We start from the raw sequence: 54,223 nt of genomic DNA on the forward strand, positions 1-54,223 counted from the left end.
AAGTAAGGGAGCGCTGAGATATGGCACAGGCACCACAGCGCATTAAGCGGCGCGAGCGCAAGAACATCACTTCGGGCGTCGCCCATGTGAATGCGAGCTTCAACAACACGATGATCACGATCACCGATGCCCAGGGCAACGCGATCAGCTGGTCTTCGGCCGGCATGATGGGCTTCAAGGGCTCGCGCAAGTCGACTCCGTATGCGGCGCAGGTCGCAGCGGAAGACGCGGGCAAGAAGGCCGCCGAGCACGGCGTCCGCACCCTCGAGGTCGAAGTCAAGGGTCCGGGTTCGGGCCGCGAGAGCGCACTTCGCGCCCTCCAGGCGGTCGGCTTCCAGATCACGTCGATCCGCGACGTGACTCCGATCCCGCACAATGGCGTCCGCCCTTCCAAGCGTCGCCGCGTCTGATTTGCCATTCTGTCCGGCTACCGGACCCGGGTGCGGGTTCGGGGCCGGACAGCGATTTACTGGCGAGGCAAGCACCAGCCCCGCCCAAATACGAGGAAGCCCATGTCGGTGAACCCTAAGAACTGGCAGGAACTCAAGAAGCCCAACGGCCTCGACAAGAAGCCCAGTGGCGATCCCAAGCGCAAGTCGACCTTCGTCGCCGAGCCGCTCGAGCGTGGCTTCGGCCTGACGCTCGGCAACGCGCTGCGCCGCGTTCTGCTGTCGTCGCTCCAGGGCGCCGCAGTCACGTCGATCAAGATCGAGAACGTCCTGCACGAATTCTCGAGCCTTGCCGGCGTGCGCGAAGACGTGACGGACATCGTCCTCAACGTGAAGCAGATCGCGATCCGCATGCAGGGCGAAGGCCCCAAGCGGCTCCAGCTTTCGGCAACCGGCCCGGCTGAAGTCAAGGCCGGCGACATCGCCGTCTCGGGCGACATCGAAGTGATGAACCCCGAGCTGGTGATCTGCCATCTCGACGACGGCGCGACGCTCAACATGGAGCTGACCGCGGACACCGGTAAGGGCTATGTCCCGGCCGCGTCCAACCGTCCGGCGGATGCGCCGATCGGCCTGATCCCGGTCGATGCTTTGTACAGCCCGGTCCGCCAGGTTTCGTACAAGGTGGAAAACACCCGCGTCGGCCAGGAGCTCGATTACGACAAGCTCACGCTGACCGTCGAGACCGACGGCACGATCACCCCGGAAGACGGCCTAGCTTACGCGGCGCGCATCCTCCAGGACCAGCTCGCGCTGTTCGTCCACTTCGACGATTCGGCAGTTACCCGCTCGGCTCCGATCGGCATGGCGGCTCCGGCTGCAGGCACCGAGGCCGCGGGCGGCGCTGGCGACACGGCGCAGATCAACCGTTACCTTCTCAAGAAGGTCGACGAGCTGGAATTGTCGGTGCGTTCGGCAAACTGCCTGAAGAACGACAACATCATCTATATCGGTGACTTGGTCCAGAAGACCGAAGCCGAGATGCTGCGCACCCCGAACTTCGGCCGCAAGTCGCTCAACGAGATCAAGGAAGTGCTTTCGAGCATGGGCCTGCGCCTCGGGATGGAAATCCCGGGCTGGCCGCCCGAGAACATCGAAGAGATGGCGAAGAAGCTCGAGCAGGAGATTATGGGCTGAGCTGCACAGGATTAGCGACGCTAATCCTGAGACAGCGACAGCCCGGCCGGCGGGGCAACGCCCCGACCGACGACGGACCCCGGCTTTTGCCGGGGTGCGGCGGGGACCGGTAGAAGAACGAGGAAGGGCCGTCCCGGGAGGGGCGGCCTTTTTTGGGTTAGGCTAAGGAAAGTCATGACCGTTCTTGGGCCGTTAGTCGAAGGTCGGCTTCGCGTTTGGGCAGCGTCGGGAGCGGACACTGGCGAAGTCCACCCCGCAACAAAATGGACAATTTTGTTGCATGAAATCGTTTAGATTCAGTACTTTAATTTAATGAGCGCCGTCTCAGCTACGCAACTCTTGGTCGGCTTGCCTCGGAATCAGAAAACGTTGGTTATTCTAATACGATGCGGAGGAGCATGTGGCCTATCCAGCTGATTACGCTAATCGGTAGGCAATAAGCGATGAACGTCAGCAACACTGCGAATCGCGAACGCCAAGGATTGCGGAAAGGGCTAACAGCAAAGCGCACATGGGATCGGGAAAAACGACGCCACGATCCCTCCATCTTCTTCAGTGGTGCTAGAAGACGCTGTTCGGATATCAACCACTGATAGAGCACGAGCATACCAATTACGGTGAATACCGGCAGCGCGTAGGGATAGCCCGCGAGGAAATCCGCTACCGGCCCGGCCCAGATCGACGCTTCCCCTTCCTTGGGATGGTTGGCGATGGCGTTGGTAGCGAGGATAGATGACATACCGACGGCCACCACCGATCCGGCCATTGCCGCCTTTAGACCGAGGTCCCAACTGTGCCGGTCGAGCATGATCCGCACCGATTCGCGGAACGCCTTGAAATCGTAGCGGTGAAAGTCAGAAACCTTCACAAATTGGTTAAGTTTGCCGCGCTTGCGCACCAGCCCGGCCAGCACCGATTGAAAACTCTCGGCATAGGCTATGATACCCAAGGCGTTGCGAAGACGCTCGCGCTGACCGCGGCGTACGAGCTCCTCAATCGAGCGTGACAATCCCCACAGCGTTTCCCGCTGCCATTTCAACTCGGTCAGCGATGGATCGTCCTGGCCTTCTGTCAATTCATCGGTAACGGCTGTCTGGTCGGGATCACCGATCACAAGCGGCACCATCTGGTCCGAGCTTCCAGCGTGGTGGACGTGGAAGTGAGTCACGTCCTTAATGAAATAGAACGCTTGACGCAGCAACGTATGCGACCTGGGGATTTCCTGTCCGCCAACATATTGATCGTCGCGCTGCACCGGATTCAGCAGGTCGCCGTTTTCATCCTTGGGTTCAAGCTTCAGAATCTCTCTGTCATCGAGCCAGAGATGAACCTCGCCCGTGCGGAACAAGGCGAATTGAACCTCAATTTTATCGAGGTGATGCTCGCCTAGCTCTTTGATTTTCTTCTCAAGCTCGCCAAACACCGCTGGCTGGTCCGGCCTCCGGTGGGATCGCAGAATATGGCGAATTTCGCCGCAGATGCGCTTGCGCTCGACATCTCTCGGACCGCGGGAAAACACGCTTTTCACGGCCGCGAACCTATCGTTCAAACGGCCCTGATAGGGGATATAGAGAATGCGCCCGCGTAGCATCCCCTGCTGGTCGAGAACGTCATGCGGATGCCGGCGGTCGGTTTCGTATCGAGCGGGTTGCGTCGTGCCGTCGATTAGCCAGTGATGCCGAGCACTCCGCATGAGCTTGCGGAACAGCCAAGGTATGTCCTGCGAGGTTCGATTTTGGAAGACCGCGACTTGCCGCTTCGATCGGATATTCGGACTGTCGGCAACCGGCATCGAAGCCGAATAGCGCGAACAGGTCGGGCTAACTCCGGATCCGATAAGACTGAAAGAAAGATGGCCGTCCGCGCTGGGTATCCAGCCGGTACCATGCAGCGTGGTCTCCGCCCATGGGGGAGCCTTTGCCAAAATGCCCTCTGACACTGAACGGTCAGTACATTTCGGCGCTGATGGTCCGGGTTTGTTGGATATCTACGCTGCCGCCTTTGCCGATTCCCAGCAGACCTTCCTGAGTGGCTGCAGACGAACTGGCTGGCTGGCGCTGCAATGATCCTGTCCAGAATTCGGTAGGGCCGAAGCCAGCGCGATCGATTTCGTCGGCTACATCTGTACCGTCACCGATTACTCGCAACGCGCCGACTAGAAATGTCGTTAGTAAGAGCGCACACAAAGCACACCCGACAGTTGCCAAAAGAACCTGCATTCAATCTTCCAATCGTTTCCGGAAACCGGACGTTCTGGAGGAAGCCCCCCCGAGACTCGTGCCGAAGTAACCTTCGACTATCAAGCCGCGACCAGCGCGCATTGGACAGAATCTGCTGGGCCGCGCAAGGGGGTATCCTCTTTCATCCGCTTTTTGTTCCCTATATGTACCTTTCAATCACTCTTTTCAAGTCAGGCGCAGACTACGCGCCGGTGGTAAACCGGTTCCTAAAACAGATGCATTTTGGCGATGGCCGGCCCTAACACGTAAAATTTTGCGCATTCGTAGCGCTACAATTAGGTGCTGAAAGAGGAGTCGCCGGGGCGTCATGGGATCGGCCGGTAGGAGTCTGCCAATCGAGTATGCATAACAGCGCTCGGAATGGAGAATCTATTCGCGCAACCCTATTGCCCATTTTGTTGCACGATCGCGTCTTGGAGCGAAGGTCCGGTTTCAGGACTCGTGGGCGTGGCGCTGTACGTCCGGGATTGGGCGCAAAGCTGTCGCAGCCCTCACGGAAGCAAATAATTCCGGTCGGCTCTCGGCTTTGCCGAGCCCGGCCGGCCTGGTGCGTTTTGCTTCCAGCTGCGCCGGGCGCGTGCGCAATTTCCTTGACATCGTCACGCTAATCTGGTACAAAACGGGAACGATAGCCGTCCCGCGCCTCCCTGGCGCCGGGCGGTTTTTTCGTTTCGGGAGGGTGCGATGGCGAAGGCGAAGGACGAGGCGAAGCAGCAGGTGATCCGGCAGGCGAAGAACGGCAATACCAAGGTGATCCGCACCAAGGGCAAGCGCTGGTCGCAGGAGGCCGAGGCGGTGTTTCTCGAGGAATTGGGGGCGACGTGCAACTTCACTTCGGCGGCGGAGGCGGCGGGGTTTTCGACGGTGGCGATCTATAACCGGCGCAAGAAATGGCCGGCGTTTCGCGAGGCGTGCGACGCGGCGATCGACCAAGGCTATGCGCGGATCGAGGCGATGCTGATCGAGAATGCGACCGACAGCCTGGCCGGCGCCGCGATCCCGGAGGAGCGGCCGGTGCCGCGGATGACGATCGCCGATGCGCTCAACGTGTTGCGGCTGCACCGCGCCACGGTGCGCGGGGGCTGCCGCAGCGTTATGACGCGCGGGCCAGGGCGCCGGACTGGGATCAGGCGCGCGCGAGCATCCTGCGCAAGATCGATGCGATCGTGAAGGCCGATGCGCGCAAGGCCGCGAAGGCTGAGGCGGAGGGGGAGACCGCGGCGGGGGGAGCGGCTGGGGCAAAAGGGGAGGAGCGGGCATGACGATCGTGATGCCACAGATGCTGGGGCTGGATGCGCGGCAGCGCGCGCGGCTGATGCGGGCGCTGAACGAGGACGAGGCGGGGGCGTGGAACGCGGCCTGGGAGGAGTGGGCGCATGACGGGCAGCGCGAGCCCGTGGGCGACTGGCGGACCTGGGTGATGATGGCGGGGCGCGGCTTCGGCAAGACGCGGGCGGGGGCGGAATGGGTGCACGCGCTGGTGCGGGGGGCGCGGGAGCCGCTGAGCATCGCGCTGGTGGCGGCGACGGTGGACGAGGCGCGACGGGTGATGATCGAGGGGCCTTCGGGCATTCTGGCGGTGACGCGGCATGCGAGCGAGCGGCCGGTGTTCGAGCCTAGCCTTGGGCGGGTGACGTTTCCGGATCAGTCGGTGGCGACCTTGTTTTCGGGGGCGAACCCGGAGGGCTTGCGCGGGCCGCAGCATGACTTTGCGTGGTGCGACGAATTGGCCAAGTGGCGGCATCCGGAGGGGACGTGGGACATGCTCCAGCTGGGGCTGCGGGTGGGGGAGCGGCCGCGGGCGCTGGTGACGACGACGCCGCGGGCGGGTTCGGCGGCGCTGTTGCGGATCCTGGCGGGGAAAGGCGTGGTGCTGACGGGCGGGTCGACGGGGAGCAATGTGCATCTGCCCGAAGCGTTTTTGGAGGCGATCGAGGCGGCCTATGGCGGGAGTGCGCTGGGGCGGCAGGAGATCGAGGGCGTGTTTGCCGCGGAAGTGGCGGGGAGCCTGTGGCCCGCGGCGCTGATCGCGGCGTGCCGTGGGGAGGCGCCGGGGGAGGAGGGACTGCGGCGGGTGGTGATCGGTGTCGATCCGCCGGGGAGCGCGGGCGGGACTTGCGGGATCGTGGCGTGCGGAGTGGACGCGGCGGGGGTGGCGCATGTGCTGGCGGACCATTCGGCGGGCGGGCTCTCGCCCGAGGGCTGGGCGGCGAAGGTGGCGGGGGCGGCGGCGGCGCATGGCGCGGACCGGGTGATCGCCGAGAAGAACCAGGGCGGGGACATGGTGATGAGCGTGCTCAAGGCCGCCGGGCGCGCGCTGCCGGTGCGGCTGGTGAGCGCATCGCGGGGCAAGGCGGCGCGGGCCGAGCCGATCGCGGCATTGTTCGAGAGCGGACAGGCGCGGCTGGCGGGGCGCTTTGCCGAGCTCGAGGCGGAGCTGGCCGGACTGGTGGCGGGCGGGGGCTATGCCGGGCCGGGCAAATCGCCGGACCGGGCCGACGCGATGGTCTGGGCGATGTGGGCGCTGATGATCGAGCGGCGGGGCGAGCCGGGGGTGAGAATTCCTTGACTTTGCGCGGGGAATCGGGTTGGAGCCGCGCTCGGTATTTGGCGGCGACCGTTAACGCTGCCTGGTCTGGGGTACCTCATACGGCCCCTTAACGAACGAAGGAATGACACATGCGCCATCGCGTAGGCGGCCGTAAGCTTCAGCGTACCTCGGCCCACCGCCTTGCCCTGTTCCGCAACATGAGCGCCGCGCTCATCAAGCACGAGCAGATCACCACCACCGTCGCCAAGGCCAAGGAGCTTCGCCCGTATGTGGAGAAGCTGATCACGCTCGCCAAGAAGGGCGGCCTTTCGAACCGCCGCCTGGCGCATGCGCGGTTGCTCGACGATACGCAGCTGATCAAGCTGTTCGACACGCTGGCGACGCGCTACGCGGACCGCAACGGTGGCTATACCCGCATCATCAAGGCCGGCATCCGCGCATCGGACGCATCGCCGATGGCGATCATCGAGTTCGTCGACCGCGACGTTTCGGCCAAGGGCCAGGATTCGGGCCCGGTCATGAACGACGACGACTTCGCCGACGCCGCGTAAAACCCCTCACCGGGTTGCGAAACAGGAAGGGCCGGGCCATTTGGCACCGGCCTTTTCTGTATCTGGAGCACCTGCGTGACCGATCCGATCCATTACCCCGAAACCCGCCGCGAAGATCTGGTGGAGCAATTGTTCGGGGTGGAGGTCGCCGATCCCTATCGCTGGCTCGAGGGGGATGTCCGTAGCGACCAAGAAGTCGCGGACTGGGTCGCGCGGCAGAATGCCGTGACCGGCGCCTATCTGGAGACGCTGCCGGCGCGCAACTGGTTCCGCAGCCGGATAAAGCAGCTGTTCGATTATGAGCGCTTCGGGCTGCCCGAGAAGAAGGGCAGCCGCTATTTCTACATGCACAATTCGGGGCTGCAGCAACAGGCGGTGCTGTTCGTCCGCGAGGGGCTGGACGGGGCGGCGCGGGTGCTGATCGACCCGAACGGCTGGTCCGCGGACGGGGCGACGGCGCTTTCCGAATGGAGCCCTTCCGAGGACGGCTCGCACCTGCTCTACGCAGTGCAGGACGGCGGCAGCGACTGGCGCACCGCCAAGGTGCTCGACGTGGCCACCGGCCGCGACACCGGCGACGTGATCGAGGGGATGAAGTTCACCCTCGCCGCGGTGTGGAGCAAGGACGGCAGCGGCTTCTTCTATTCGCGCTACCCGCAGGTGGCCGAGGGCGAGAAATTCCAGGCGCTCAACGAGAACCACAAAATCTATTTCCACCGGCTCGGCAATCCGCAATCGGCGGACCGATTGGTCTATGAAACCCCCGCGCATCCGAGCCACAGCCATTATGCCCAGATCACCGATGACGGGAACTGGCTGGCGATCACCACCAGCGAAGGCACCGACGACCGCTACCAGATCACGCTGATCGATTTGCGCGAGCCCGCCTGGCCGGCGCGGACGATCGTGCACGGGCTCAACCATCATTGGAGCCTGGCGGGCAACACCGGCACGCGCTTCTATTGGACTACCAACAGCCATGCGCCGCGGATGCGGATCGTGACGATGGACGTGGCGACCGGCGAGCACCCCGAGGCGCACGAACTGGTGCCCGAGGACAAGGCGACGCTGGAGGGCGCGGCAATCATCGGCCACATTCTGATCGCTTCCTACCTGGTCGATGCGCGCACCGAGATCCGCCGCTTCGCACTGGACGGCAAGCCGCTTGGCGCAGTCGCGCTGCCGGGCATCGGCACCGCATCCGGTTTCGGTGGGCATGCAGACGATCCCGAGACCTTCTTCGCCTTTACCAGCTTCAACGAGCCGACGACGATCTACCGCCACAATGTCGCGACCGGCGAAAGCACGCCCTGGGCCGCGCCGAAGCTGCTCTTCGATCCGGCGGAATATAGCGTCGAGCAGCGTTTCTATGCCTCGAAGGACGGCACCCGCGTGCCGATGTTCGTGGTGCGCCGCAAGGATGTGCACGGCCCCGCGCCGACCTTGCTCTATGCCTATGGCGGGTTCGGCATTTCGGTGACGCCGGCCTTCGCCTCTTCGCGGATCGCGTGGATGGAGCAGGGCGGCGTGCTCGCGGTCGCCAACATTCGCGGCGGCGGCGAATATGGCAAGGCGTGGCACGATGGCGGGCGGCTGGCGAACAAGCAGAACAGCTTCGACGATTTCATCGCGGCGGGGGAGTATCTGCTGCGCGAGGGGATTACCGGGCAGGGCCAGCTGGCGATCCAGGGCGGGTCGAATGGTGGGCTGCTGGTCGGCGCAGTCGTCAACCAGCGCCCGGACCTGTTTGCGGCGGCGCTTCCCGCAGTGGGGGTAATGGACATGCTGCGCTTCGATCGCTGGACCGCGGGGCGCTATTGGGTCGACGATTACGGCAAGCCGGGCGAGGCGGCGGACTTCGCGAATTTGCGGGGCTATTCGCCGTACCACAATGTGCGCGACGGGGCGGACTATCCGGCGATCCTGGTGACGACCGCCGACACCGACGACCGCGTCGTGCCGGGGCACAGCTTCAAATATGCGGCGGCGATCCAGGCGGCGGCGGTGGGGGACAAGCCGCATCTGATCCGCATCGAGACGCGCGCCGGGCATGGATCGGGCAAGCCGACGGACAAGGTGATCGAGGAGGCGGCGGATTTGTGGGCGTTCGCCGCGGCGTGGACTGGGTTGGAGATCAAGGCGCGATAATTCCTCTCTCGCTTTGCGAGAGTGAATGTTGGGGCGCTGCTCGTGCGATTTCGAACGACTGGGGGGCTCTCCGCCAGCGATTTGCTTGGGGCACGCCCCCTCCACCAGCCTACGGCCGGCCCCCCTCCCCGTGCCGGGGAGGACCGTATTCGTCGCATTTTCGTCGCGGACCGCGCTCGGTTCATCGCCGCGACAGCCGCGCGCCCATAATCTCGTTTCACATAAGAAACGGGGAGGAGCAGTCATGAATATCCTGAAACTGACCGGCGGCGCGGCCGCAGTGATCGCGACCATGGGCCTGGCAGTGCCTGCCGAAGCGCAGCGCTATCGCGGCGGGGACCGCGGGCACCACGGCAAGCGTCATCATCGTGGCGGCGAGAAGGTCGATGCCGGTGGGCTGATCCTGGGGGCGCTGCTGGTCGGCGGGATTCTCGCGCTCGGCAATTCGGAAAAGAAGCGCCGCGAGCGCGCCGAGGCCTATGAGGCCGATTACGACGCCACCGCGCCCGAGACCGGCTCACCGGTTGCCGAAATGCCGGCGCCCAACGCGGCCGAATATGACGGGCTGTACGATGTCGAAGCCGCGGGCGACCGCTGCGCCTCCGAGGCCGAGACGTTGGCGCAGAATTATGCGCGGCTGACGCGGGTTTCGGGGATCAGCAGCACGACCTGGAGCTTCGGCAAATGGATCGTGAAGGGCAAGGTGCAGCTGGCCGACAGCGAAGACGATGCCGCCCCGCGCACGCACAAGTTCCGCTGCGCGCTCAAGGCCGGCACCGCGCCGCAGGTGACGTTCGAGGGGCTCTGATACGATCGGCGGCGGGCGGCCCCAAGCGGCCAGGCCGCTGCCGACCCATTAGCAGTCGTTCCAGCAATCATAGTTCCGAGATGATTTTAGCGATCAGGGGATCGGTAAATTGCTCGACGGGGTTATCGCTCTTATCCTCCCGCCGATGAAACTCGCCTGCATCGAACGCGCCGTAAACCTCCTCAAATCTCGTCGGCCACACTTCCTGTCCGACATCGACGTGCCGCCCTATGAGAACTCCCCACAGGTCGTTCACTATCTGATCGCAGAACTCGAATGTTAGCTTCCCGGCATGATATAATTTGGCCAGTTCAATGCCGCTTTGATCCAGAGAGCTAGCGAAATCGCCGACAGATTGAGCACGTAGCAAGTCGAACGCGCTGTCAGTTAAGACTGGCCCGCCCTGCTCGTTCCATCGAGCGGCGATTTCTTCGAAAGGGATTATCATCGAGCCATCATAAGCGACCGACTTCCGCTTTCCACCCAATTTCGGCCGGTCCCGCGCTGGTGCGGTCCGCCTGACAGCGGTCGGTCAGCTAACGACCCACTTGCAGACGTTGACGCCCAGTGCCAGTTTCGGGCGATGGGCATCGCAAAACTCATAAGCTACCTGATGCCACGCCGACCGACGACCGAGGCGCGGGCAGTTCGAGCGATGGAGCGTTGTGGAATATGCCCCGACGCAATCGCATGGCGGGTTAGCACGGACGGAGCTTTTGCATTTGGCCGGAAATCGGCTGAGGATGCTGGCCTAAGCGGTGCGCAGTTTAATTGCCTTATGGAGTGGACCCGCAAAGAGCGCGTCAAAACGGGCTTCATTGGGTGGGTATCTGGCGAAAGCTGACGTTCTTCTTTCCACCCACTACCCGCCGTTCGTTGCCCAATGTCGAAACGCTTTTAGCAGGGAGAGTAAATGGAGCGGTCCGCCAGCACCGTTGAAGACGTTGCCTTCGGTCCAACACGTCCACCAGTCGGTTTCATGATCGAGATTATGAGCGACGCGATCAAGTCTACGGCCGTCGCAATCCGTGCCAACTAGGTCGATCTTTAACGACCAGCCCGGATTGTCGATGGTGTCTATCTGCACGCCCGATTGGTGTTCCCAATCGCCATCGCACTGCGCTTCATACCAATTTTGCAGCCACTCAAGAATATCCATCGGCCAAGGCTATCAAGATCACACGCAACCTGCAAAGCAACGGCAGCTATCCACCCAACTTCTGCCGTTCCGGGATCACGATGCGGACACCGGAAGCGGACAGACCGCTACCGACCCAGTTGCGGATTTCCTTCGTGTCAGGCAACACATGGCAATGCCAAAGAGCCCTAAGACACCTCAGGAGAAGAAAGAGCTGAGCCTGCGGAAGGATCGACGGCAGTCCTATTTCGCGAGTGGTCAGAAGGGCGCGCGAAAGGCCGTGCCTTTGCGGAAGAGACTAGAGAACCGCCGTATCCGGCATAAGACAGATCAGGCGCTTGAAGTCGCCCTCTCTACTGATGATCTGGCGCTCGACTTGGCTGAAAGCTCGGCCCGTAACGATGTTCATCGCGCTGGCGGGTGGCGGAAGGGCGCAGACCGACCGTTGGGCGAAGCAATAGCGCTCCAGCAGGAGAAGCGTGAGTATCGCTTCGGTCGCAAAGATCGGGCAAAGGCGGAGCGGAGCTAGGTCAGCTTCCCACCCAATTCCCGCCGCTCAAACGTTGACCCCGCCTATCCAGTAGCGGTCGGGCCGCTGACGACCCATTTGCTGTCGTCCCGTAAGCCTGACAGTAAGGCTGCATGCCGACCCTGTTTGTTGAAGCCGACGAACCGCTGCTGGTTTTCCCCTCGGTAGAAGCGGCTGAGCGATACCTCGAAGCGGAAGACGTGCGTCGGGGCACTTATCCTCGGGCGTTCGGTCCACTGGGCGAGCAGTTTTCGATAATGACGAGTGGCAAAGCGGTCATCATTACATCGCTCGACGCCCCTTTGGACGAAGACGGGCTGAAGGCGCTGCTGAGACGGTCTTTAGCTGTTGTGGGCGAACCAGTTTCGGAGGCTGAGCAACTACCTGATCTTGTAGCCGCAGCAGAGGCGTTCTGGCATGAGCGCGACCCGATAGGCGACCGCTTCTCAAAGCCTATACCGTGGTGGGGCTGCTTAATCATCGTCGCCTGTCTAGGCGCACTAGCGGCGTGGATTTGGCAATAGCTGCCATTCCGCTTTCCACCCATTCGCTGCCGTTCCAGCGCCGATAGCCGCGTGCCAAAAGCTGCCGGTCTGCTACCGACCCAATTTGCTCTCGTTCCATTATAGTCGTTCTGAAGCCGCTGCCGCCACGAAGGCGACGGCGTCTGCGCTAAGTTTCCGGCGCACATCCCGCGGACAGCGCGCGTTGCACGCAACGGTATGACGCACGCTCGCATCGCCATCGTGGGCGAGGAGTGCAAATAGCGGTTCGTCAAGTTTACGCTTTGCCCCCACTGCCGAGCGAACCTCCGCGTCTGGGTCGGTCGCGAGGATTCTAAGGACGGGTAACGACACTTGCTTATTATGAGCTACCCAGGGACGCATCTCTGGAAACCGCGCGATCACGTCGAGCCACACGGCGTCGGCGGCGGCTTCATGCGCCGCCCGTCGGTAATCCTCGGGTTTCTCGCTCGTCCGAAGACGAACGAATTCTTCAGCGGTTTCCAACATCCACCCTGCTTATCACAAAGCGGCAGCTAACCACCCATTCGCTGCCGTTCCAGCGCCGATAGCCGCGTGCCAAAAGCTGCCGGTCTGCTTCCGACCCACTTGCGGACATCGAGCAGGTGTCAGATGTTCTGCAGGTGAAGGCTTATTCGATCTCGCCGACGTTCGATTTCTCTGACGAGAGCGACGCCCGCTTGCCAATTTACACTTTAATCGTTGCGGCGCTGATCGTCGAACGGCTGCGAGCGGGAGGTGACAGTTTTCACTATGTGGTAGATTGGCGTGATCCCGGAGCGCCGCCGTGGCAGGGCTGGACCGAAGGACTCGCCGAGCCGCACGTAATAGCCCTGAGCGAAACGGACACCCTCACAGAGGTAGTGCGACTTTCGATTGATCCATTTGTGCCCGGCGGCGCGTCGGTCATCCGATCAATTGCCACATGTCGCGCGGTGACATTCGGTTATGATGGCAATGCCTTCCTCTGCTTAAGGCATGAGGATGATCCACCAATCGCGCTCGATAGCAATTTCGTGTCGATCGATGAGCGGTCTGACCTCCTCGCGGAGTCAGACTATTTTGATGGTTGGGTCTCGGGCAACGACGAACCGCTGGACGGCAGCTAACCACCCAATATCGGCCGTTCCCGCGATAGCGGCGCCCCCGGTTCCCGACCGGCTGCTAACGACTCATTTGCGGTCACCATCGCCCTGCGCCATCATAACGGAATGGGACGGCGTCCTGACCGCTACGACTATGGCTTCCAAGTGCTGGGAGGTGTCCTCACCTACCTGTTTCTTTTATTTGCAAGCCAGCGGGGGTGGTCGTGGCTATTTTCCATTGGCGCACTGATCGCGTTCTCCATTCCCGCCGGCTTGGCTCTGGGGTGGCTAAAGTCACGACTACAGGCACGGATACGGAACTGCAGCTAACCAGCCAGTTCTCGCTGTTCGCGCTGCCGTAGCAGGCATCAGAAGCCACGGGGTCGGCAACCGACCCACTTGTGGACGCTGATTGCACGACTATTGTCGTGAAATGGAAGGCATGTTTCTTTTAGACGCGGCAGATGCCCTCGTTCGCTATGTCCACGAAAAGTTCGGACGGGCAGCCGCATGGTTGGTCGCTGCGTTGATGTTAGTCGGCCTGCCTGTGGCAGTGTTTTTTGCCATCATATGGTGGTTCGCCTGACCGTTGAGCGCGCTCGTTGTAGCATGAGCGTGCACGGTGGCATTTTTTCAACACGCCTTGGCGAGGTCCGCTATCCACCCAATTGCGGACGCGATGCCTCTTGCCATGCAAGTCGGCTGCGAGCATCGCCTAGATCTGCGCGCTGATGCACTTCCCATGCGGCGCGGTTCTGCTAAGCGCGCTGGGCATGGACCATCATGCAGACTCGATCCTGATCGTTGATTTCGGGAGCCAGGTGACTCAGCTCATCGCCCGCCGGGTGCGCGAGGCGGGGGTTTATAGTGAGATCGCTCCGTTCACGACTGCCGCCGAAGCCTTTGCGCGGATGCAACCGAAAGGCATCATTCTCTCCGGATCGCCGGCTTCGGTGCTCGATGCGGGGAGCCCGCGGGTGCCGCAGGAGATCTTCGATTCGGGGCTGCCGATCCTGGGCATCTGCTATGGCCAGCAAGTGATGATGGAGCAGCTTGGCGGCACGGTGCAGCTGGGCGACAGCGGTGAATTCGGCAGCGCGTTCATCGATATCGAGGACAGCTGCGTGCTGTTCGACGGGCTTTGGGCCGAGGGCGAGCGGCATCAGGTGTGGATGAGCCATGGCGACAAGGTCACCGAGCTGGCGCCCGGCTTCCGTCCAGTCGCGGTGAGCCCAGGATCGCCTTATGCGGTGATCGCCGACGATGCGCGGCGCTATTATGCCACACAGTTCCACATGGAAGTGGTGCACACCCCCGATGGCGCGCGGCTGCTCGCCAATTTCGTGCGGCATGTCTGCGGGCTGCATGGCGACTGGACGATGGCCGAGTTCCGCGCCGCCAAGATTGCCGAGATCCGCGAGCAGGTTGGCGACGGCCGGGTGATTTGCGGGCTTTCGGGGGGGGTCGACAGCGCGGTGGCGGCAGTGCTGATCCATGAAGCGATCGGCAGTCAGCTGACTTGCGTGTTCGTCGATCACGGGCTGATGCGCTCGGGCGAGGCCGACCAGGTCGTCTCGCTGTTCCGCGGCCACTACAATATCCCGCTGGTCCATGTGAATGCCGAGACGCTGTTCCTGGGCGGGCTGGCCGGGCTGACCGACCCCGAGGCCAAGCGCAAGTTCATCGGCAAGACCTTTATCGAAGTGTTCGAGGACGAGGCGAAGAAGATCGGCGGGGCGGATTTCCTGGCGCAGGGGACGCTGTATCCCGACGTGATCGAGAGCGTGAGCTTCACCGGCGGGCCATCGGTGACGATCAAGAGCCACCACAATGTTGGCGGCTTGCCCGAGCGGATGAACATGAAGCTGGTCGAGCCGCTGCGGGAGCTGTTCAAGGACGAAGTGCGGGCGCTTGGGCGCGAGCTGGGGCTGCCGGACATCTTCGTCGGGCGGCATCCGTTTCCGGGGCCGGGGCTGGCGATCCGCATTCCGGGCGAGGTTACCAAGGAGCGCTGCGATATCCTGCGCAAGGCCGATGCGATTTATCTGGAAGAGATTCGCAATGCCGGGCTGTATGACGCGATCTGGCAGGCATTTGCGGTGCTGCTGCCGGTGCGCACCGTTGGCGTGATGGGCGACGGGCGGACATATGATTACGTGCTGGCGCTGCGGGCAGTGACTTCGACCGACGGGATGACGGCGGTGGCGTTCGAATATCCCGGCGGCTTCCTGCCGCGGGTGGCGACGCGGATCGTCAACGAGGTCCGGGGTGTCAACCGGGTGACCTATGATTATACCTCGAAGCCGCCGGGGACCATCGAATGGGAGTGACGGGGATGAACAAGCCGATATTGTTTGGCGCGGCGGCGATGCTGCTGGCGGGGTGCGGCAGCGAGCCGGCGAACAATGCCGTGAGCAATGTTGCGACGGGCAATGTGGTGGCGGCGGTGCCGGTGGCCAATGTCGCCAGCGCCGAGCCGGCCGCGGCGGGGCCGGCGCTTAACCTCGCCTCGGACGAACTGACGCTGGTGCTGCCCGACGGGACCAGCCGGCACATCGCCTTCGGCATGGACAAGGCGGCGGCGACGCAGATGGTCGCGGCTTCGCTGGGCAGCCCGATCGAGCAGGCAACCAACGAGGAATGCGGGGCGGGTCCGCTCGATTATGCGGCGTTCCGCGAGGGGCTGTCGCTCTATTTCCAGGAAGGCAAGTTTGCCGGCTGGGATTTGGATGGGCGCGAGAACGGCAAGTTCGCGACTGCCGACGGCGTGGGCATCGGCTCGACGCGCAAAAAACTCGAGGCGAGCGGGCCGGTGACCGTCGAGGAATCGACGATCGGGCAGGAATTCATGCGCGGCGAGATGTCCGGGCTGCTGAGCTCGGCGGGGGCGGACGGCAAGGTGACCAATTTGTGGGCCGGCGTGACCTGCATCGCGCGGTGATCGAGGCGGCGGGGGCGGGGGACCGCGCGGCGGTCGTCGGCTTGTGGCGTGCGTGCGGGCTGACGCGGCCGTGGAACGATCCGGATGCGGATTTCGCCTTGGCGCTGGCTACGGATACCAGCGCAATGCTCGTCGCGCGCGAGGGTGATACGGTTGCGGGCAGCGTGATGGTCGGGTTCGACGGGCATCGCGGCTGGGTCTATTATCTCGCGGTATCGCCCGAGCGGCGGCGCGGCGGGCTGGGCAGGGCGCTGATGGCGGCGGCGGAGGCCTGGTTGCGCGAACGAGGGGCGCCGAAGATCCAGCTGATGGTGCGCGGGAGCAATGACGCGGCGCTGGCTTTCTACGCAGCGCTTGGCCTGGAGCGGCAGGACGTCGTAACGCTGGGGCGCTTCCTGAAGGACCCGGCATGCGCGTGACGATCTACGGCATCAAGAATTGCGACACGATGAAGAAGGCGCGGACTTGGCTGGCGGAGCATGGGGTCGCGGCGGAGTTTCACGACTATAAGGCCGCGGGGATCGACGCGGCGCGGCTGGGGCAGTGGATCGAGGCGGCGGGGTGGGAGAAGCTTCTCAACCGGGCGGGGACTACCTTTCGCAAGCTGTCCGATGCGGACAAGGCGGACATGAATGTGGAGAAGGCAGTGGCGCTGATGCTTGCCCAGCCCTCAATGATCAAGCGGCCGGTGGTGGAATATCCAGGCGGGCTGCTGGTGGGGTTTGCGCCCGATCGCTATGCCGAGGCTCTTCTCTAGGCACCAGAATTCCGATACGCATGCGTCACGTTGCAGATTTCGGGGAAAAGCGGTGACCATTGCGAAGCGGCCTGGCTGGTTCATCATCCTGGTGGGCGTGCTGATCCTGTGGGGCTTGGCGGGGTGCGCGGCATTCTACATGCACGTCAAATACGGCCCGGCGATGGACCCGGCGGCGACCGACTGGGACCGCGCTTATTTCGCGGCGCTGCCGGCATGGTTTACCTGGGACTATGCGATTGCGATCGGCGCGGCGCTGCTCGGCTCGATCGCGTTGCTGGCGCGGTCGAAGGCGGCGGGGCCGCTCTATGTGGTCTCGCTGATCGCAGTGGTGATCCAGTTCGGTTACGTGTTCTTCGCGACCGACTTGCTCGCGCATAAGGGCGCGGCGGCGACGGTGCCGTTCCCGGCGTTCATCCTTGCGATGGCGGTGTTGCAGGTATGGCTGGCGGGATATGCGCGGGACCGGAATTGGGTGGGGTGACTTTCCGACACGCCTAAAAAATAGGGACAGTCCCCAATTTCTCTCGAAGCGGCGGCGCGAGGCCAGCGGTCGGCAGGAAAATGGGGACTGTCCCTGTTTTTGTACCGCATGGCGCCGCACGAAAATGGGGACTGTGCCTAATTTCCCCGAGCATCGTCGCAGGTGGAGGGGGCGCCCTCTTCCTCCTACCGCCTCGGCGGCGGCCCCTCCCTCTCCCATCAAGGGAGAGGGGTTTGCCCTAATCCTCCCACTGGAAGACTTCTTCCAGCGGCTTGCCGAAGACCCTTGCGATGCGGAAGGCGGCTTGGAGCGTGGGGGAGTATTTCCCCGCTTCGATCGCGGCGACGGTCTGGCGGGTCATGCCGATCTTCTCGCCGAGTTCGGCCTGGGTCATCTCGCCTGCCATGAAGCGCAGGGTGCGGACCTGGTTGGCGATGTGCGATTTAGCCAAATCAGCCTCCGATCCTGTAGCCGATGGCCTTGGCGCCGAAGCGGACGGCTTCGCCGAGGATGAAGACGCCGATCAAGGCGAAGATGACGTTGGTGCCGCGCAGGCCGACATGCATCCAGCCGATCACCCCGGCGATCGCCACCAGCACGACGCCGTAGGCGATGGCGCTGGCGCGGCGGCCGAGCAGGCGATCGCGCTCGTCGGGAGCGGCGGCCGCTTCGCCCGGGGCGATCAGCGCCGATACTGCCGCGACGGCCCCCAGCAGCACCGCCTGCGCGCCCGCGGCGGCGATGAACAGGAAGAACAAGATCGGATCGTGCGATCCGCCGGGCCGAGTGACGACGACCGTGAAATAGGCGCCCCAGGTGAGCAGCGTCGTCATGAACGCGGCCCAAGCTATCCTCTCTCGAAACGACAAATCCATTCTCCCTGTCATCAATGCTCGACTCGATGTAAAAGATATATAACATTGAGTCAAACCAGGATGACATTGGCTTGTGCTTTGCTTCCATCGTTCCGCCCCCGGCGCTAGAGGGCGGCGATGTCCCACATGACTCTCGATACGGCGACGAGCCGCGCCAACCCCACGCCTGCGCCGATGAAGCGCGTGACCGTCCCCGCGATCCGCAAGCGCAAGGCGGAAATCGCGGAGGGCGCCGAGCCGCTGGTGATGCTGACCGCCTATACAGTGCGCACCGCGCAGATCCTCGATCCGCATTGCGACATGCTGCTGGTCGGCGACAGTCTGGGCCAGGTGATTTACGGCTTGCCATCGACCGTGCCGGTGACGCTCGAGATGATGGCGGCGCATGGCGCGGCAGTGGTGCGCGGCAGCTATCATGCGCTGGTGGTGATCGACATGCCGTTCGGCAGCTATGAGGCATCGCCCGAACAGGCATTTGCCAGCGCCGTGCGGCTGCTCAAGGAAACCGGGGCGGCGGCGGTCAAGCTGGAGGGCGGGGCGGCGATGGCGCCGACGATCGCTTTCCTGAATGCGCGTGGCATCCCGGTGGTCGCGCATGTCGGGCTGACGCCCCAGGCGATCAACACGCTGGGCGGCTATGGCGCGCGCGGGCGCAGCGAGGCCGAGCGCGCCAAGATCGTTGCCGATGCCGAGGCGGTTTCGGAGGCCGGGGCCTTTGCGCTGGTGATCGAAGGCGTGGTCGAGCCGATCGCAGTGGAGATCACCCAGAAGGTCGCCTGCCCGACGATCGGGATCGGCGCATCGGCGCAGTGCGACGGCCAGGTTCTGGTGACCGAGGACATGCTGGGGATGTTCGAGCGGACGCCGCGTTTCGTGAAGCGCTTCGACGATATGGCTGGCCGCATTTCCGCCGCGGTTGAGACCTATGCCGCAGACGTTCGCTCCCGGGCCTTTCCGGGTGCCGAACAGGTCTATGCGGCGCGGGATTGAACGGCTAGGCAAGCGAACTTTCCCAAGGCCGTGTCCCTCGCTAGGGTCGCGCCTTTACGAGACCGATGGAGTAGATTTTGGCGCTTCCCCCCTCCGGCACGACAGATGAAGCCTTTGTCCGCGAAGTCGATGAGGAGTATCGCCGCGACCGGATGGTGAACATCTGGCGCAATTACGGCCGCTGGATCGTCGGCGCCGTCATCCTCGCTCTGCTGGCGCTCGCCATTTATCTGTACATGGGCCACCGCGCCACGCAGGCCGCCGGCGTCCAGGGCGAGAGGTTCGACGCCGCGATCCGCCTGGTCGAAGAGAACCAGCCGGACAAGGCGATGCCCGAATTCGAGAAGCTCGCCAAGGAAGGCGATGAGGGCTTTGCCGCCCTCTCGCGCATCACGCAGGGCAATCTGCTGCTCCAGAAGGGTGACGTGAAGGGCGCTACCGCCAAGTTTGCCGAAGTGGCGGCGACGAGCGGCTATCCGCAGCCCTATCGCGACCTGGCGCTGCTTCGCCAGACCTCGACCGAATTCGACACGCTCAAGCCCGAACAGGTCATCGACCGGCTCAAGGGTCTCGCCGTCTCGACCTCGCCATGGTTCGGCACGGCCGGCGAAATGGTCGCCGCATCCTATCTCAAGCAGGGCAAGCGCGGCGATGCCGGCAAGCTTTACGGCCAGATCGCCCAGGGTGGCGAAAACGTGCCCGAATCGATCCGCCAGCGCGCAGTGACGCTGGCCGGGGTTCTCGGCGTCGACGCCATCGATCAATCCACAGGAAATACTACGCGATGAACAACAAGGTGAGGGTGGTAGCGGCGATTTCGGCGCTCGCGCTGGTCAGCGGCTGCGGGATTCTGAAGGGCGGCGGCAAGAAGACCCCGGTGCTCGGCGAACGCGTTCCGATCCTGCTGTCGGAGAACGACATCGTCGCGGACAGATCACTGTCGGCAGTCGAAGTGCTCGTGCCCGAAGCGGCGGCCAATGAGAGCTGGAACCAGCCCGGCGGCAACGCAGCCAAATCGATGGGCCATCTGGCGCTCGGCCAGAACCTGACGCGGGTCTGGTCGAAGTCGGTCGCCAAGCCTTCCAAGCGCGCGCGGCTCGCGGCATCGCCGGTCGTCTCGGGCAACAAATTGTTCGTGATCGACACCGATGGCGTGGTTCGTGCCCTGGCCGCCGATACCGGCGCCGATCTGTGGCGCGCCGATACGGTGAAGGAAGACGGCAACAAGCCCGCGCGCTTCGGCGGCGGCGCCAGCGTCGAGGGCGACCGGGTCTTCGCATCCAACGGCCTGGGCGACCTGGTCGCGCTCAACGCGGCCGATGGCACCGAGATCTGGCGCAAGCGCCCCGGCGGCCCGCTGCGCGGCTCGCCGACGGTTGCCAATGGCAATGTCTATGTGATCACCCAGGACAACCAGCTGTTTGCGCTGTCTCAGGAGAATGGCGACACGGCATGGCCGGCCTCGATTTCGGCGAGCCTGGAATCGCAGGGCGTTTTCGGCGTCGCGGCGCCGGCATCGGCGAACGGCACCGTCGTCGCCGGCTTCTCTTCGGGCGAGCTCAATGCCTATCGCTACGAGAATGGCCGCTCGCTCTGGGCCGAAGTGCTTTCGCGCAGCTCGATCTCGACTTCGGTCTCGTCGCTTTCGGACATCGATGCCGAGCCGGTGATCGATCAGGGCCGCGTCTATGCCGTGGGGCAGGGCGGGCGCATGGTCGCGATCGACGTGGCCACCGGCCAGCGCATCTGGGAACAGAATATCGCCGGCATCTCGACGCCCTGGGCGGCGGGCGAATGGCTGTTCATCGTCACCGACGATGCCCGCCTGCTGGCGATCTCGCGCGGCAGCGGCAAGGTCCGCTGGATCTCGCAGCTGACGCATTACCGCAACGAGAAGAAGCTCAAGGGCGAATATAGCTGGGTCGGGCCGGTGCTCGCCGGGGGCAAGCTGATCCTTGCCAATTCGGAAGGCGAGCTGGCGTTCGTATCGCCCGCGGATGGCAGCGTGACTTCGACAATGGACGTGAAGGCGCCGGTGTCTCTGCCGTTGGTGGTGGCGAACAGCATGCTCTACGTGCTCGACGACAAGGGCCAGCTGACGGCGTACAAGTAACCGCCTGCTTCCCCGTCACCCCGGCCTTGTGCCGGGGGCCAGCGGGAGGGAAGCGAAGGCATAGAGTGTCGTGGCCAGCCGGTGCGGCACGATGGACCCCGGAACAAGTCCGGGGTGACTTCCCAATACGACACGTACAGGTCGCCTCATCGCTGGAAAAATGGGGACAGTCCCCATTTTCCCTCCGGCCGATGATCTTGTTACGCCGCTCAGCCGCGAAAATGGGGACTGTCCCTATTTTTGGTCGCGCCCGTTTCTTTTGTTCGTGAAGCAAATGAGTCTATAGGCGCGCCATGCCCCAACCTACCGTTGCCATTATCGGCCGCCCCAATGTCGGCAAATCGACGCTGTTCAACCGGCTGGTCGGCAAGCGCCTGGCGCTGGTCGACGATCAGCCGGGGGTGACGCGCGATCGGCGCGAGGGCGAGGCGGTGCTGCTGGGGCTCGAATTCCGGATCATCGATACCGCCGGCTATGAGGATGACGATGTCGCCACTTTGCCCGGCCGTATGCGCGCGCAGACCGAGGCGGCGGTGCGCGATTCGGACGTTTCGCTGTTCCTGATCGATTCGCGGGTGGGCATCACGCCGCTCGACGAAGAGATCGCCCGCTGGCTGCGCAGTACCAATCGTCCCGTTGTGGTGATGGCCAACAAGGCCGAGGGCAGGGCCGGCGAGACCGGCATCATCGAGGCGATGGCGCTGGGTCTCGGCGATCCCATCCCATTCTCCGCGGAGCATGGCGAAGGCGTGGTCGATCTGTTCGAGGCGCTGCGCCCGCATATCGAGCGCGACGAGGACGAAGCGGAGGACGAGGAGGATGCAGATTCGCCCGACGCGATCCTCAAGCTCGCCATTGTCGGCCGGCCCAATGCGGGCAAATCGACCCTGGTCAACAAGCTGCTCGGCGAGGACCGGCTGATCACCGGGCCGGAGGCGGGGATCACCCGCGATTCTATCTCGGTCGACTGGTCGTGGCCCGATGACGAGGGGCAGACCCGCAAGGTGCGCCTGATCGACACCGCCGGGCTGCGCAAGAAGGCGCGGGTCGAAGAGAAGCTCGAAAAGCTTTCGGTGATGGACACGCTGCGATCGATCGACTTTGCCGAAGTCGTGGTGCTGCTGCTCGATGCGACGCGCGGGCTGGAAGTGCAGGACCTCAAGATCGCCGACCGCGTGCTCCAGGAAGGCCGGGCGCTGATCATCGTCCTCAACAAATGGGACGTGGCGGAGAATGCCTCCAGCCTGTTCAACGGGGTCAAGGGCGCGCTGGAAGAAGGGCTTTCGCAGGCCAAGGGCATTCCGGTGCTGACCGTGTCGGCGATCACCGGCAAGGGCCTCGACGTGATGATGAAGGTGGCGTTCGAGACGCGCGAGGCCTGGTCGCGCCGGGTTTCGACCGGGCAGCTCAACCGCTGGTTCGAGAAGGCGATCGAAGCCAATCCGCCGCCCGCGCCTGGCGGCAAAAGGATCAAGCCGCGCTATGTCACGCAGAACAAGTCGCGCCCGCCGAGCTTCGTGCTGTTCGGCACGCGAGTCGATCTGCTGCCGGTCAGCTACCAGCGCTATCTGATCAACGGCCTGCGCAAGGAGTTCGACTTCGGGGCGGTGCCGGTGCGCTTGAGCCTGCGCGCGTCGAAGAACCCATTCGATCAGGACAAGAAGTAGACACAGGACCTACGCAATTACCCATATCGCTCATATCAACCTGCTGTTTACTTCCGCGGCATAAGAATGGCGCCGTGCCTGAGTGTGCTGAGTTGGGGTAAAATGCGATGATCGGCGGCGATCCTCTAGTGAATTGGGCGATATTCGGCCGCGCGCGTGCCGAGCTCGGCGCGAATTTCGTGCGCATTCTCGGTTACTTCCGCGAGGATGGGGTCAAGTCCGTGTCGCAGATCGAAGAGGCGATGCGCGCATCGAGCGCCGCGGCGATGGTGATCCCCGCGCACACGCTGAAGGGCGAGGCACACCAGTTCGGCGCCGAAGTGCTGGGCGACCTGGCCGAGGAAATCGAGACGATCGCGCGGCTCTGCGTCGAGCGGCAGGACACGCCGACCAATGCGCTGGAGCAAGTCGTCAAGCTGCGGCCGCTGTTCGAGGAGACGCTGCAATTGCTGGAGCGCGAGGCCAACCCGCTGGTCGAGCGGCGGCCGGCGTTCGGGCGGCGGAGCTTGGCGGGCTGAGCGAATTTCACCCCTCCCTTGCAGGGGGGGACAAGAGGGGCTAGTCCCCGTCTGCTTCCGGCTTGCTGTTGAGCTGGATGTAATTCTCCAGGCCCATGCGCTGGATCATCTCGAACTGACGCTCGAGCGTGTCGACATGCTCTTCCTCGCTGTCGAGGATGCGGCGGAACAGGTCGCGGCTGACATAGTCGCGGACCTTTTCGCTATGCTCGATGCCGTCCTTGAGCACGGCGATCGCCTCGATCTCGAGTGCGAGATCGGCGCGGAGCGCTTCCTCGACGGTCTCGCCGATGCGCAGGCGGCCAAGCAATTGGAAATTGGGCAGGCCATCGAGGAACAGGATGCGCTCGGCGACCATGTCGGCATGCTTCATCTCGTCGATCAATTCGTGACGCTCGAACTCGGCGAGGCGCTTGACGCCCCAATGATCGAACATGCGGTAATGCAGCCAATATTGGTTGATCGCAGTGAGCTCGTTCTTGAGCACCTCGTTGAGATACTCGATGACTTTCGCGTCGCCCTTCATGATGCCCACCTGTCGCTGAATTCAGGCGTGACAATACGCCCGCGGTGGCGCGTTGGACAGCTAAAAAATGGCGGAAATCTGCGGTTTTTCGTACTTGCGACTGTTACGCAGCAGCACGCTCTTCAGCGATAATGGCTCGCGCGAACGGGACGCACTGGCCGCATTTGGGCTGGCGGCCGAGCGCCCGATAGGCCTGGCAAGCACTGACCGCGCCCTCGCGCGCAGCTTCGCGCACATCATGTTCCCGGATTGCATTGCAAACGCAGACGACCATCGAACCCTCACGCCTAATGATCCGCATCTAGGGCTATTGAGACTGATTCGCAAGCCTATTGCGAGGCATTCGCAGGCTCAGATGGCGGCGGGTCCGCGGATCGGTTCGAGCCGACCGCGAGCGAGGCTGCGCCACAGCCACTCGAACGGGCCGAATCGGAAGCGCGCCAGCCAGGGCCTGGACCAGAGCAGCATCAGTGCCCACATCGCCGCGACGACCAGATAAAGCTGCCAGCGCGAGAGATAGCCGAACCAGCCAAAACCATAGCCGTAGAAGAAGGTGGTGCAGATCAGGCTGGTGGCGAGATAATTGGTGAAGGCCATCCGCCCCGTGGCCGCGATCCGCTGGGTCAGTGCACCGCCGGAGCGCGCAAGCAGCATGATCAGGCATGCCCAGCCGACGAACATCAAGGGGCGGACCGGGGTGGCCAGCAGCATCACTGCGAGCACGACCGCAAAGATGTCGAACTGCGCGTGGACCAGATAGACGGCCAGCGCGACATAGACCGGGAGCGCGATGCCCCAGCAGACCAAAAGCCATTTCGCGTAGCACCGCGGCGCCCATTCGCCGCGCAGCATGCCGCTCTTCAGCCCGGCCATGCCGAGCAGCATATAGGCCAAGGTCTCCGGTCCGAAGAACCCGAGCGTGGCGAGCGGCATGACGGCGTCGTTGCCGACGCGATCGGCCAGGATCGTCATGTAGTCGCCCCGGTGCAGCGCCAGGCTATTGGCGATCTCGCTCGCCGGGGGCACGCCGAAGCCGTTGACGAACTCGGCCAGCATCTTTGCGTTCTTCGCTGCCTCGGCGGGGTTGGCGGCGGGCAATTGGAGCTGGTGGATCAGGAAGGGCAGGCCGGAGAAGATCAGCGTGCCGAGGCAGATCAGCATGACCGCCAGGATCAGCAGCCGCGGCACCGGCATCCGGCGCATCCCAAAGGCGATCATGCCGACCAGCGCATAATGGGTAAGGATATCACCGTGCCAGACGAGGAAGAGGTGCGCGAGGCCGAATACCAGCAGCCAGATCATGCGGAGATAATGGACGCGCGCCGGGCTGCGCCCGCTTTCCTCCGCGCGCTCGATCACCAGCAGCATCGATGCGCCGAACAGGAACGAGAAGAGCCCGCGCATCTTGCCATCGAACAGCACGAAATTGACGAGATAGACGCCGAGATCGGCGCCGTGCCACCCGCCATAGGCACGCGGGTTCATATAGGCGGCTTCGGGCATCGCGAAGGAGACGATGTTGAGCAGCAAGATGCCCATCACCGCGACGCCGCGGACCACATCGAGCGATTGGAGGCGCTGGCTGCCCATGGGTTCGCTGCTCATCTGCCCCGCCTCATCCCCGTTCTGCCTGCCCTTTGGAAACAAGCTAACAGCATTTGTCAGTCTGCCCCAATCCGGTGTTACGCTATTCCCGGCGCCGGCAGGATTGCCAGGAGGAGCCACGATGATCATCTCTACATTGCTCGCAATGTCGCTTGCCGCACAAGCGCAAGAGACCAGCCAGGTCTGCGCCTACAAGCCAGGTTCGAAGAAGCTGGTGCATGTCGCGGCGCGGATGCGTAATTTCACGCCGACCGGGGTGGTGATCCTCAATGGCCGTGATGTTCCGTGGGAGAAAAGCGGCTTCGTCGATTCAAACGGCAAGAGCTGGGCGATCAACAATGAGCCGATCAAGTTCGGCGGCAAGACCTATGTCAAATACGGCTTGCCGCGCGTGCTTTCGCTCAACGAAGTCGAGTGGGCCGGAGAGAAGGACGGCGCGGCGATCGCAGTCGAGAAGGGCAGCAGCGCCCGCGCAGTGATCTATCTGCTCCACCGCGGCCTGGAATGCGCCTTCCAGCCTTATCAGGTCCAGCGCTGAGACTCATGCGAGCGCGGCAGCAGTGGCTGAGGGTGTTTGAGCACGATCCTGCCCCCGGCAGGATCTGCGCGATGCTGGGGGGCATCGCGCACTCAAACGCCCGTAGCCACTCCCATCAGCGCGGGGAAGAAGCCTTCGTGCGCGGCGCGGAGATCGGCGAGGGTGACGCAATAATCGCCTTCCTCGAGCTCGAAGATCAGCCGGTCCTTGATCGTGCGGCCGATCGGATCGGCGGCGAGGCCGGCCTTGTCGGCCGCAACGAGGAAATCGGCGAGCAATTCGTCGCGCACGGTGATGACGTAGAGCCCCTGATCCTCGCCGAACAAGCTGCCGGCCACGCCGAAGGGCTGGGGTGAATCGAGGATCGCGCCGATGTTCGAGGCCAGCGCCATTTCGGCGAGCGTGACGGCGAGGCCGCCGTCCGAAACATCGTGGCAGGCAGTGATGCAGCCGCTGCCGATCGCCGAACGGACAAAGGCGCCGGTGCGGCGTTCGGCCATGAGATCGACCGGGGGCGGCGGGCCTTCTTCGCGGCCGTGGATTTCGCGCAGCCAGATCGACTGGCCGAGATGGCCCGAGCGCTCGCCCAATGCGATGATGATGTCGCCGGTGCCCTTAAAGGCGATGGTGCAGCTCTTCGACCAATCCTTGAGCAGGCCGACGCCGCCGATCGCGGGGGTAGGGAGGATCGCGCTGCCGCCGCCCGTGGCCTTGGACTCGTTGTAGAGGCTGACATTGCCCGAGACGATCGGGAAATCGAGCGCGCGGCAGGCCTGACTCATGCCATCGAGGCAGCCGACGATCTGGCCCATGATCTCGGGGCGCTGGGGATTGGCGAAGTTGAGGCAATTGGTGATTGCGAGCGGCGTTGCGCCGACCGCCGAGAGGTTACGCCAGGCTTCGGCGACCGCCTGTTTGCCGCCTTCGACCGGGTCGGCAAAGCAATAGCGCGGCGTGCAATCGGTGGTAATCGCCAGGCCCTTTTGCGTGCCATGGACGCGGACCACCGCGGAATCGCCGCCGGGGCGCTGGACGGTGTCGCCGCCGACCTGGCTGTCATATTGCTCCCAGATCCAGCGGCGGCTGGCGATATCCGGCGAGCCCATCAGCTTGAGCAGGTCCGCGGCGGGATCGGCGCTCTCGGGCACATCGGCAAGCGGCGGCTGGGGCGGGGTCGGGACGTGGGGACGATCGTAGAGCGGGGCTTCGTCCGCCAGCGGGGCGAGCGGAATGTCGGCGACGGTCTCGCCCTTCCACTTGAGCACCATATGGCCGGTATCGGTGACCGTGCCGATCACTGCGAAATCGAGCTCCCATTTGCGGAAGATCGCTTCGGCGAAATCCTCGCGGCCGGGCTTGAGGACCATGAGCATGCGCTCCTGGCTCTCGCTCAGCATCATCTCGTACGGGGTCATCCCGGTTTCGCGCTGGGGCACATCGTCCATGATCAGCTCGATGCCGACGCCGCCCTTGCTCGCCATCTCGACCGAGGACGAGGTGAGCCCCGCCGCGCCCATGTCCTGGATCGCGACGATGGCGTCGGAGGCCATCAGCTCGAGGCAGGCTTCGATCAGGAGCTTTTCGGTGAAGGGGTCGCCGACCTGCACCGTCGGTCGCTTTTCGTCGCTGTCCTCGCCGAAATCGGCGCTGGCCATGGTCGCGCCGTGGATACCGTCGCGGCCGGTCTTCGAGCCGACATAGACGATCGGATTGCCGACGCCCGAGGCCGCCGAATAGAAGATCTTGTCCTGATCGGCGACGCCGACGGTCATCGCGTTGACGAGGATGTTGCCGTCATACGCGGAGTGGAAATTGACTTCGCCGCCGACGGTGGGGACGCCGACGCAATTGCCATAGCCGCCGATGCCGTGGACGACGCCGGCGATGAGATGGCGCATCTTGGGGTGATCGGGGCGGCCGAAGCGCAACGCATTCATGTTGGCGACCGGGCGCGCGCCCATCGTGAAGACGTCGCGGAGGATGCCGCCGACGCCGGTCGCGGCGCCCTGGTACGGCTCGATGTAGGACGGGTGGTTGTGGCTCTCCATCTTGAAGATCGCCGCCTGACCGTCACCAATATCGATGACGCCGGCATTCTCGCCCGGGCCGCAGATGACGTGCGGGGCTTCGGTGGGGAGCTTCTTCAAGTGCAGCCGCGAGGATTTGTAGCTGCAATGCTCGGACCACATCACCGAGAAGATGCCCAACTCGGTGAGATTGGGCTCGCGGCCCATGGCGTGGAGCACGCGCTCATATTCTTCCGGGGACAGGCCGTGCTCGGCGACGATCGCAGGGGTGATCTCGGTCATGGCGCAGCCCATAGCGATGGTGCGAACGCTCGTCACCCCGAAGCTGGCGGTGCCGGGGATCAGCCGCCGATATTTTCCTCGTAGGTGCTGATGCGGATACGGATCTTGCGGCGCTGGGGCTTGCCCTTGAAAGTGGTGGGCGCGCTGTAGCGGGTGCCGGCGGGATAGGCCGGGCAAATGTCCGGTGGGCGCGGGACATTGTCGAACGGCCGCGGCGCGGGCTCGCAATTGGAGACGATGCCATTGGCCTCGACAGTAAGAACCGAGGAGGCCATCGTCTCGCGGATCCGTCCGCGCAGTTCGATGGTGGGCGAGCCGACTCCGACTTGACCCAAGCCGATCGCAATCAACAATAACGGGGGCATTCCGTCTCCTTTCAGGCGACGCGGCGGGGGGCGAGGGGCTCGCCGCTCAGCAGCGCCTGCGCCTGGGCAAGCGGCATCGGGCGACCGAGCAGATAGCCCTGGATCGCGTCCAGCCCAAGCGCGCGGAGCATTGCCAGTTCGGCTTCGGTCTCGACGCCCTCGGCGATCAGGCGGCTGCCGGTTTCCTGGGCGAAGACCGCGAGCGCCGCGGCCAATGCGCGGCGGCCGGGATCGTTGGCGATGTCCTGGATCAGGGAGCGATCGAGCTTGATCAGATCGGGGCGGACCTGGAGGATCTGCTGGAGCCCCGAATAGCCCGAGCCGGCATCGTCGACGGCGATGCGTATCCCGCGGGCCCGCAGAGGCGCGAGCGCGGCGATCAGCGAATCGAAATTCTCGACGAAGCTGTGTTCGGTGATCTCCAGGACGATGCGTTCGGCGGGATAGTCGGCCAGCGTTTCGGCCAGCGCGTCGCTGAGCACGGTGCTGGGGGAGGCGTTGACCGCGAGATAGACAGGGTCAGGCAGGGTCTCGAGCGCGGCCAGCGCCTTGCGGATCGCGAGCAGCTCGAGCTCGACGCCCTGGCCGACTTCGTCCGCCTCGGCGAACCAGCGATCGGCGGTGCGGCTCGGCTCGGCATGGAAGCGCGACAGGGATTCGAAGCCGATCGGGCATTGTTCCTTGAGGCTCCAGATCGGCTGGTAGACGATCTCCAGCCGATCGGAGGCGAGAATTGCGTCGATCCGTGCGCGCTTCTGACGGAGTTCCTTCGATTCCTCGATGTCGCGGTCGATCTCGAAGGCGGCAAGCTCGGCAAAGGCGCGCATCATCCCGAGATCGCGGGCGTTGAGGCTGGGATCGGCGGCGGGGCCGAGGCAGCAGAACATGCCGTATAGCGATCCATCGGCCAGCCGGAGCGGCACGCTGACATGCGCGCCGATCGGAATTGCCGCGGTGATCGGCATCGCCATCGCCACGGGTTCCTGCGACGTATCCGGGATCAGCTCGGGAAGGCGCCCGGCGAGGATATGGCGGCAATAGACGTCATCGAGGGACTTGGCGTCGCCCGGCTTGATCAGCGCTTCGAGACCCGGCGCATCGACATGACGGAACACTGCCTCCTCGCCGACAAATTCCGAAACATAGGCGACCTGCAGACCCATATGCAGGCGGACGGCCTGGAGCGCGCGCTGGATCATGCTCTGCGGATCTGCGCCCGGACCGGGCAGGATCACGTCGCGGATAGTTTCAGCGGCCAAGGCAAATCCCCATTAAGCACAGGCGTTTCAAGGGGATACATCGGCTAGTGTGAAGAAAGCCTGAGGGCGGCCCTAGAGGATCTCGCGGACGGCTTCGGGTGGGCGGCCGAGGCGGACTCCTTTTGCGGTCTCGACCAAAGGCCGCTCGATCAGGATGGGGTCGGCGGCCATGGCGGCGAGGATCGCTGCGTCGCCGGCGCCGGTCAGTTGCCTGGCGCCGGGCTCGGCCTTGCGGAGCAGCTGCGCGGGGGTGAGGCCGGCGCGGGCGAGCAGGCGGGCGAGTTCGTCCGCGCTCGGCGGGGTCTTGAGATATTCGACGATCTCGATTTCGGCGCCGGCATCGTGGAGGATGGCGAGCGTTTCGCGCGATTTCGAGCAGCGCGGGTTGTGGTAGATCGTGGCTTTCATTGTCTCACTCTTCGGTCACCCTGAACTTGTTTCAGGGTCCAACGCGCTACAGGCGACGGCTTCGATTGTTGCACGATGGATGCTGAAACGAGTTCAGCATGACGGTTGGAATGTTAGACGTCCTGCTTCGCCAGATGGCTGCCGCGCGCGGGAGCGCCCATCCCCCGGATGGTCACTCCGATTCCGCCCGCGCCAGCCATTCCTCGAGCCACTTGATCGTATAGTTGCCGCTCTGGAAATCGGGATCCTCGATCAGCGCCTGGTGGAGGGGGATCGTGGTCTTCATGCCGTCGATCACGAATTCCTCGAGCGCGCGGCGCAGACGGCGGATCGCGCCGGCGCGCGTGGTGCCGTAGACGATCAGCTTGGCGATCATGCTGTCGTAGTATGGCGGCACCTTATAGCCGGCATAGAGCCCGCTATCGACGCGGACATTCATGCCGCCGGGGGCGTGATAGCCCTTCACCAGGCCGGGCGAGGGGGCGAAGGTGCGCGGATCCTCGGCATTGATGCGGCATTCGATGGCGTGGCCGCGGAACTGGATATCTTCCTGGCGCAGCGTCAAACCGTGCCCCTCGGCGACGCGGATCTGCTCGCGGACCAAATCGAGCCCGGTGATCGCTTCGGTGACCGGATGCTCGACCTGGAGCCGGGTGTTCATTTCGATGAAATAGAACTCGCCATTTTCCCACAGGAACTCGATCGTGCCGGCGCCGCGATAGCCCATGTCGGCCATCGCCTTGGCACAGGTGGTGCCGATGCGGGCGCGGTCCTCGGCGCCGAGGACCGGGGAGGGGGCCTCTTCGAGGACCTTCTGGTGGCGGCGCTGGAGCGAGCAATCGCGCTCGCCCAAGTGGATCGCATTGCCCTCGCCATCGCCGAAGACCTGGACTTCGATATGGCGCGGATTGCCGAGATATTTTTCGAGATAGACGGTGGCGTCGCCGAACGCGGCCTTCGCCTCGCTGCCGGCCTGCTGCATGAGCGTCTCGAGCTGGTCCTCGCTGGTGCAGACCTTCATGCCGCGGCCGCCGCCGCCGGAAGCCGCCTTGATGATCACCGGATAGCCGGCCTTGGCGGCGATCGCCTTGGCCTCGGCGACGTCGCTGATCGCGCCGTCCGAGCCGGGGACGAGCGGCAGGCCCAATGCGCCAGCGGTGCGCTTGGCCTCGATCTTGTCGCCCATCGTGCGAATATGCTCGGGCTTGGGGCCGACGAAGATGATGCCGTGCGCTTCGACGATATCGGCGAACTGGGCGTTCTCGGAGAGGAAGCCGTAGCCCGGGTGGATCGCGTCGGCGCCGGAGATTTCAGCGGCGGCGATGATCCGGGGGACATTGAGATAGCTCTCGGCGGCGCTCGGCGGCCCGATGCAGATCGCCTCATCCGCAAGGCGGACGTGCATGGCATCGCTGTCTGCCGTGGAATGCACCGCGACGGTCTTGATGCCCATTTCGTGGCAGGCGCGGTGAATGCGCAGCGCGATCTCGCCGCGATTGGCGATCAGGAGCTTCTCGATCTTCTTCAAGGTTATTTACTCGACCACTACGAGCGGCTGGTCGAACTCGACCGGCTGGCCGTTCTCGACGAGCACTGCCTTGACCGTGCCCGCGGCGCTCGCGTGGATCGGGTTCATCACCTTCATCGCCTCGATGATCACCAGCGTATCGCCGGCGGCAACCTTGTCGCCCACGCTGACGAAGTTCTTCGCCTCGGGATTGGCGGCGAGATAGACCGTGCCGACCATCGGCGACTTGACGGCGTTCACCGACGCGGCTGGCGCGGCCTCGGCTGCCGGAGCCGCGCTGGCGGGGGCAGCGGCGGGCGCGGGGGCGAAGGCAGGTGCCTGGATCATCGCCGGCGCGGCCTGGACGGTGCGCGCGACGCGCACCTTGCGATCGCCGTCCTCGACTTCGATCTCGGTGAGGTTGGTATCGTCGAGGACTGCGGCGAGCTGGCGCACAAGGTCGATATCGACGTGCATCCCCGGCTTGTCGTTGTTTTCGGCCATTTGACTCTTCTTCCGATGAAAGCGCGCGCTCTGTCAGAGTCGCGCGGCGGCTTCAAGCGCAAGCATATAGGAAAGCGCGCCGAACCCGGAGATGGTTCCGCGTGCGGCACGACCCACGAAACTCTCGTGGCGGAATTCCTCGCGCGTGAGCGGATTGGAGAGGTGGACTTCGATTACCGGCGTCTTGATCGATTTGATGGCATCATAGACGGCGAGACTGGTGTGGGTGAACGCGCCGGCATTGAGGAGCACCGCTTTGGCGCCACGGGCCTGGGCCTCGTGAAGCCAGTCGCATAGATGCCCTTCATGGTTAGACTGGCGCATGTCGATCGTCAGGTCGAGCTCGCGGGCGCGGTCTTCAAGCTGGCCGGCAATGTCGTCGAGCGTGTCCGAACCGTAAATCTCGGGCTCGCGCGTCCCCAGCAGATTGAGGTTGGGGCCGTTGAGGACGAAAATCGTATCGGCCAAGCCGGTGCCTTTCGGTTGCGGGCGGTGTGCGGCCCTCCCTATATGAGCCGCGCCCCCCGATCAAATCGCGCTAGGACCCAGCATGCATACCGATGGCACCGTTTCGATCACCGTCAATGGCGAGCACAAGCGCGTGACCGCGGGGCTGACCATCGCGGCGCTGGCCGAGGAGCTGGGGCTGGTGCCGGCAAAGCTAGCCGTGGAGCGCAATCTGGAAGTGGTGCCGCGCTCGACGCTCGATCAGGTGCTGGTCGAGGATGGCGACGAATTGGAGATCGTGCATTTCGTCGGTGGCGGGGATCATGCGGCGCCGCTGGCAGACGATAGCTGGAGCGTGGCAGGCAAGACCTTCCGCTCGCGGCTGATCGTCGGCACCGGCAAATATAAGGATTTCGCGCAGAACGCCGCTGCGGTGGAGGCATCGGGCGCGGAGATCGTCACGGTGGCGGTGCGGCGGGTGAACGTGTCCGACCCGAATGCGCCGATGCTGACCGATTTCATCGATCCCAAGAAGATTACCTATCTGCCCAATACCGCAGGCTGTTTCGACGCCGAGAGCGCGATCCGTACGCTGCGCTTGGCGCGCGAGGCGGGGGGCTGGGAACTGGTCAAGCTGGAAGTGCTGGGCGAGGCGCGGACGCTGTATCCCGACATGGTCGAGACGCTACGCGCGACCGAGATATTGGCGAACGAAGGCTTCAAGCCGATGGTCTATTGCGTCGATGATCCGATCGCCGCGAAGCGGCTGGAGGATGCAGGCGCGGTGGCGATCATGCCGCTCGGCGCGCCGATCGGCTCGGGGCTGGGCATTCAGAACCGGGTGACGATCCGGCTGATCGTGGAGGGTGCCAAGGTGCCGGTACTGGTCGATGCCGGGGTCGGTTCGGCGAGCGACGCCGCGGTGGCGATGGAATTGGGCTGCGACGGCGTGCTGATGAACACCGCCATCGCCGAGGCCAAGGACCCGATCCTGATGGCGGCGGCGATGAAAGCGGCGGTCGAGGCCGGGCGGCTGAGCTATCGCGCCGGGCGGATGGGCAAGCGGATGTATGCCGATCCGAGCAGTCCGCTGGCGGGGTTGATTTAGGGGAGGGCATCCTCCCGCTAGATCGAGGTCACCAGTCCGACGAGCGCTCCGGCTGCGACAATGGCCGGCGTCACCCAGGCACCCTTGACCCGCCATGCCATCAGGAGCGCGGCGCCGAATACGGCCGTAGCCAGCAAGGGATTGGCGATGCGGGGGCCGGTGGCCAATGTCAGCTGGGCGAAGGTGGCGGCGATGATTCCGACCACGGCTGCCGCGACGCCGGCCAGCACCCGGTGCAGCGCCGGGTTCTCCACAAGCGCTTCCAGCCGCTCGAACAGGACCAGCGAGAATGCAAAGGCGGGCAGGAACATGCCGGCAGTGATCGCCATCGCGCCATATAGGCCCCCAGCGACATAGCCGACAAAGGTCGCGAAGATGACCAGCGGCGCGGGCAGCACGCCCGCCAGCGCGATGCCGTCGAGGAAAGTCGCATCGCTGATCCAGCCGCGCCCGACGGTATCGGCGCGGACATAGGGGATCGCCGTGTACGCCCCGCCGAAGGTGAGCAGCCCGCCCTTGAGCCCGGCCAGGAACAGCGCCGCCACCGTCACCGCCCCGCCGGCTTGGCCGGACGGATCGAGGCCGGGCTGCGCTGTCGAGGCTAATTCGAGCGTCCAATGCACGGTGGCTGCGACGCCGGCGGCTGCCGCGATGATCAAGAGCGCTGCCGCGGGACGATGCGACGACATATAGGCCAGCCCGCCGGCGGCGAGGGGAATCCAGAAGGGGATGCCCGCCAGGGTGGCGATCAGGCTGACGGCGGCGATGACGCCCAATAGCCAATCCTCGACGATATGCTGGCCGATCCGGACGACCGCGCGCAGGATGACCGCCAGAACCACGACCTGCACGCCCAGCAGCACCGCGGAGAGGCCGGGATTGCCGGCGATCCAGGCGGTATAGGCCCATCCCGCCAGCAGCATCAGCACGAGACCTGGCAGCATGAAGCCGAGCCCGGCGAGCAGGCCGCCGATACGGCCGCGCGCGATCATCCCGAGATGGACGCACAGCTCATGTGCCTCCGGTCCCGGCAGGACCTGCAGGACGGCAAGCAGCCGATTGAACCGCGCCGGATCGATCCAGCGTTCCTGCTCGACCAAGGCTTGGCGCAGCATGGCGATCTGAGCGACCGGCCCGCCAAAGGCGAGCGCGCCGAAGCGCAGGAATTTGAGGAATAGGACAGGCAGGCTGAGCGCGGGAACGCCGGGTTGCAGCGGGCCGCTCATGGGCGTGCTCCCCGCGCCTGATGAGAGGCCCAGTCATGGGTTTCCCCGCGCGCGTCGCGACACCAGCGATAGAGTGCGTCATATGCCAGCATCCCGGCATCGAGCTGTTCGAGGTCGTTGGCGTAGAGACGCGACAAGCCCAGGGACAGCGCGAGCAGGCCCGCCGCCTCGGGCGCAGCATGCAGCCGCGCCGTGTCTGCGCCGCGCACGATCTGGGCCAGATATTGCAGCGCAGGAAATCCGCTCAGCCCGAACCCCTCGACCATTGCATCGAAGGTGCATTTGTCGCCGTCATGGCTCCATCTGACGCCTTCTATGTCGAACGGCGCGGCCGCGTATTGCTGGGCAATTGCCGGCACTTCCGAAGCCGCGACAAACAGGAATACGGCGCTCGGATCGACGAAGCGCCGGATCAGCCAGGGGCAGGCAATGCGATCGACTTTCGGCCTGGCGCGAGTCACCCAGATCGTACGCCCTTGCCGATCGCGTGGCGGCAGCGCTGCCTCAGGCACCATCGGATGGCCGCCCGCGGCCCAGGCGGCGAGGCCACCCTCGAGGGTTTCGGCATCGGCCCCGGCATGCCGCAGCCACGCCGCAACGCCTTCGCTCGCGGCGCCGCCATTTCCGCACGCCGCAATGACGCTCCGGCTAGCGAATTCGGCTGCCCAGCCGGCGGCGTCGGCTGGGTCCTTGCGAATGGAGCCGGGCAACAGCCGCGGGTCCGCGGCGAATTCATCGGCAGTGCGGACATCGATGATTGCGGGGCAATTGGGCGTGCCGATCAGCTTGAGCAGCTTGTCGACGGATATGGAATTGATCGCGGGCATGATGCGTCCTCAGGAGGTTGGGACGCGATGCTTCGGCATGTCGCCTCGTGGGGAGATCGCTTTCCCCATGGCTTTTCTTCGACGATGCCCGGCGCCTCTGTCAAGGCTGTGGAGCGTTGCGCCTTTCGCCGCTCAATGCCCCTTGCGCACGAACCAGACGCTGCGGCCGCCGACATGCTCATCATCGGGCGCGAAGTCTATTTCGAGCAGGTCCAGATCCTCGAACAGGGCGCGGTATTCGAAGGGGGCAAGGCTGGCATGGTAGATGTCTTCGCCGAACTGGTGGCCGATCGCTTCGCCGCGGGCCGGGCCGCTGTTGAACAGCATGGCGCCGCCGGGCTCCAGCCAGCCGGCCATTTTGGCGATCATCACGGCCTGATCGTCGTGCGGCAGGTGGAACAGGCTGTCCCAGGCGAGGATGCCTTCGAAATTGCGGGCCATGACGGCGTTGCGCATATCGGTGTGCAGCCAGATGTGGCGGGGGAAGCGGGTGCGCGAGAGCGTGATCATGCGGGCGGAGACGTCTACGCCGGTGATGTGGTGGCCCTTGTCGACCAGATAGCGGCCGACCGGCTCGCCGGCGCCGCAGCCGAGATCGAGGATGTGGCCGCCTTTGGGGATTGCCAGCAGGAAGCGATCGAGCCAGCCGCGCTCGACGAAATTCTTGCGGCGCGCGGCATCGAATGCATGCGCGTGCCGCTCATAATGCTCGGCGATCTTATCGGGCATGTTCGGGCCGGTCGGGCATCGTTCGGAACCCCCGCCGGGCGCGGACCGTTTAACCTATGACGCAAACAGCCGGCGCCTTCCGCGCCGGTTCCGTGCCAGGAGGCTGAAATCATGGGTGAACTCACCGACAAGATCAAGGGCAACGTGGACGAGCTGGCCGGCAAGCTCAAGCAGCACAGCGCCGATCCCGAGACGCGCGACGAAGGCGCGGCGCAGGAGATCAAGGGCAAGGGCGAGCAGTTCGTCGGCAAGGTAAAGGGCGCGCTCGGCGACGATATCTGAGCAGACGTACCTAATGAAAAGTTGCGCCGGCAAGGCAGAAATGGGCCGTTTCGCATTGGCGAAGCGGCCTTTTTCTCGCCTCGCCGCACGACTCCACCGCGGCGCCGCACCGGGTTTGACTTAAGGGCGGGCGAGGAGGACACCGCTCATACGCCGACTCAGTCCGGGGGGACGCCATGTATCATTCCCAGCTTGCTTATTCCGACGATGCCGTGCTGCCTTTCGGGCAAAGCGAGATCGCTGAAGTTGATCTCGGGAAACTGGGCCCGACGCTCAAGCGCGCCCGCGAGGCGAAGCGCCTGACGCTCGAGGATGTGGCGGCGACGACGCGGATCAGCCTGCGTTACCTGACGGCCATCGAGAATTCGCGTTTCGACACCTTTGTGGGCGCGGTCTACGCGCTCGGCTTCGTGCGGGCTTATGCGCGGATGGTGGGGATGTCTGAAGCCTGGGCGGCGGATACGCTGCGGGCCGAGGCTGGTTGGCGGTAGCTAGTCCGCGAAAACAGGACAGTTCTCGGGCAGTTCTCCGAAAATAGGGACAGTCCCTATTTTCCGGGCTCGCTTGCGGCATGCCGCTCGCGAAAGATGGAAAATGGGGACTGTCCCTATTTTCTAGGCGTTGCGGATCCCGGTGACGGTCAGTCCCGGCGTGATGAATTCCACATCGGTCTTGAGGTGGAGCAGGCGGACGCCGGTCTCGGCCAGCGCGCGATCGAGCGCGGGGGCGAAGGCCGCGGTCGTCTCCACCGTTTCGGCCCAGCAGCCATAGGCTCGGCCGAGCGCGGCGAAATCGGGATTGCGGAGCGTGGTGCCGGATAGGCGGGCGGGATACTCGCGCTCCTGATGCATGCGGATCGTGCCGTAGGCGCCGTTGTCGATCACCAGCACCAGGATATCGGCTTCGTGCTGGATCGCAGTGGCGAGTTCCTGGCCGTTCATCATGAAATCGCCGTCGCCCGCCAGCGCCACGACCGGGCGATCGGGAGCGCGGAGCTTGGCGGCGACTGCGGCCGGGACGCCATAGCCCATGGCACCCGCGGTCGGCGCGAGTTGGGAGGGCTGGGCGGCATAATGCCAGTAGCGGTGCCACCAGGACGAGAAATTACCGGCGCCGTTGCAGATGATCGCGTCGGGGATACGCTCGCGCATCGCGGCGACGCACTGGCCGAGATCGAGGGTGACACCCTCGCGGGGCTTGGGGGTGGACCATTCGAGCCATTCGGCATGGGCCGTGGCGCCGTCGAAGGTGGGGAGCTCGATTTCGTCCTCGGCGGCAACCGACACGGCGAATTCGAACGGCCGCGCGCAGATCGGCAGATCGGCGAGATAGACGCGGTTGAGCTCATTGGGATCGGGATGGACGTGGATCAGCGTCTGGCCGGGATGACCGGGGGTGATCAGCGTATAGCCGTCGGTCGTCGCCTCGCCGAGGCGTGCGCCGACCACGAGCAGCACGTCGGCCTGCTTGATCCGCTGGACCAGCTTGGGATTGGGGCCGTAACCGAGATTGCCGGCCCAGACCGGCGAGCTGTTGGGGATGGCATCCTGACGGCGGAAGGCGCCGGCAACCGGCAAACCGATGCGCTCGGCGAATTTGGCGAAATCCTGGCCGCTATCCTCGTCCCAACCCGCGCCGCCGACGATCGCGACGGGGTTCTTCGCGGCGGCGAGGATCTCGAACATCTGATCGAGATCATAGGCGTCGGGGGATTGGAGGGCGGGGGCGAGCTCGGGGCGGTCCACGGCCTCGACCATATCGCAGAGCATGTCCTCGGGCAGGGCGACCACGACCGGGCCCGGGCGGCCGGACATAGCCACGTTCCAGGCGCGGGCGACATATTCGGGGATGCGGCGGGCGTCCTCGATCCGCGTCGCCCATTTGGCGATGGGGGCGAAGAAGGCAGTGAAATCGACTTCCTGGAAGCCCTCGCGATCGCGCATGCCCCGGTCGACATCGCCGATGAACAGGATCATCGGCTGCGAATCCTGCATCGCGACGTGAACGCCGATGCTGGCATTGGTCGCGCCTGGCCCGCGCGTGACGAAGGCCACGCCCGGGCGCTGGGTCATCGCCCCGTCTGCGCAGGCCATGAAGCCGACGCCGCCTTCCTGGCGGCAGGTAACCACGTCGATTTGCGGCACATCGTGCAGCGCGTCGAGTACGGCGAGGAAGCTCTCACCGGGTACGTGGAAGATACGGTCGCAGCCTTGTGCTACCAGATTATCGACGAGGATCCGGCCCCCGGTTCGTTTCGCGGTCATGGCACGTGTCTAGACCGGCAAGGCGGGCGGGCGTAACCCCCCGCCGCCTTGCCGCCCTTGGCAAGGGTTCCCCGGGGCATGCCCCAAGGGTATCGCCTTACTGCGCCGGGATCGGCGTGGGCGTGGGCGTTGCGGTGCCGGTGGAGACCGAGGTGGAGCCGGCCGGGGCATCGGGATCGCCGACGGCGCGGTTCATGAAGCCCTCGATAAAGTCCGCGCCGGCATAGCCCGCGCCGAGCAGGGCAGTGACCTGTGCGGCAGTGATCATGATGCGGCCATCGGTGCCATCGACACCGACCAGGCCGATCGCGGCGAGCGCCCCGGCGATCGCGCCGATCAGCAGCGAAGTGAACAAGCGGCTTAACTCGATCACATCGCCGACCGACTTAGTCGAATTGGCGACGCCATCGCTGACTTTCTTCAGGCCGACAATTGCGCGAATGCCCTGGCCAAGTGCGCCCAAGAGGCAGCCCAGACCAATAAGCTGCATCCACACGGTTGCATCTGCAGTACCCATCGAAATTCTCCCCCATCTTCGAGTTCAGTACTTGAGAGGATCACATTCCTGCATGGGAATGCAATAAACCGGGGCCAGGAATTGCAACCGATGTGGCCGCAACGCGAAGTTGAACCGCCATTCAGGTTCGCTTGACCGCCCGGCGCGCGCGGGACTATCGCCCTTGGCAAGAACAGCGGAGAGAATCGGCCGATGAAGAAGCTCTATCCTAACGCAGAAGCAGCGCTGGAAGGGTTGCTGTTCGACGGCATGACGATCTGCGCAGGGGGCTTTGGCCTGTGCGGCATCCCCGAGCGGCTGATCGACGCGATCGAGGCCCATGGGGTCAAGGACCTGACCATCGCCAGCAACAATGCCGGGATCGACGGGCAGGGACTGGGCAAGCTGCTGCGGACGCGGCAGGTCAAGAAGATGATCTCGTCTTATGTCGGCGAGAACAAGGAGTTCGAGCGGCAATATCTGTCGGGCGAGCTCGAGGTCGAGTTCTGTCCGCAGGGGACGCTGGCCGAGCGCTGCCGTGCAGGCGGCGCGGGTATCCCCGGCTTCTATACCAAGACCGGCGTCGGCACGCAGGTGGCGGAGGGCAAGGAAGTCAAGAATTTCGACGGCCAGGATTATATCCTCGAGCGCGGCATCCGCAGCGACCTTTCGATCATCAAGGGCTGGAAGGCGGACGAGAGCGGCAACCTCATCTTCCGCAAGACCGCGCGCAACTTCAACCAGCCGATGGCGACGGCTGGCCGGGTTTGCGTCGCCGAAGTCGAGGAAGTGGTGCCGGTCGGCAGCCTCGATCCCGATCACATCCACTTGCCCGGCATCTATGTGAAGCGGATGATCGTCGGCAGCCCCTATGACAAGAAGATCGAATTCCGCACCGTCCGCGAACGGGTGGAGGCGTGAGCATGCGCCCCGCGCTCGCCGCGCTGATGGCCAGTTCGGTGCTGCTTTCGGGCTGCGTCGTGGCGGCGCTTCCGGTGATCGCCGCGGCGGGCATCGGCAAGAACGCGCTCGACGGCCAGGACGGCAAGAAGCGCAAGTCGCGCAAGCAGGCCAAGCCGCAGGCGCCCAAGCCCGGCCAGGTGATCCGGACCGAGAGCGGCACCGTGACGCTGACCGGTCTCAGTTCGCTACCTTCGCCCAACGGCACAACGCCGGCGGCGGCCAAGGCCGAAGTGCCGCCCGAGATGCAATATCTCTACGGCTCGGGCGAGGCATCGGCGATCAGCCTTCAGGCCTATCGCGCGCTGTGGAATTATCTGCATGTCGAGATCGGCTATCGCCGCGACAAGACCCAGGTCAGCTCGGTGGTGCTCGCCCGCGGGGCGACGCTGACTTCGCCCAAATTCGACTTGTGCGGCAAGCGCAAGCTGGCGGTGGTGCTCGATGTCGACGAGACTTCGCTGCTCAATGTCGGCTTCGAATATGATGCCGCGCGCAATCCGGCGCCCTATGACCAGGCGCGCTGGACGCGCTGGGAGCAGACCGGCGCGAACAAGGTGGTGGCGGTGCCGGGCGCGGCCGAGACGCTGGCGGCGCTGCGCAGCGACGGGATCACGGTGATCTTCAACACCAACCGCTCGACATCGACTGCGGCGCAGACCGCGGCGGCGATCGAAGGCGCGGGGCTGGGACCGGCGGTGCTCGGCGACACGCTGTGGCTGCGCGCGGACGGGACCCCGAGCGGCAAGGACGAGCGGCGCTGGAAGATCGCCGAGACCTATTGCATCGTGGCGATGGTCGGCGACCAGCTTGGCGATTTCAGCGACTTGTTCAATTCGCCCGAGTTCAGCGTCGCGATGCGCCGCAACATGACCAAGGAAAGCCTGCTCGCTCCGCTTTGGGGCGCGGGCTGGTTCGTGCTGCCCAACCCGGTTTACGGATCGGCGCTGCATGGCGGGTTCGACGACGTGTTTCCGGTGGACAAGCAATGGGCCGACGCGCCTGAGGAGAAGAAGTAAGATGGCCTGGACCCGCGACGAAATGGCGGCGCGTGCCGCTCGCGAGCTGCAGGACGGCTTCTATGTGAATTTGGGCATCGGCATCCCGACGCTGGTAGCGAACCACATCCCCACGGGGGTCGAAGTCACGCTGCAGAGCGAGAACGGCATGCTCGGCATCGGGCCGTTTCCCTATGACGATGAAGTCGATCCCGACCTGATCAATGCCGGCAAGCAGACGATCAGCGAGTTGCCGCAATCGGCCTATTTCGGATCGGAGCAGAGCTTCGCGATGATCCGCGGCGGGCATATCGACCTGACCGTGCTCGGCGCGATGGAGATCAGCGAGACCGGCGACATCGCCAATTGGATGATCCCCGGCAAGATGATCAAGGGCATGGGCGGCGCGATGGACCTGGTCGCGGGGGTCAAGAAGATCATCGTGGTGATGGAGCATAATTCCAAGGCCGGCGACCCCAAGTTCATCCCGGAATGCACGCTGCCGCTGACCGGCAAGAACGTGGTCGATATGATCATCACCGATCTGGCGGTGTTCCAGCGGCCCGATCATGACAGCCCGTTCAAGCTGATCGAGATCGCGCCCGGCGTGACCGCCGAGGAAGTGGCCGCCAAGACTACGGCGAAATACACCAGCTGATGTGGCGCTGGGCCGGGCTTGCCGCATTGGCATTGATCGTGGGGCTCGGGATCATGGTGGCATTCACATCTCCTCCGGCCTTGCTGTCGCTCGCCGATGGGGCGATGGGCGGCGGGCAGGGCGCGATCCGCGCCGGGAGCTCGATCCCATTCGGCACGCACGGCCAGACGCTCGATGTGTGGCGGCCGGCGGCGGGGACTTCGGCCAAGCGCCCGGTAATCGTCTTCTGGTATGGCGGTGGCTGGGTGAAGGGCGATCGACGCGCTTATAGTTTCGCGGCGCGAGCCTATGCGCGGGCTGGGTTTGTCGTGGTGGTGCCCGATTACCGCAAGGTGCCCTCCGTGCGCTTCCCGGCATTTCTTCAGGACGGGGCCGAGGCAGTCAAATGGGTTCGCGACCATGTCTCAGGCTATGGCGGCGATCCGGAGCGGGTAGCGCTCGCGGGGCATTCGGCGGGGGCTTACACGGTGGCGATGCTGGCGCTCGACCGGCGCTGGCTGGAGGCGGCAGGAGTCGACCCGGGGATCGTCAAGGCGGGAGTAGGGCTCTCGGGGCCGTACGACTTCTATCCCTTCACTTCGAAGCGATCGATCGATGCGATGCAGGGGGTCGCCGATCCGCAGGCGACCCAGCCCGTCAATTTCGCGCGCAAGGATGCGCCGCCGCTGCTGTTGGTCACATCGGGCAAGGACACGGTGGTGCGGCCGCGCAACGCCATCAATCTGCACGCGAAGCTCAAGGCTGTGGGTGCGCCGGTGGAGATCAGGAACTATGCCGGGCTCACGCACGAGGAAGTGGTGATGGCATTGTCGGTGCCGTTCCGCGGCAAAGGGCCGACGCTGGCCGACAGCGTGGAATTCCTCAACCGCACGCTGCGTTGACTAAGTGCGGGGGAAGGCGCAGCCTTTACGCATGTTAGCCGCTGTTCGCCGCCGGTATCTCGATCTGCTCGGCTCGATCTACATCTATAACGAACATCGCGGCTATACGAGCATCGACCGCGTGCTGGAGGCCGTGAAGGCGCGCGAGCCGGGCAATGCGCGGCTGATCGCTGACATCGAGAGACACCGCGCCGACGAGCGCAAGCATTATGTGATGTTCAAGCGCTGGTTCGAATTGCAGGGCAGGATGCCGCTGAAGGTGGACCGGACCTGCGGGCATATCGACCGGTTCGTCGAGATCGTCTTCAGGCGCACGATTGATGAGCTCGATACGCAGAAGATCATCGCCGAGGATGACGAGTTCGAGAAGCTATGCCGGGTGATCTCGCTGACCGAACAGCGCGGGCACAAGCAGGTGCTGGTGCTGCTCGATCATCCGCTGGTGAAGCCCGACAAGACGCTGATCAAGATATTCCAGATCATCGAGAGGGACGAGCCGAGCCACTGGGCGCCCTATGACGGCTGGCTCAAGGCGAACGGCAAGCGCGATCCCAAATGGTGGGAGCGGGCGATCGATACATTCATCCATTCCGAACTGCTGTTTCTGAAGCTGCCGGTGCTGTTTTTGAACCCCTGGGTGAAGCGGCGGACGGAGTGGCAGGACGCGCACGATCCGGTGGCGGAGCTTGCGCGGGCGGCGTGACCGAGTCGAGGCAGCGGAAATAGGATAGGCCTGGAAAAATAGGGACAGTCCCCATTTTCTCATTCAGCGCAGTCCTGCCGCCGACGCTCAGACTGAAAAGGGACTGTCCCTATTTTCGCTCAGGGGTGGCTTCATTCGTCGCAACTCCGTCGCGCCGCGAGGGACTTTCATTTCGCTGCCGATATGTGCAGGCTTCGCCAAAGGGAGGGCGAAGCATGCGGAAATGGATCGTTCGTGGGTTGATCGGGCTGGTTGGCGTCATCGTCCTGGCGCTCGCCGTGACCTATGCGGGCTCGGAGTGGATCATCCGCAAGGGACGCGCCGCGCCGCTGCCGCAGGTCGCCGCCGACCGGAGCCCCGCGGGCATTGCCGAAGGCGCGCGGCTGGCTTCGGCGCTGGGTTGCCGGGGCTGCCACGGCCCTAACGGAAACGGCAGAGTGATCGCCGACATTCCCGGCGTGGCCCATATAGCGCCGCCGGCGCTGGCGCCGATCGTGGCAGGCTATACCGACGCCGAGCTGGCGCGGCTGATCCGTCACGGCGTCAAGCGGAGTGGCAGTGCCGCGTTCATCATGCCGGTGCAGGGCCATGCCGGCGTCGCCGATGAAGATCTGTCGCGGATCATTGGCTGGCTGCGCACGCTCAAGCCATCGGCCGCTGATCGCAAGGATACGTTGAGTTTCCGCCCGCTCGGCCGCTTTGCCCTGTTGACCGGCGGCATCACGCCCGAAGTGATCGAGGGCACGCGCGCACCGGCGAAGCGCCCGGCAGATACGGGCGCGTACATCGTCGATACGGTGTGCGCCGGCTGCCATTCGCTGCGCGAGGAGCGCAAGGCGCATGACGATGGCCGCCCGGTGCCCGGGCTGGCGGTGATCGGCCCGGCTTATGATTTGCCCGCGTTCAAGAAACTGCTGAGCACCGGCGAAGGGCTGTCGAAGCGCGATCTGGGGCTGATGAAACAGGTCGGGAAAGACGATTTGTCGCACCTTACGCCGGCCGAGGTGGAGGCAGTGCACGCATATCTGAAGGTCGAGGCGGCCAAGCAATAGCGTAACTTGGCGACAGTAAATTGCGGGACGGGTTGCGGGCGCGCACGATTCGATTAGAGCCGGGCCATCATGGCTAGCCGTCCCCTCACGCTCTACGAAAAGATCTGGGCCGATCACGTTGTCGAACGGCGCGAGGACGGCACATGCCTGATCTATATCGACCGGCACTTGGTCCACGAAGTTACCAGCCCGCAGGCGTTTGCCGGGCTTCGCGCCGAGGGCAGGGCGGTGCGCCGGCCCGACCTGACGCTGGCGGTGCCCGATCATAATCTGCCGACGACCGCGCGGGTGGATGCGGCAGGCAATGCGCTGCCGATCGCCGACCCGGAGAGCGCGAACCAGCTTTCGACGCTGCGCGCCAATGTCGCCGAGTTCGGCGTGCCCTATATCGATGCGCTCGATGCGCGGCAGGGGATCGTGCATGTGATCGGGCCCGAGCAGGGCTTTACGCTTCCGGGGACGACTTTGGTTTGCGGCGACAGCCACACTTCAGCGCATGGCGCGCTGGGGGCATTGGCGTTCGGGATCGGAACCAGCGAGGTCGAGCATGTGCTCGCGACGCAGACGCTGTTGCTCCAGCAATCGAAGACGATGGAAGTGCGCGTCGATGGAACGCTCGGCTTCGGCGTCAGCCCCAAGGACGTGGTGCTCGCGATCATCGGCAAGATCGGCGCGGCGGGCGGCACCGGCTATGTCATCGAATTCACCGGCGAAGTGACCCGGGCGATGTCGGTCGAGGGGCGGCTGACGGTCTCCAACATGTCGATCGAGGGTGGCGCGCGTTCGGGGCTGATCGCGCCGGATGAAACCACCTTCGCTTATCTCAAGGGGCGGCCGATGGCGCCCGCGGGCGAGGCCTGGGAAAAAGCGGTCGCCTATTGGCGGACGCTGCCGAGCGACGCCGCGGCGACGTACGACCGCGTCGTCCAGCTTCATGCGAGCGATATCGCGCCTTCGCTGACCTGGGGGACGAGCCCCGAGGATGTCGTGCCGATCACCGGCCAGATTCCCGATCCCGAGAGTTTTGCAGACCCAAGCAAGCGCGTCGCGGCGCAGAAATCGCTCGATTATATGGGTCTCGCCGCGGGCACCGCGATGCAGGACATTGGGATCGAGCATGTGTTCATCGGCAGCTGCACCAATAGCCGGATCGAGGACCTGCGCGCCGCCGCGGCGGTGGTGAACGGGCGGCATGTCGCGGACCGAGTGCGCCAGGCTTTGGTGGTGCCGGGCTCGGGGCTGGTCAAGCGCCAGGCCGAGGCGGAGGGGCTCGATCGCATCTTCATTGCCGCCGGTTTCGAGTGGCGCGAGCCGGGCTGTTCGATGTGCCTGGCGATGAATCCCGATAAAGTACCTAGCGGCGAACGTTGTGCTTCCACCTCGAATCGAAATTTCGTAGGAAGGCAGGGTCCGGGCGCACGGACGCACCTGCTATCCCCCGCAATGGCGGCGGCCGCAGCGGTTACCGGGCGCCTTACCGATGTCAGGGAGCTGATGTCGGCGGATGTGTGAGGGGGTGTCACATGAAGCGCGCGTTGATCGTACTTATCGCCGGAACTGTGCTCAGCGGCCTGGCCGCGGCCTATGCGGGCACGCTGCCCGTGCAGAGGACCGCCGCCGTTCGTTGAACCGGGTTTTGCGGCGCGGGATTGCTGAGCTAGCCTTGGGCTTCCGCCTATGGAGCCCTGCGTCATGCTGACCGCCGCGATTGCCGCTTTGCTTTCACTCGCCGCGCCTGCGCCCGAAATGGCGATGTGGCGGCTCGATTGCGGCAAGTTCCTCAATCACACCGGCCAGGGCCCGGCCGAGATTCCGGTCGGTTGCTATCTGATCCGCCACGGCGACAGCTATTTCCTGTGGGATGCGGGCCTTTCGCGGACGCTGATCGGCAAGCCCGACGTCTCCGAGCAGCAGACGCTGATCCTCGACAAGTCGATCCTCGATCAGCTTGCGCAGATCGGGGTCCGCCCCGATCAAGTGAAGCGGCTGGGAGTCAGCCATTATCATGGCGATCATACCGGGCAGGCCGCCGATTTTCCGGGCGCGACGCTGCTGATCGGCAAGGCCGATTACGACGCACTGACGGCGGAGCCGAAGGGCGAGGGAATGGAGCCCGAGCTGATCGCGCCGTGGATCGCGGGCAAGGCAGCGGTGGTGATGATCGAGCACGATCTGGATGTGTTCGGCGACGGGCGCGTCATCATACTGACCATGCCCGGCCACACGCCGGGGCATATGGCGTTGAAGGTGCGGATCGCGGGCAAGACCTATATGCTGACCGGGGACCTTTATCATTTCGCCTCGCAGATCCCGGACAGCCAGGTTTCGGGCAATGCCACCGATCCTGCCGCCGCCAAGCTATCGATGAAGCGCTTCCAGGAGATTGCGCGCGACACCAAGGCGGCGGTGATCGTCCAGCACGATGCCGGCGATATCGCCAAGCTGCCCCCCTTTCCCGAAAGCGTGCATTGATGGAGCCAGTCCGCCAGGTCGAAGGGCGCGCTTATCCGTGGGGCGCCAAGAATATCGACACCGACATCATCATCCCGGCGCACTGGCTCAAGACCACGACGCGCGAGGGGCTGGGCAAGGGCGCGTTCGAGACAGTGCGTGCGCAGGAAGGCAATGTCTTCGACGATCCGCGCTATGCCGGCAGCCCGGTGCTGATCGCAGGCGACAATTTCGGCTGCGGATCGAGCCGCGAGCACGCCGCCTGGGCGCTGGCGGACATGGGCGTGAAGGCCGTGATCGCGCCGAGCTTCAGCGACATCTTTTCGGGCAACGCCTTCAAGAACGGCATCGTGGCCGTCGTGCTGCCGCAGGAAGCGGTTGACCGGCTCGTCGAAGTGGCGAGGACCGATGAGGTTACCGTCGATCTCGAGACGATGACCGTCACCACGCCGTTCCAGGATCGCTTCCCGTTCGAGCTCGACGCCTTTCGCCGTCAGTGCCTGCTCGAAGGGCTGGACGAGATCGGTATGACACTGGCAAGGGATACCCAGATTTCGAAATATGAATCCGGTGCCGCCGCGTCGCGTCCCTGGGTCTCAGTGGGAGCGGGCAATGAAGGCACTTTTGTCGAAGGCAGTCGGCGGACCTGAAACCCTAAGTCTGGACGAACTGCCCGATCCGATTGCCGGCAAGGGGCAGGTTGTGGTCGCGGTGAAGGCATGCGCGATCAATTATCCCGATGTGCTGATCATCGAGGACAAATATCAGTTCAAGCCGCAGCGGCCGTTCGCGCCGGGCGGCGAGATTGCCGGCGTTATCGAAAGTGTCGGTGAGGGCGTCGAGGGCTGGGCGGTGGGCGACCGCGTGATCGCGGTGACCGGGCATGGTGGGCTGGCCGAGAAGATGGCGGTGCCGGCTGCGGCGCTGTTCCGCCTGCCCGAAAGCCGCAGCTTCGAAGAAGGCGCGGCGCTGCTGCTGACCTATGCGACGACGATCCATGCGCTGCTCGACCGCGGCAAGCTGACCCAGGGCCAGACCTTGCTGGTGCTGGGCGCGGCCGGGGGCGTCGGGCTGGCGGCGATCGAACTGGGCAAGGCATTTGGTGCGCGGGTGATTGCGGCGGTGTCTTCGGCAGAGAAGGCTGAGGCGGCGACGGCAGCGGGTGCGGACGAGACGCTCGTTTATGGCCGCGGCCCGTTCGACAAGGATGCGAGCAAGGCGCTTGCCGAACAGTTCAAGGCAGCGGTCGGCCCGGGTGGGGCGGACGTGGTCTATGATCCGGTCGGCGGCGATTATGCCGAGCCGGCGTTGCGATCGATCGCTTGGGAGGGGCGCTACCTGGTGGTGGGCTTCCCCGCGGGCATCCCCAGGCTGCCGCTCAACCTGACCCTGCTCAAGAGCTGCGACGTGTGCGGCGTGTTCTGGGGTGCGTTCGCGGCGCGCTCCCCGCAAGCGAACCAGGCGCATGTCGAGCGGCTGTTCCGGCTGTGGGGCGAGGGGCGGATCAACCCGCGAGTGACCGAGACCTTCGCGCTGGCGGATGGCGGCAAGGCGATCGCCAAAATGGGCGCGCGGCAGGTGATCGGGAAGGTGGTCGTCAAGATCCAGGGCTAAGCGGTTGCAGGAACCCGGTTTGCGTGGAAAGTTATGCGCGATGGGGGAACAGGCATGCCGCTGAAATGGCCAAGGCTTGGCGAGCGCAGCAGGAAATTCCTGCGCGAAGTCGGCAGCGTGGTGCTCGGCGTGCTCATCGCACTTGGCCTTGGCGCAATTGCGAGCGATATCGGCTGGCGGATGGAAGTTGCCGATGCGCGGGCGCAGCTTCGGTATGAACTGGGCCATAATCGCGAACTGGCGCGCTGGGGTTTCGACGACGTGCCCTGCGTCACGCGGCGGCTCGACGAACTGGCGGCAATCCTCGCCGAGGCCTCTCGCACGCGTCAGCTTCCGCCGTTGGGCCCCATCGGCACGCCGGGCGTCGGCACCTGGCCTCGCGGGGTCTGGGATTCGACGATCGCGGCGCAGACGGCGGCGCATTTCCCGGCGAGGGAGCGCGCCTCGCTGAGCCGCATCTATCGGTTCCTGGAAGGGAACATGCGCAACGACGAGGATATCCGAGGCAGCTGGCAGGCGCTGGACATGATGGCGGGGCCTGGCCGCTCGCTCGATACGGTCACGGAGGGCAACCTCTACGCCGCGCTCGCGATTGCACGGCGGAGCAATGGTCTGGTCGCAGCCCGGTTCGCAGGGCTCGATCGATTTCTGACGACCTTGTTGGGGGTGAATTTTGCGCGGATAGATCCCGCCAATCCGCCTCTGCGCGGCAAGACGACGATCTGTGATCCGCTCGCCCGGGGAGGAGTGCCTAGTTACGGCTCCTATCCACCGGCCGGCCTATCGCCACGGCGTTGATGGCCCCGCGCGCCTCCGAAATAGATGCGCTCTACAGCTTCCGCCGCTGTCCCTATGCCATGCGCGCGCGGATGGCCTTGCTGGTGCGCGGAAAGCCGTTCGCAATTCGCGAGATAGTCCTCCGCAACAAGCCGGCTGAGATGCTGACGGCGTCTCCCAAGGGCACGGTCCCGGTTCTCGTTCTGGCGAGCGGCGATGTGATCGACGAGAGCATAGATATCATGCGCTGGGCATTGCGCGACCATGATCCGGAGGGCTGGCTGGCCGGGGACGACGCCGCGCTGATCGCCACCTTCGACGATCGCTTCAAGCACCATCTCGACCGGTACAAATATGCCGAGCGCCACGATGCCGAGCCCGAAGAGCATCGCCTCGCGGGGCTGGCGATGCTCGATATGTTGGAGAAGCGGCTGAACCTTCACGCCGATCTGTGCCGGGACACGCGCTCGCTCGCGGACATCGCGATCATGCCGTTCGTTCGCCAGTTCGCCGCGGTGGATCGCGACTGGTTCGACCGGCAGGACATACCGCGCGTCATTGCCTGGCTCGACCGGCACCTTGCCTCAACCCTGTTCGAGCAGGCGCTGGTACGATTGAAGCCGTGGCAGGCTCACGACGCGCCGGTAATCTGGCCCGCCTAGCGGTTGCCATGCCGCGGCCGCCCTCCTATCTCGGGCGCAACGGCATCCGAGGGAGCAAGCATGACCAGTTTCGACGATCGCGAGCGCGCATTCGAGGCGAAATACGCCCGGGACGAGGACATGCTGTTCCGCGTCACTGCACGCCGCAACAAGCTGGTCGGGCAATGGGCCGCGGCACGGATGGGCCTCACTCCCGAAGAGACCGACGCCTATGCCAAGGCAGTCGTCCAGGCCGATTTCGAGGAGGCCGGCGACGAGGACGTGATCCGCAAGGTATTGGGCGACTTGCTCGCCGCCGGCGTCGAGGCCGATGACGGCGAAGTCCGCCAGGCGATCCAGGACCAGACCGTCGAGGCCCGCCGCCAGCTGATGGAAGCCAAGTAAGATGCCGATGGCCGCCGCCGATATCGAGGAGCTGATCCGCGCGGGCATTCCCGATGCGCGGGTCGAGATCACCGATCTTGCCGGCGACGGCGATCATTATGCGGCGCGCGTGGTCGCCCCGATGTTTCGGGGCATGCCGCGCGTTCGCCAGCACCAGGCAGTTTATGCAGCGCTCGGCGATCGGATGGGGGGAGTGCTGCACGCGCTTCAGCTCACCACCGCAGCGCCAGTCGAGGAGTAGAGCAATGAGCGATGATGTGCAGGGCCGCCTGAAGGCGCTGGTTGAGGGCAATGACGTGGTGCTGTTCATGAAGGGCAGCCCGCTATTCCCGCAATGCGGCTTTTCGAGCCGCGCGGTCGCGATCCTCAATCACCTCGAGACCGAGTTCGAGAGCGTCGATGTGCTCCAGGACCAGGGCATCCGCCAGGGCATCAAGGCATTCTCGGACTGGCCGACGATCCCGCAGCTTTACGTGAAGGGCGAATTCGTCGGCGGATCGGACATCATGATGGAGATGTACGAGAGCGGCGAGCTGGCGGAGCTGGTGGGCGCGAAGGGCGAGACCACGGCATAGCCGTTCTCCTGCGAGAGCAGGAGCGCAGGTCACAAGCGTCAACCCCGGTTATCCTGGGCTCCGGCTTTCGCGGGAGAGCAGGTGGCCGAGTCGCGGATCTGATGTTGGGAAACCCCGGGGCGGGTGGGCCGACGCGAGACCGGTTAAAGCTGGTCGACCCACCCTTAAATGAAGCGTCAAACGCTCGGGGTGCCTTATACATTGCAGCCCTTGTGCCAGTTCGGCCGAAGCACGGTTTCTCAACGGCTTGGGTGGTTAATGCGCGTTCACCGAACGCTCGCTTTGTAAGCCAATCCGACAGTTTCGGCACCGTTCCGGCCCGCAGCACAGCGAGCTCTCGGATATATTTGTTCAGCCAGCGTTCACCGACTTGACTACAGACGTAATCGAGAAGATTACATAAGTAGTCATACAAGAGGGACCGATGACCGAACGCATCAGCGACGCCGAGCATGCCGTGATGGAAGTCCTGTGGGACAAGTCGCCGCTCACCGCACAGGAAGTCGTCGAGCGCGTTCCCGCCGAGCGCGGCTGGAGCGCCAACACGGTCAAGACGTTATTGGGCCGGCTGCTCGCAAAATCGGTCATTGCGCATGAGGAAGACGGGCGGCGCTATCGCTATCGCCCGCTCGTCGCCCGCGCCGACTATGTCGCCGGCGAATCGCGCAAGCTGATGGACCGGCTATTCGGCGGCAAGCTGACGCCGCTGGTCGCCCACCTCGCCGAGCGCGACGCGATCACCGATCAGGACATCGCCGAGATCGAGGCCCTGCTGAAGGACCTCAAATCATGATCGTCTGGGCAATCGAGACTTTCGTCGCGACCACGCTGTTGATGCTGCTGGTCCTTGCCCTTCGCGGGCAAGTGCGAAAGGTGTTCGGACCGACCATGGCCTATGCCCTGTGGGTTTTGCCGGTGCTTCGTATTCTGATGCCGCCGCTGCCCGGCGATTGGCAATTGACCAAGATCTTCGCGCCCTTGACCAAGCAGGTCGCCGAGGCGCCCGGCGTCGTCGTCGGAGTGATGAACCCTGCGGCGCTTCCGCCCGAGGCCGCGCAGAACGCAGTGTTCGCACAAATGGAGATTGCCGGGCATCAGGCGAGCATGGCCCTGGTTCCACCCACTCCGGTGGCCGGCGGGCCGAGCCTGGCGATCCTGCTGCTCGGCCTGTGGGCGATCGGGGCGCTTGCTTTCCTCGCTTATCACCTGATCTCGCACAATCGCTACTGCCGCAATCTGCTCAGCCGCGCGCGGATCGACCGCACCGTGGCGCAGGGCAAGGTGCGCGTGATCGAAACCGATGCCGCGCACGGGCCGCTCGCATTCGGCGTTTTCCGCAAATACGTCGCCTTCCCGCGCGATTTCTCCGAGCGCTATGACGAGCAGGAGCGCGATCTCGCTCTGGCCCATGAGCTTGGCCACCATGTTCGCGGCGACCTGATCGCGAACTGGGTCGCGCTCATCATCCTCGCCATCCACTGGTTCAATCCGGTCGCCTGGAAGGCCTTCCGCGCCTTTCGCGCCGACCAGGAAATGGCCTGCGACGCACTCGTGCTCGCCGGCCGCGCCCAGGCGCTGCGCCATGCTTATGGTCGCGCAATCGTCAAGTCCGCGCATGGGGGCGCGGTCTCGGCGGCATGTCATCTGCACACGATAAATGAAGTCAAAGGGAGGTTACGCATGCTTTCGAAGACCGGAAAATTGTCCCCCACGCGCCTTGCGACGGGACTGGTGGGCGTCAGCGCCCTGAGCCTGGCCGCACTGGGCCTGACCGCATCGGGCACCCAGGCCGCTGAGCAGATCAAGAACAAGGTCGAGGCTGTCACCGGCGTGGCGCTCAGCCAGGACGTGCCCGCACCGCCGGCACCGCCTGCCGCCGCCAGCGCACCCGAGGCGCCGGAAGCGCCCGAGGCTCCCGAAGCTGGCCGCCGCGTCGAGAAGCACGTCTATCGCTTCAGCGAAGACGGCAAGGACGGCAAGGGCAAGCGCGTCAAGAAGATCGTGATGGTCCATGCCGATGGCAGCCGGACCGAGACCGAAATGCCCGACGTCGACAAGATCATGGCCGACATGCCGCAGATCCGCGACGGCAAGTGCGGCGGCGGTGACGGCAAGCCGACGGTCGAGCACCGCGCCGAGGGCGGCAAGAAGATCATGATCATCTGCACCGATCGGATCGAGCGCATCTCCGTGGACGCCGAGCGCATGGCGCTTCGCGGCAAGCGCCTGGGGATGGAAGGCGCGCTGATGGGCCTGCGCCATGCGCGCCGCTCGATCGAGACTGAGCGCGAGATTAGTTCCGACGAACGCGCCAAAGCGCTCAAGGGGATCGACGAGGCAATTGCCGAGATCGAGAAGAGCAAGGACTGAGGGCTAGGGGAGGGCATCTGCCTTAGTGCCCCTTTCGCAGATGCCCTTCAGGAAGGGGCCGGCTGAACTCCTTCGCAGCCGGCCCCTTTTTGCTGTGCTCTTGTCTTGCAGACGCTTAGCCGCCATTTCGGGATAATGGACACGTTCCCGACTGGCGTCGCGATGGCGATCGACCCGCTGGTCACGCGGGTGCTGGCGCCCAATCCTTCGCCTTTCACTTATACCGGCACGCA

64 protein-coding genes (2 of these 64 running past the window's edge) are annotated in these 54,223 nt (G+C 64.5%); 43 read left to right on the forward strand and 21 right to left on the reverse strand.

Annotated features, from left to right (window positions below; all coding sequences use genetic code 11):
* The 3 genes from rpsM to ACZZZM_RS08810 all read left to right on the forward strand — a co-directional run.
* Window positions 1-6 carry the end of a 30S ribosomal protein S13 gene (rpsM, locus tag ACZZZM_RS08800; protein WP_463594726.1) on the forward strand. The gene continues 363 nt to the left of window position 1, outside the view, so only the last 6 of its 369 coding nucleotides appear in the window; its start codon lies off the left edge, out of view; its stop codon occupies window positions 4-6.
* Between the two features lie 14 nt (window positions 7-20).
* A complete protein-coding gene (gene rpsK, locus ACZZZM_RS08805; RefSeq protein WP_463594727.1) occupies window positions 21-410 on the forward strand; it encodes a 30S ribosomal protein S11 in 390 nt (129 codons plus the stop codon).
* A gap of 102 nt (window positions 411-512) precedes the next feature.
* Window positions 513-1,586: a DNA-directed RNA polymerase subunit alpha gene (locus ACZZZM_RS08810; RefSeq protein ID WP_463594728.1), complete on the forward strand. Its 1,074-nt coding sequence runs from the start codon at window positions 513-515 to the stop codon at window positions 1,584-1,586.
* Window positions 1,587-1,959: 373 nt separating this feature from the next.
* Here the strand turns inward: ACZZZM_RS08810 and ACZZZM_RS08815 are convergent, their stop codons facing one another.
* Together ACZZZM_RS08815 and ACZZZM_RS08820 are read right to left on the reverse strand one after the other, a co-directional pair.
* Window positions 1,960-3,378 carry a hypothetical protein gene (locus ACZZZM_RS08815; RefSeq protein ID WP_463594729.1) on the reverse strand — a complete coding sequence of 473 codons (1,419 nt, stop codon included), beginning with the start codon at window positions 3,376-3,378 and terminating at the stop codon, window positions 1,960-1,962.
* A 154-nt stretch (window positions 3,379-3,532) separates the two neighbouring features.
* Window positions 3,533-3,805, reverse strand: coding sequence for a hypothetical protein (locus ACZZZM_RS08820; RefSeq protein WP_463594730.1), 273 nt, complete (start codon window positions 3,803-3,805; stop codon window positions 3,533-3,535).
* 705 nt (window positions 3,806-4,510) lie between these two features.
* Here ACZZZM_RS08820 and ACZZZM_RS08825 point away from each other — a divergent pair.
* From ACZZZM_RS08825 to ACZZZM_RS08845, 5 genes are all read left to right on the forward strand, one after another.
* Window positions 4,511-4,996 carry a hypothetical protein gene (locus tag ACZZZM_RS08825; protein WP_463594731.1) on the forward strand — a complete coding sequence of 162 codons (486 nt, stop codon included), beginning with the start codon at window positions 4,511-4,513 and terminating at the stop codon, window positions 4,994-4,996.
* Window positions 4,997-5,084: 88 nt separating this feature from the next.
* A complete protein-coding gene (locus ACZZZM_RS08830; RefSeq protein ID WP_463594732.1) occupies window positions 5,085-6,395 on the forward strand; it encodes a DNA-packaging protein in 1,311 nt (436 codons plus the stop codon).
* 110 nt (window positions 6,396-6,505) lie between these two features.
* The gene (gene rplQ, locus ACZZZM_RS08835; RefSeq protein WP_463594733.1) at window positions 6,506-6,928 is read left to right on the forward strand and encodes a 50S ribosomal protein L17; all 423 of its coding nucleotides are present in this window, start codon (window positions 6,506-6,508) and stop codon (window positions 6,926-6,928) included.
* A 75-nt stretch (window positions 6,929-7,003) separates the two neighbouring features.
* Window positions 7,004-9,076: a prolyl oligopeptidase family serine peptidase gene (locus ACZZZM_RS08840; protein WP_463594734.1), complete on the forward strand. Its 2,073-nt coding sequence runs from the start codon at window positions 7,004-7,006 to the stop codon at window positions 9,074-9,076.
* Between the two features lie 244 nt (window positions 9,077-9,320).
* The gene (locus ACZZZM_RS08845) at window positions 9,321-9,884 is read left to right on the forward strand and encodes a hypothetical protein (protein ID WP_463594735.1); all 564 of its coding nucleotides are present in this window, start codon (window positions 9,321-9,323) and stop codon (window positions 9,882-9,884) included.
* A 67-nt stretch (window positions 9,885-9,951) separates the two neighbouring features.
* On the opposite strand, the gene ACZZZM_RS08850 is transcribed toward ACZZZM_RS08845, so the two are convergent.
* Entirely contained in the window at window positions 9,952-10,332 is a 381-nt protein-coding gene (locus tag ACZZZM_RS08850; protein WP_463594736.1) for a hypothetical protein, read from the reverse strand.
* 414 nt (window positions 10,333-10,746) lie between these two features.
* On the reverse strand, window positions 10,747-11,043 hold the full coding sequence (locus ACZZZM_RS08855; RefSeq protein WP_463594737.1) for an immunity 53 family protein: 297 nt from the start codon (window positions 11,041-11,043) through the stop codon (window positions 10,747-10,749).
* Between the two features lie 621 nt (window positions 11,044-11,664).
* On the opposite strand from ACZZZM_RS08855, the gene ACZZZM_RS08860 reads away from it, so the two are divergent.
* From ACZZZM_RS08860 to ACZZZM_RS08895, 8 genes are all read left to right on the forward strand, one after another.
* Complete coding sequence (locus tag ACZZZM_RS08860; RefSeq protein WP_463594738.1) at window positions 11,665-12,075, forward strand: hypothetical protein; 411 nt, start codon at window positions 11,665-11,667, stop codon at window positions 12,073-12,075.
* A gap of 623 nt (window positions 12,076-12,698) precedes the next feature.
* Entirely contained in the window at window positions 12,699-13,184 is a 486-nt protein-coding gene (locus ACZZZM_RS08865) for a hypothetical protein (RefSeq protein WP_463594739.1), read from the forward strand.
* A 409-nt stretch (window positions 13,185-13,593) separates the two neighbouring features.
* Complete coding sequence (locus ACZZZM_RS08870) at window positions 13,594-13,746, forward strand: hypothetical protein (protein ID WP_463594740.1); 153 nt, start codon at window positions 13,594-13,596, stop codon at window positions 13,744-13,746.
* A gap of 187 nt (window positions 13,747-13,933) precedes the next feature.
* On the forward strand, window positions 13,934-15,490 hold the full coding sequence (gene guaA, locus ACZZZM_RS08875; RefSeq protein WP_463594741.1) for a glutamine-hydrolyzing GMP synthase: 1,557 nt from the start codon (window positions 13,934-13,936) through the stop codon (window positions 15,488-15,490).
* Between the two features lie 5 nt (window positions 15,491-15,495).
* The gene (locus ACZZZM_RS08880) at window positions 15,496-16,101 is read left to right on the forward strand and encodes a hypothetical protein (protein WP_463594742.1); all 606 of its coding nucleotides are present in this window, start codon (window positions 15,496-15,498) and stop codon (window positions 16,099-16,101) included.
* The gene (locus ACZZZM_RS08885) at window positions 16,071-16,520 is read left to right on the forward strand and encodes a GNAT family acetyltransferase (protein WP_463594743.1); all 450 of its coding nucleotides are present in this window, start codon (window positions 16,071-16,073) and stop codon (window positions 16,518-16,520) included. Before ACZZZM_RS08880 ends, ACZZZM_RS08885 begins: the two co-directional genes overlap by 31 nt.
* Window positions 16,511-16,858 (forward strand): ArsC family reductase, encoded by a 348-nt coding sequence (locus ACZZZM_RS08890; RefSeq protein ID WP_463594744.1) that lies wholly within the window; start codon window positions 16,511-16,513, stop codon window positions 16,856-16,858. Before ACZZZM_RS08885 ends, ACZZZM_RS08890 begins: the two co-directional genes overlap by 10 nt.
* 52 nt (window positions 16,859-16,910) lie before the next feature.
* Window positions 16,911-17,342 (forward strand): hypothetical protein, encoded by a 432-nt coding sequence (locus ACZZZM_RS08895; protein WP_463594745.1) that lies wholly within the window; start codon window positions 16,911-16,913, stop codon window positions 17,340-17,342.
* Between the two features lie 238 nt (window positions 17,343-17,580).
* On the opposite strand, the gene ACZZZM_RS08900 is transcribed toward ACZZZM_RS08895, so the two are convergent.
* Window positions 17,581-17,793: a helix-turn-helix transcriptional regulator gene (locus ACZZZM_RS08900; protein ID WP_463594746.1), complete on the reverse strand. Its 213-nt coding sequence runs from the start codon at window positions 17,791-17,793 to the stop codon at window positions 17,581-17,583.
* A 1-nt stretch (window position 17,794) separates the two neighbouring features.
* Entirely contained in the window at window positions 17,795-18,175 is a 381-nt protein-coding gene (locus ACZZZM_RS08905) for a hypothetical protein (protein ID WP_463594747.1), read from the reverse strand.
* A gap of 159 nt (window positions 18,176-18,334) precedes the next feature.
* Between ACZZZM_RS08905 and panB the strand changes: the two genes are divergently transcribed.
* From panB to ACZZZM_RS08930, 5 genes are all read left to right on the forward strand, one after another.
* Window positions 18,335-19,207, forward strand: a complete 873-nt coding sequence (gene panB / locus ACZZZM_RS08910; RefSeq protein WP_463594748.1) for a 3-methyl-2-oxobutanoate hydroxymethyltransferase — start codon at window positions 18,335-18,337, stop codon at window positions 19,205-19,207.
* A gap of 77 nt (window positions 19,208-19,284) precedes the next feature.
* Complete coding sequence (locus tag ACZZZM_RS08915) at window positions 19,285-19,995, forward strand: tetratricopeptide repeat protein (RefSeq protein WP_463594749.1); 711 nt, start codon at window positions 19,285-19,287, stop codon at window positions 19,993-19,995.
* Window positions 19,992-21,320 carry an outer membrane protein assembly factor BamB family protein gene (locus ACZZZM_RS08920; RefSeq protein ID WP_463594750.1) on the forward strand — a complete coding sequence of 443 codons (1,329 nt, stop codon included), beginning with the start codon at window positions 19,992-19,994 and terminating at the stop codon, window positions 21,318-21,320. Before ACZZZM_RS08915 ends, ACZZZM_RS08920 begins: the two co-directional genes overlap by 4 nt.
* Before the next feature lie 293 nt (window positions 21,321-21,613).
* Window positions 21,614-22,987, forward strand: a complete 1,374-nt coding sequence (gene der, locus ACZZZM_RS08925; protein WP_463594751.1) for a ribosome biogenesis GTPase Der — start codon at window positions 21,614-21,616, stop codon at window positions 22,985-22,987.
* 107 nt (window positions 22,988-23,094) lie between these two features.
* A complete protein-coding gene (locus ACZZZM_RS08930; RefSeq protein WP_463594752.1) occupies window positions 23,095-23,505 on the forward strand; it encodes an Hpt domain-containing protein in 411 nt (136 codons plus the stop codon).
* A 40-nt stretch (window positions 23,506-23,545) separates the two neighbouring features.
* Here the strand turns inward: ACZZZM_RS08930 and bfr are convergent, their stop codons facing one another.
* From bfr to ACZZZM_RS08945, 3 genes are all read right to left on the reverse strand, one after another.
* Complete coding sequence (bfr, locus tag ACZZZM_RS08935) at window positions 23,546-24,031, reverse strand: bacterioferritin (RefSeq protein WP_463594753.1); 486 nt, start codon at window positions 24,029-24,031, stop codon at window positions 23,546-23,548.
* A 103-nt stretch (window positions 24,032-24,134) separates the two neighbouring features.
* The gene (locus ACZZZM_RS08940; protein ID WP_463596412.1) at window positions 24,135-24,305 is read right to left on the reverse strand and encodes a (2Fe-2S)-binding protein; all 171 of its coding nucleotides are present in this window, start codon (window positions 24,303-24,305) and stop codon (window positions 24,135-24,137) included.
* A gap of 77 nt (window positions 24,306-24,382) precedes the next feature.
* Window positions 24,383-25,636, reverse strand: a complete 1,254-nt coding sequence (locus ACZZZM_RS08945) for a DUF418 domain-containing protein (protein WP_463594754.1) — start codon at window positions 25,634-25,636, stop codon at window positions 24,383-24,385.
* A gap of 121 nt (window positions 25,637-25,757) precedes the next feature.
* Here ACZZZM_RS08945 and ACZZZM_RS08950 point away from each other — a divergent pair, with 121 nt between their 5' ends.
* Window positions 25,758-26,174, forward strand: coding sequence for a hypothetical protein (locus ACZZZM_RS08950; RefSeq protein WP_463594755.1), 417 nt, complete (start codon window positions 25,758-25,760; stop codon window positions 26,172-26,174).
* 92 nt (window positions 26,175-26,266) lie between these two features.
* On the opposite strand, the gene purL is transcribed toward ACZZZM_RS08950, so the two are convergent.
* The 7 genes from purL to aroQ all read right to left on the reverse strand — a co-directional run bounded on the left by purL (window position 26,267) and on the right by aroQ (window position 32,994).
* The gene (gene purL / locus ACZZZM_RS08955; RefSeq protein WP_463594756.1) at window positions 26,267-28,483 is read right to left on the reverse strand and encodes a phosphoribosylformylglycinamidine synthase subunit PurL; all 2,217 of its coding nucleotides are present in this window, start codon (window positions 28,481-28,483) and stop codon (window positions 26,267-26,269) included.
* A 59-nt stretch (window positions 28,484-28,542) separates the two neighbouring features.
* The gene (locus ACZZZM_RS08960) at window positions 28,543-28,848 is read right to left on the reverse strand and encodes a hypothetical protein (protein ID WP_463594757.1); all 306 of its coding nucleotides are present in this window, start codon (window positions 28,846-28,848) and stop codon (window positions 28,543-28,545) included.
* A gap of 11 nt (window positions 28,849-28,859) precedes the next feature.
* Window positions 28,860-30,107: a sensor domain-containing phosphodiesterase gene (locus ACZZZM_RS08965; protein WP_463594758.1), complete on the reverse strand. Its 1,248-nt coding sequence runs from the start codon at window positions 30,105-30,107 to the stop codon at window positions 28,860-28,862.
* Between the two features lie 72 nt (window positions 30,108-30,179).
* On the reverse strand, window positions 30,180-30,515 hold the full coding sequence (gene arsC / locus ACZZZM_RS08970; RefSeq protein ID WP_463594759.1) for an arsenate reductase (glutaredoxin): 336 nt from the start codon (window positions 30,513-30,515) through the stop codon (window positions 30,180-30,182).
* A 172-nt stretch (window positions 30,516-30,687) separates the two neighbouring features.
* Window positions 30,688-32,043, reverse strand: coding sequence for an acetyl-CoA carboxylase biotin carboxylase subunit (gene accC, locus ACZZZM_RS08975; RefSeq protein ID WP_463594760.1), 1,356 nt, complete (start codon window positions 32,041-32,043; stop codon window positions 30,688-30,690).
* A gap of 6 nt (window positions 32,044-32,049) precedes the next feature.
* Window positions 32,050-32,526 carry an acetyl-CoA carboxylase biotin carboxyl carrier protein gene (gene accB, locus ACZZZM_RS08980; RefSeq protein ID WP_463594761.1) on the reverse strand — a complete coding sequence of 159 codons (477 nt, stop codon included), beginning with the start codon at window positions 32,524-32,526 and terminating at the stop codon, window positions 32,050-32,052.
* A 33-nt stretch (window positions 32,527-32,559) separates the two neighbouring features.
* Complete coding sequence (gene aroQ, locus ACZZZM_RS08985; protein WP_463594762.1) at window positions 32,560-32,994, reverse strand: type II 3-dehydroquinate dehydratase; 435 nt, start codon at window positions 32,992-32,994, stop codon at window positions 32,560-32,562.
* Between the two features lie 82 nt (window positions 32,995-33,076).
* Between aroQ and thiS the strand changes: the two genes are divergently transcribed.
* Window positions 33,077-34,081: a sulfur carrier protein ThiS gene (gene thiS / locus ACZZZM_RS08990; RefSeq protein ID WP_463594763.1), complete on the forward strand. Its 1,005-nt coding sequence runs from the start codon at window positions 33,077-33,079 to the stop codon at window positions 34,079-34,081.
* A 17-nt stretch (window positions 34,082-34,098) separates the two neighbouring features.
* On the opposite strand, the gene chrA is transcribed toward thiS, so the two are convergent.
* From chrA to ACZZZM_RS09005, 3 genes are all read right to left on the reverse strand, one after another.
* The gene (gene chrA, locus ACZZZM_RS08995; protein ID WP_463594764.1) at window positions 34,099-35,307 is read right to left on the reverse strand and encodes a chromate efflux transporter; all 1,209 of its coding nucleotides are present in this window, start codon (window positions 35,305-35,307) and stop codon (window positions 34,099-34,101) included.
* Window positions 35,304-36,134 carry a chromate resistance protein ChrB domain-containing protein gene (locus ACZZZM_RS09000; RefSeq protein WP_463594765.1) on the reverse strand — a complete coding sequence of 277 codons (831 nt, stop codon included), beginning with the start codon at window positions 36,132-36,134 and terminating at the stop codon, window positions 35,304-35,306. Before ACZZZM_RS09000 ends, chrA begins: the two co-directional genes overlap by 4 nt.
* Before the next feature lie 132 nt (window positions 36,135-36,266).
* Entirely contained in the window at window positions 36,267-36,863 is a 597-nt protein-coding gene (locus ACZZZM_RS09005) for a class I SAM-dependent methyltransferase (RefSeq protein ID WP_463594766.1), read from the reverse strand.
* A 111-nt stretch (window positions 36,864-36,974) separates the two neighbouring features.
* Between ACZZZM_RS09005 and ACZZZM_RS09010 the strand changes: the two genes are divergently transcribed.
* Together ACZZZM_RS09010 and ACZZZM_RS09015 are read left to right on the forward strand one after the other, a co-directional pair.
* Window positions 36,975-37,145: a CsbD family protein gene (locus ACZZZM_RS09010; RefSeq protein WP_463594767.1), complete on the forward strand. Its 171-nt coding sequence runs from the start codon at window positions 36,975-36,977 to the stop codon at window positions 37,143-37,145.
* 176 nt (window positions 37,146-37,321) lie between these two features.
* A complete protein-coding gene (locus ACZZZM_RS09015; protein WP_463594768.1) occupies window positions 37,322-37,636 on the forward strand; it encodes a helix-turn-helix domain-containing protein in 315 nt (104 codons plus the stop codon).
* Between the two features lie 123 nt (window positions 37,637-37,759).
* Here the strand turns inward: ACZZZM_RS09015 and ACZZZM_RS09020 are convergent, their stop codons facing one another.
* Together ACZZZM_RS09020 and ACZZZM_RS09025 are read right to left on the reverse strand one after the other, a co-directional pair.
* Window positions 37,760-39,409 (reverse strand): thiamine pyrophosphate-binding protein, encoded by a 1,650-nt coding sequence (locus ACZZZM_RS09020; RefSeq protein WP_463594769.1) that lies wholly within the window; start codon window positions 39,407-39,409, stop codon window positions 37,760-37,762.
* 97 nt (window positions 39,410-39,506) lie between these two features.
* A complete protein-coding gene (locus ACZZZM_RS09025; RefSeq protein WP_463594770.1) occupies window positions 39,507-39,926 on the reverse strand; it encodes a hypothetical protein in 420 nt (139 codons plus the stop codon).
* A 192-nt stretch (window positions 39,927-40,118) separates the two neighbouring features.
* On the opposite strand from ACZZZM_RS09025, the gene ACZZZM_RS09030 reads away from it, so the two are divergent.
* The 18 genes from ACZZZM_RS09030 to ACZZZM_RS09115 all read left to right on the forward strand — a co-directional run.
* Window positions 40,119-40,826, forward strand: a complete 708-nt coding sequence (locus ACZZZM_RS09030) for a CoA transferase subunit A (protein ID WP_463594771.1) — start codon at window positions 40,119-40,121, stop codon at window positions 40,824-40,826.
* Between the two features lie 2 nt (window positions 40,827-40,828).
* Window positions 40,829-41,884 carry an HAD family acid phosphatase gene (locus tag ACZZZM_RS09035; RefSeq protein WP_463594772.1) on the forward strand — a complete coding sequence of 352 codons (1,056 nt, stop codon included), beginning with the start codon at window positions 40,829-40,831 and terminating at the stop codon, window positions 41,882-41,884.
* A 1-nt stretch (window position 41,885) separates the two neighbouring features.
* A complete protein-coding gene (locus ACZZZM_RS09040; RefSeq protein ID WP_463594773.1) occupies window positions 41,886-42,521 on the forward strand; it encodes a CoA transferase subunit B in 636 nt (211 codons plus the stop codon).
* On the forward strand, window positions 42,521-43,402 hold the full coding sequence (locus ACZZZM_RS09045) for an alpha/beta hydrolase (protein WP_463594774.1): 882 nt from the start codon (window positions 42,521-42,523) through the stop codon (window positions 43,400-43,402). The genes ACZZZM_RS09040 and ACZZZM_RS09045 overlap by 1 nt, the downstream gene beginning before the upstream one ends.
* A 31-nt stretch (window positions 43,403-43,433) precedes the next feature.
* Entirely contained in the window at window positions 43,434-44,105 is a 672-nt protein-coding gene (locus ACZZZM_RS09050) for a ferritin-like domain-containing protein (RefSeq protein ID WP_463594775.1), read from the forward strand.
* A gap of 215 nt (window positions 44,106-44,320) precedes the next feature.
* Window positions 44,321-45,157: a c-type cytochrome gene (locus ACZZZM_RS09055; RefSeq protein ID WP_463594776.1), complete on the forward strand. Its 837-nt coding sequence runs from the start codon at window positions 44,321-44,323 to the stop codon at window positions 45,155-45,157.
* A gap of 69 nt (window positions 45,158-45,226) precedes the next feature.
* Window positions 45,227-46,669: a 3-isopropylmalate dehydratase large subunit gene (gene leuC, locus ACZZZM_RS09060; RefSeq protein WP_463594777.1), complete on the forward strand. Its 1,443-nt coding sequence runs from the start codon at window positions 45,227-45,229 to the stop codon at window positions 46,667-46,669.
* A gap of 180 nt (window positions 46,670-46,849) precedes the next feature.
* Window positions 46,850-47,629, forward strand: coding sequence for an N-acyl homoserine lactonase family protein (locus ACZZZM_RS09065; RefSeq protein WP_463594778.1), 780 nt, complete (start codon window positions 46,850-46,852; stop codon window positions 47,627-47,629).
* Window positions 47,629-48,258, forward strand: a complete 630-nt coding sequence (leuD, locus tag ACZZZM_RS09070; RefSeq protein ID WP_463594779.1) for a 3-isopropylmalate dehydratase small subunit — start codon at window positions 47,629-47,631, stop codon at window positions 48,256-48,258. The genes ACZZZM_RS09065 and leuD overlap by 1 nt, the downstream gene beginning before the upstream one ends.
* A complete protein-coding gene (locus ACZZZM_RS09075) occupies window positions 48,221-49,222 on the forward strand; it encodes an NADPH:quinone oxidoreductase family protein (RefSeq protein WP_463594780.1) in 1,002 nt (333 codons plus the stop codon). The genes leuD and ACZZZM_RS09075 overlap by 38 nt, the downstream gene beginning before the upstream one ends.
* Window positions 49,223-49,276: 54 nt before the next feature.
* Window positions 49,277-50,020 carry a hypothetical protein gene (locus ACZZZM_RS09080; protein WP_463594781.1) on the forward strand — a complete coding sequence of 248 codons (744 nt, stop codon included), beginning with the start codon at window positions 49,277-49,279 and terminating at the stop codon, window positions 50,018-50,020.
* Complete coding sequence (locus ACZZZM_RS09085) at window positions 50,020-50,661, forward strand: glutathione S-transferase (RefSeq protein WP_463594782.1); 642 nt, start codon at window positions 50,020-50,022, stop codon at window positions 50,659-50,661. Before ACZZZM_RS09080 ends, ACZZZM_RS09085 begins: the two co-directional genes overlap by 1 nt.
* A 60-nt stretch (window positions 50,662-50,721) precedes the next feature.
* Complete coding sequence (locus tag ACZZZM_RS09090) at window positions 50,722-51,045, forward strand: DUF1476 domain-containing protein (protein ID WP_463594783.1); 324 nt, start codon at window positions 50,722-50,724, stop codon at window positions 51,043-51,045.
* Window position 51,046: 1 nt separating this feature from the next.
* The gene (locus ACZZZM_RS09095; RefSeq protein ID WP_463594784.1) at window positions 51,047-51,286 is read left to right on the forward strand and encodes a BolA family protein; all 240 of its coding nucleotides are present in this window, start codon (window positions 51,047-51,049) and stop codon (window positions 51,284-51,286) included.
* Window positions 51,287-51,290: 4 nt separating this feature from the next.
* Window positions 51,291-51,620, forward strand: coding sequence for a Grx4 family monothiol glutaredoxin (gene grxD / locus ACZZZM_RS09100; protein ID WP_463594785.1), 330 nt, complete (start codon window positions 51,291-51,293; stop codon window positions 51,618-51,620).
* A gap of 424 nt (window positions 51,621-52,044) precedes the next feature.
* Entirely contained in the window at window positions 52,045-52,413 is a 369-nt protein-coding gene (locus ACZZZM_RS09105) for a BlaI/MecI/CopY family transcriptional regulator (RefSeq protein ID WP_463594786.1), read from the forward strand.
* Window positions 52,410-53,990, forward strand: coding sequence for a M56 family metallopeptidase (locus tag ACZZZM_RS09110; protein ID WP_463594787.1), 1,581 nt, complete (start codon window positions 52,410-52,412; stop codon window positions 53,988-53,990). The genes ACZZZM_RS09105 and ACZZZM_RS09110 overlap by 4 nt, the downstream gene beginning before the upstream one ends.
* Before the next feature lie 135 nt (window positions 53,991-54,125).
* Window positions 54,126-54,223: the start of an MBL fold metallo-hydrolase gene (locus tag ACZZZM_RS09115; protein ID WP_463594788.1), read on the forward strand. The gene runs 760 nt beyond the window's last position; only the first 98 of its 858 coding nucleotides appear in the window; its start codon is at window positions 54,126-54,128; its stop codon lies beyond the right edge, outside the window.

It is taken from the genome of Sphingomonas sp. AC522 (assembly GCF_979258125.1).

Coding starts and splice junctions, on each gene's coding strand:
- rpsK (WP_463594727.1), top strand. CDS start 21: ATGGCACAGGCACCACAGCGCATTAAGCGGCGCGAGCGCAAGAACATC.
- ACZZZM_RS08810 (WP_463594728.1), top strand. CDS start 513: ATGTCGGTGAACCCTAAGAACTGGCAGGAACTCAAGAAGCCCAACGGC.
- ACZZZM_RS08815 (WP_463594729.1), bottom strand. CDS start 3,378: ATGCCGGTTGCCGACAGTCCGAATATCCGATCGAAGCGGCAAGTCGCG.
- ACZZZM_RS08820 (WP_463594730.1), bottom strand. CDS start 3,805: ATGCAGGTTCTTTTGGCAACTGTCGGGTGTGCTTTGTGTGCGCTCTTA.
- ACZZZM_RS08825 (WP_463594731.1), top strand. CDS start 4,511: ATGGCGAAGGCGAAGGACGAGGCGAAGCAGCAGGTGATCCGGCAGGCG.
- ACZZZM_RS08830 (WP_463594732.1), top strand. CDS start 5,085: ATGACGATCGTGATGCCACAGATGCTGGGGCTGGATGCGCGGCAGCGC.
- rplQ (WP_463594733.1), top strand. CDS start 6,506: ATGCGCCATCGCGTAGGCGGCCGTAAGCTTCAGCGTACCTCGGCCCAC.
- ACZZZM_RS08845 (WP_463594735.1), top strand. CDS start 9,321: ATGAATATCCTGAAACTGACCGGCGGCGCGGCCGCAGTGATCGCGACC.
- ACZZZM_RS08850 (WP_463594736.1), bottom strand. CDS start 10,332: ATGATAATCCCTTTCGAAGAAATCGCCGCTCGATGGAACGAGCAGGGC.
- ACZZZM_RS08855 (WP_463594737.1), bottom strand. CDS start 11,043: ATGGATATTCTTGAGTGGCTGCAAAATTGGTATGAAGCGCAGTGCGAT.
- ACZZZM_RS08860 (WP_463594738.1), top strand. CDS start 11,665: ATGCCGACCCTGTTTGTTGAAGCCGACGAACCGCTGCTGGTTTTCCCC.
- ACZZZM_RS08870 (WP_463594740.1), top strand. CDS start 13,594: ATGGAAGGCATGTTTCTTTTAGACGCGGCAGATGCCCTCGTTCGCTAT.
- guaA (WP_463594741.1), top strand. CDS start 13,934: ATGGACCATCATGCAGACTCGATCCTGATCGTTGATTTCGGGAGCCAG.
- ACZZZM_RS08880 (WP_463594742.1), top strand. CDS start 15,496: ATGAACAAGCCGATATTGTTTGGCGCGGCGGCGATGCTGCTGGCGGGG.
- ACZZZM_RS08890 (WP_463594744.1), top strand. CDS start 16,511: ATGCGCGTGACGATCTACGGCATCAAGAATTGCGACACGATGAAGAAG.
- ACZZZM_RS08905 (WP_463594747.1), bottom strand. CDS start 18,175: ATGACGACGCTGCTCACCTGGGGCGCCTATTTCACGGTCGTCGTCACT.
- panB (WP_463594748.1), top strand. CDS start 18,335: ATGTCCCACATGACTCTCGATACGGCGACGAGCCGCGCCAACCCCACG.
- ACZZZM_RS08920 (WP_463594750.1), top strand. CDS start 19,992: ATGAACAACAAGGTGAGGGTGGTAGCGGCGATTTCGGCGCTCGCGCTG.
- der (WP_463594751.1), top strand. CDS start 21,614: ATGCCCCAACCTACCGTTGCCATTATCGGCCGCCCCAATGTCGGCAAA.
- ACZZZM_RS08930 (WP_463594752.1), top strand. CDS start 23,095: ATGATCGGCGGCGATCCTCTAGTGAATTGGGCGATATTCGGCCGCGCG.
- bfr (WP_463594753.1), bottom strand. CDS start 24,031: ATGAAGGGCGACGCGAAAGTCATCGAGTATCTCAACGAGGTGCTCAAG.
- ACZZZM_RS08940 (WP_463596412.1), bottom strand. CDS start 24,305: ATGGTCGTCTGCGTTTGCAATGCAATCCGGGAACATGATGTGCGCGAA.
- ACZZZM_RS08945 (WP_463594754.1), bottom strand. CDS start 25,636: ATGAGCAGCGAACCCATGGGCAGCCAGCGCCTCCAATCGCTCGATGTG.
- ACZZZM_RS08950 (WP_463594755.1), top strand. CDS start 25,758: ATGATCATCTCTACATTGCTCGCAATGTCGCTTGCCGCACAAGCGCAA.
- purL (WP_463594756.1), bottom strand. CDS start 28,483: ATGACCGAGATCACCCCTGCGATCGTCGCCGAGCACGGCCTGTCCCCG.
- ACZZZM_RS08960 (WP_463594757.1), bottom strand. CDS start 28,848: ATGCCCCCGTTATTGTTGATTGCGATCGGCTTGGGTCAAGTCGGAGTC.
- arsC (WP_463594759.1), bottom strand. CDS start 30,515: ATGAAAGCCACGATCTACCACAACCCGCGCTGCTCGAAATCGCGCGAA.
- accB (WP_463594761.1), bottom strand. CDS start 32,526: ATGGCCGAAAACAACGACAAGCCGGGGATGCACGTCGATATCGACCTT.
- thiS (WP_463594763.1), top strand. CDS start 33,077: ATGCATACCGATGGCACCGTTTCGATCACCGTCAATGGCGAGCACAAG.
- chrA (WP_463594764.1), bottom strand. CDS start 35,307: ATGAGCGGCCCGCTGCAACCCGGCGTTCCCGCGCTCAGCCTGCCTGTC.
- ACZZZM_RS09000 (WP_463594765.1), bottom strand. CDS start 36,134: ATGCCCGCGATCAATTCCATATCCGTCGACAAGCTGCTCAAGCTGATC.
- ACZZZM_RS09005 (WP_463594766.1), bottom strand. CDS start 36,863: ATGCCCGATAAGATCGCCGAGCATTATGAGCGGCACGCGCATGCATTC.
- ACZZZM_RS09010 (WP_463594767.1), top strand. CDS start 36,975: ATGGGTGAACTCACCGACAAGATCAAGGGCAACGTGGACGAGCTGGCC.
- ACZZZM_RS09015 (WP_463594768.1), top strand. CDS start 37,322: ATGTATCATTCCCAGCTTGCTTATTCCGACGATGCCGTGCTGCCTTTC.
- ACZZZM_RS09020 (WP_463594769.1), bottom strand. CDS start 39,409: ATGACCGCGAAACGAACCGGGGGCCGGATCCTCGTCGATAATCTGGTA.
- ACZZZM_RS09025 (WP_463594770.1), bottom strand. CDS start 39,926: ATGGGTACTGCAGATGCAACCGTGTGGATGCAGCTTATTGGTCTGGGC.
- ACZZZM_RS09030 (WP_463594771.1), top strand. CDS start 40,119: ATGAAGAAGCTCTATCCTAACGCAGAAGCAGCGCTGGAAGGGTTGCTG.
- ACZZZM_RS09035 (WP_463594772.1), top strand. CDS start 40,829: ATGCGCCCCGCGCTCGCCGCGCTGATGGCCAGTTCGGTGCTGCTTTCG.
- ACZZZM_RS09040 (WP_463594773.1), top strand. CDS start 41,886: ATGGCCTGGACCCGCGACGAAATGGCGGCGCGTGCCGCTCGCGAGCTG.
- ACZZZM_RS09045 (WP_463594774.1), top strand. CDS start 42,521: ATGTGGCGCTGGGCCGGGCTTGCCGCATTGGCATTGATCGTGGGGCTC.
- ACZZZM_RS09050 (WP_463594775.1), top strand. CDS start 43,434: ATGTTAGCCGCTGTTCGCCGCCGGTATCTCGATCTGCTCGGCTCGATC.
- ACZZZM_RS09055 (WP_463594776.1), top strand. CDS start 44,321: ATGCGGAAATGGATCGTTCGTGGGTTGATCGGGCTGGTTGGCGTCATC.
- leuC (WP_463594777.1), top strand. CDS start 45,227: ATGGCTAGCCGTCCCCTCACGCTCTACGAAAAGATCTGGGCCGATCAC.
- ACZZZM_RS09065 (WP_463594778.1), top strand. CDS start 46,850: ATGCTGACCGCCGCGATTGCCGCTTTGCTTTCACTCGCCGCGCCTGCG.
- leuD (WP_463594779.1), top strand. CDS start 47,629: ATGGAGCCAGTCCGCCAGGTCGAAGGGCGCGCTTATCCGTGGGGCGCC.
- ACZZZM_RS09075 (WP_463594780.1), top strand. CDS start 48,221: ATGAAGGCACTTTTGTCGAAGGCAGTCGGCGGACCTGAAACCCTAAGT.
- ACZZZM_RS09080 (WP_463594781.1), top strand. CDS start 49,277: ATGCCGCTGAAATGGCCAAGGCTTGGCGAGCGCAGCAGGAAATTCCTG.
- ACZZZM_RS09085 (WP_463594782.1), top strand. CDS start 50,020: ATGGCCCCGCGCGCCTCCGAAATAGATGCGCTCTACAGCTTCCGCCGC.
- ACZZZM_RS09090 (WP_463594783.1), top strand. CDS start 50,722: ATGACCAGTTTCGACGATCGCGAGCGCGCATTCGAGGCGAAATACGCC.
- ACZZZM_RS09095 (WP_463594784.1), top strand. CDS start 51,047: ATGCCGATGGCCGCCGCCGATATCGAGGAGCTGATCCGCGCGGGCATT.
- grxD (WP_463594785.1), top strand. CDS start 51,291: ATGAGCGATGATGTGCAGGGCCGCCTGAAGGCGCTGGTTGAGGGCAAT.
- ACZZZM_RS09105 (WP_463594786.1), top strand. CDS start 52,045: ATGACCGAACGCATCAGCGACGCCGAGCATGCCGTGATGGAAGTCCTG.
- ACZZZM_RS09110 (WP_463594787.1), top strand. CDS start 52,410: ATGATCGTCTGGGCAATCGAGACTTTCGTCGCGACCACGCTGTTGATG.